Below are 57,030 nucleotides of genomic sequence, written 5' to 3' on the forward strand. Positions count from 1 at the left end.
GGCTCGTGGCTTGAGCCCCGTTACATCTTCGGCGCAGAAACCCTTATTTAGACCAGTGAGCTGTTACGCTTTCTTTAAAGGATGGCTGCTTCTAAGCCAACCTCCTGGTTGTTTTGGGATTTCCACATCCTTTCCCACTTAGCCACGAATTAGGGGCCTTAGCTGTAGGTCCGGGTTGTTTCCCTCTCCACGACGGACGTTAGCACCCGCCGTGTGACTCCCGGATAGTACTCTCAGGTATTCGGAGTTTGGTTGGGTTTGGTAAGACGGTAAGTCCCCCTAGCCCATCCAGTGCTCTACCCCCTGAGGTATTCATCCGAGGCGATACCTAAATATCTTTCGCGGAGAACCAGCTATTTCCCAGTTTGATTGGCCTTTCACCCCTAACCACAAGTCATCGGAGCCTTTTTCAACAGGCACCCGTTCGGTCCTCCAGTGAGTGTTACCTCACCTTCAACCTGCTCATGGCTAGATCACTAGGTTTCGGGTCTAATACAACGAACTTGACGCCCTATTCAGACTCGCTTTCGCTACGCCTTCGCCTATCGGCTTAAGCTTGCTCGTTAAATTAAGTCGCTGGCCCATAATACAAAAGGTACGATGTCACCCAGAACGAATCTTGGGCTCCATCTGTTTGTAGGTGTCCGGTTTCAGGTCTATTTCACTCCCCTCGTCGGGGTGCTTTTCACCTTTCCCTCACGGTACTGGTTCACTATCGGTCGCTGAGGAGTACTTAGGCTTGGAGGGTGGTCCCCCCGCGTTCAGACAGGATTTCACGTGTCCCGCCTTACTCGTGGATACATCATCGCATTACTCGTACGGGGCTATCACCCTCTGAGGCCCAGCTTTCCTGACTGGTTCCGATTGTCTTTGATGTATCACTGGCCTGGTCCGCGTTCGCTCGCCACTACTAACGGAGTCTCTGTTGATGTCCTTTCCTCCAGGTACTTAGATGTTTCAGTTCCCTGGGTTTGCTTGAAACCTCCTATGTATTCAGAAGTCTCATACCTTCTCTTGATAACCGGAAATCCAAAACCTCGCGGTCATGGTCCCGATCATTTCTGGTCGAACACCAAGACACAAGGTCTTGGAGTTCCGGCTATCGAAGGTGGGTTTCCCCATTCGGAAATCCATGGATCAAAGCTTCTTCGCAGCTCCCCACGGCTTATCGCAGCGTAGCACGTCCTTCATCGCCTCTCAGCGCCAAGGCATCCACCGAACACCCTTAAGGCACTTGATTGCTCTCATTATCAATGTCCACACACTCGGCAGAATGTTGTCTGCAGAATTACCTTGCGGCACGCGCCCTCGATGAACGCTATCTGCAGCCGGACAATGATTAGAAAGACCAGCTTGCTTCGTAAGATCGTTCCGATAGCGAGGCGGTCAAGCTTCGCTAAAAGGATCATTTACAACTCGCTTGTCTCTCCAGAGCAGCCTTGTGAGCTACCCTTGAAAGACGCACGAGCGCCGAAATGATCCGGAGATAATGAAGGCTCGCGTAGCAATTGCTTGCTGCAACGATCCAACTCGGATCGATCTCCTCTTTACGATGTCAGAAATCACGCAACTTGCTGTCTATCCAGACTAGCAAGATGCGAAGTGATGTTTCGCGGACGATTGTAGGTGCACGATCAGTCGATGATCAAACCATCTGGTGGAGCCAGACGGGATCGAACCGACGACCTCATGCTTGCAAAGCACGCGCTCTCCCAGCTGAGCTATGGCCCCGTAACCAGAAGACGAATGCTTGCTTGATTAGCCTGCCTTCGCCAAGGCTACGGCACGGCAGCCTTCATATCGAAGGGCTTGCCTAGCCGAAGCAGCGAAGCGCGAAGGCTGGTGGGCCTGGGAAGACTTGAACTTCCGACCTCACGCTTATCAAGCGCGCGCTCTAACCAACTGAGCTACAAGCCCCTAACGCATATCCAGTCAAGGACCAGGGATTCTGCAAGCTTGCAGCCCCAGCGCGTGTTCGTCCGCGAAGAAAGAGAAACGAAGACGGCGAAATCCCGCCAATGCAGCTCAACAATCCTGACGATTGTTGGCCACTGATGTTTCTAAAACGATCCGATAGTGAGCCGAAGCTCGCTGAAGGATCATCCTTAGAAAGGAGGTGATCCAGCCGCAGGTTCCCCTACGGCTACCTTGTTACGACTTCACCCCAGTCGCTGACCCTACCGTGGCCGGCTGCCTCCCTTGCGGGTTAGCGCACCGTCTTCAGGTAAAACCAACTCCCATGGTGTGACGGGCGGTGTGTACAAGGCCCGGGAACGTATTCACCGTGGCGTGCTGATCCACGATTACTAGCGATTCCAACTTCATGGGCTCGAGTTGCAGAGCCCAATCCGAACTGAGACGGCTTTTTGAGATTTGCGAAGGGTCGCCCCTTAGCATCCCATTGTCACCGCCATTGTAGCACGTGTGTAGCCCAGCCCGTAAGGGCCATGAGGACTTGACGTCATCCCCACCTTCCTCGCGGCTTATCACCGGCAGTCTCCTTAGAGTGCTCAACTAAATGGTAGCAACTAAGGACGGGGGTTGCGCTCGTTGCGGGACTTAACCCAACATCTCACGACACGAGCTGACGACAGCCATGCAGCACCTGTGTTCCAGGCTCCGAAGAGAAGGTCACATCTCTGCGACCGGTCCTGGACATGTCAAGGGCTGGTAAGGTTCTGCGCGTTGCGTCGAATTAAACCACATGCTCCACCGCTTGTGCGGGCCCCCGTCAATTCCTTTGAGTTTTAATCTTGCGACCGTACTCCCCAGGCGGAATGCTTAAAGCGTTAGCTGCGCCACTAGTGAGTAAACCCACTAACGGCTGGCATTCATCGTTTACGGCGTGGACTACCAGGGTATCTAATCCTGTTTGCTCCCCACGCTTTCGTGCCTCAGCGTCAGTATCGGGCCAGTGAGCCGCCTTCGCCACTGGTGTTCTTGCGAATATCTACGAATTTCACCTCTACACTCGCAGTTCCACTCACCTCTCCCGAACTCAAGATCTTCAGTATCAAAGGCAGTTCTGGAGTTGAGCTCCAGGATTTCACCCCTGACTTAAAGACCCGCCTACGCACCCTTTACGCCCAGTGATTCCGAGCAACGCTAGCCCCCTTCGTATTACCGCGGCTGCTGGCACGAAGTTAGCCGGGGCTTATTCTTGCGGTACCGTCATTATCTTCCCGCACAAAAGAGCTTTACAACCCTAGGGCCTTCATCACTCACGCGGCATGGCTGGATCAGGGTTGCCCCCATTGTCCAATATTCCCCACTGCTGCCTCCCGTAGGAGTTTGGGCCGTGTCTCAGTCCCAATGTGGCTGATCATCCTCTCAGACCAGCTACTGATCGTCGCCTTGGTGAGCCATTACCTCACCAACTAGCTAATCAGACGCGGGCCGATCTTTCGGCGATAAATCTTTCCCCGTAAGGGCTTATCCGGTATTAGCACAAGTTTCCCTGTGTTGTTCCGAACCAAAAGGTACGTTCCCACGCGTTACTCACCCGTCTGCCGCTGACGTATTGCTACGCCCGCTCGACTTGCATGTGTTAAGCCTGCCGCCAGCGTTCGCTCTGAGCCAGGATCAAACTCTCAAGTTGGACTTGAACTTTGAACCGGCTGATCACAACGTTTGACGAGGTCCCACCATTATCGACCGAAGTCGATGTGCTGCCTGCGATTCACATCGCTGGCAACGATGGTGTTTCCTTTGAAACGTGTACCGCCGAAGTCTTTCGTCCGGTCCCGACCAGAAAAGCCGAAGCTTTTCAGGAGCGAGACCCGCAAGGACTCCGCCGTCCACGTTTCTCTTTCTTCATCTTCACTTGTCAAACAGCCCGGGACCGTGGAGGCCCCAACCTTCCTGAGAGGAAGGGTTCCGACACCCTTACCGACGATGGATGAACTCCAATCGACTTACGTCGACTGTTGTGTCACTCAACAAGGTGAGGAGCATCAGTGGCGCGTTCGCTCGCCTTGGTCAGTGACCCGGCGGCGCCGCGCTCAGTGGTCGGGTTATAGGCCCCCGCACTCGGGATTGTCAACGCCCATTGTCAACAAATCGTCGCACGGTGGATTGTCGCGAAAAACAACGTGTTTCCAGGCGGTTACAAGGACCGCAGATGCGCCGATCCGGTCGGGCCGGTGAAAAAACTTGAAAAAAGTTTGGGCCCCAGGGGGCTCCGGAGCCGACCTGGGAGGGGTTGTGGGTGGGGACTGGGAAGCGACCTGGCAAGCGATCTGGCGAGCCACCTGGGAAGCCACATGGGGAACGGCTTGGCGAGTGGATTGGCGCGCGGGTCGGGATCGACACAGGGTACTTGGGGAGGGCTTGGGGGGGCGGCTTACCGTACCTTCGCGGCAGGAAGCAGCTTGCAGCACCCTCTCGGGAGGCCCCCGCCCTCCGGCCGTTCGGGAAACTTTTTCGATGACAGGCGCCGTACTTGAGCCACAATCCCGCGGCGTTCTGATAAGAGACAAGCTTGAATCGCAGGGATGCCAGTGGGGGCTGCCGGCGGTTTTCATGGGGTCAGAGGAAGGCGATCTTGCAGATGACGCGGCCTTCCTCCGACATTCGAGAGACATCGAGAGAGCTTCACCCGTCCAGCTGTTCGTAATTTCGGCCGGCCCCACCCGAGGGGCCTTCTGAGCACGGACGCCTGCGCGGCTTGCCTTTTCCGGCGATCCCCCTTCAAGAGGGCGACCAGGACGAGGTTCGAAAGTGGGCATCTTGGGTCGTTGATTGGGGGACTTGCGTTGAACCACAGGACATCACGCGGCGCTTACGGGCGTGAGACCGGGATCATCGATCTCGGCCACGAGCCGCCGCTGTCCGTCGATGGTTCTGAAGCCGCCGTAATCGACCGCCGTCGCGTCTCGGTGCAATGGTTCAGCGGGACAATTTTGACCGGACTCTGCGGCGCAGCCCTGATCGGCGGCGCCGTTTTCGCATCGCTCGACGGCGAGATGACCTTCGCCAAGGTGCCGGAGCGGGTCGAGGGCGCGTTGCGCGGTGCATTCGGCGCCGCCGATCGCGCCGCCACGCTGCACAAGAGCGACCGCCTGCCGCCACCGAGCGAATCCACGGCGTCCCGCAACATCATGCGCGTCTCCACGGTGGCGCGCGTCGGCAACCGCGACGTGATGCGGGTGCGCCCCTTCGTCCGGATCGCCGGCAATCTGTCGATGACGACGAGCGACCTGTCGGCGAAGATCCCGCCGTTCAACGCCCAGCGCCTGCTCACCGATGTCGGCTCCGATCCGAAGACCGCATCCGACGATCCCAACAATCCCGAAGCGGTCGAGCCCGACGCCGAAGTGTCCTTCGTCACCAAGGACCTGTCGCCGGTGCTGCCGAAAGCCAAGATTTCCGCGGTGGTGGCGCTCGACGACATCCTGATGCGGGTGCGCGATGCCGCCAACTGGCGCGGCAATGGCGGAGTGCGCTACGCCTCGCTCGCCAATGCCGCAGCCGATGTCTCCGGCGCGACCGGCCCGTCCGACATCAGAACCGCCTACGCCGCCGAAGCCTCGCCGTCCGATCCCTATGCCGGTTTCGAGACGCGCGTGGTGCCGGAAAACGTCACGCTGCTGCCCAAGACCAAGGAGCAGATCACCGGCGGCAATCCCAACGGCGAACGCGTCCATCTGGTCAAGAAGGGCGACAGCGTTGCCTCGGTGCTGCGCGATCTCGGCGCGAACGCCGACGAGATCAAGGCGATCACCGCGACGCTCGGCCCGCGCGGCCGCGACGGCGGCCTCAAGGACGGCGAGAAGCTCCGCATCCTGATGGCGCCGGCGAGTCCTGGTGCCCGCCTGCAGCCCTATCGCGTCGTCGTCGCCAACGAGACCATGGTCGAGGCGATCGCGGCGCTGTCCGATCTCGGCAAATACGTCGCGGTCGACGTCTCCAGCATGAACACCGTCGCCGATGCCGCGGCCAGCGCCAGCAGCGATGACGACGATGATGACGACGGCTCCGGCGTGCGGCTCTACCAGAGCATCTACGAGACCGCGATGCGCAACAAAGTGCCGATGCCGGTCATCGACGACATGATCAAGATCTACTCCTACGACGTCGATTTCCAGCGCAAGGTGCAGCCGGGCGATTCCTTCGACGTGTTCTACGCCGGCGAGGACGAGGGCGTGACGTCGACGGAGAAGAACGACGTGCTGTTCGCCTCCCTCACGGTCGGCGGCGAGACCAAGAAATACTACCGCTACCAGAGCCCCGACGACGGCGTCGTCGACTACTATGACGAGACCGGCAAGAGCGCGAAGAAATTCCTGGTCAGAAAGCCCGTCAACAACGCCATCATGCGCTCCGGCTTCGGCGGCCGCCGCCACCCGATCCTGGGCTATGTAAAGATGCACACCGGCGTCGACTGGGCCACCGCCTACGGCACGCCGATTTTCGCGTCCGGCAACGGCGTGATCGAGAAGGCCGGCCCCGAAGGCGGCTACGGCAAATATATCCGCATCAAGCACAACAACGGCTACGAGACGGCCTACGGCCACATGTCGGCGTTCGCCAAGGGCATGGAGATCGGCAAGAAGGTGCGGCAGGGCCAGGTAATCGGCTTCGTCGGCTCATCCGGCCTGTCGACCGGCCCGCACGTCCATTACGAGATCCTGGTCAACGGCCGCTTCGTCGACCCGATGCGTGTGAAGCTGCCGCGCGGCCGTTCGCTCGAGGGCCCGATGCTCGCAGGCTTCGAGAAGGAGCGCGACCGGCTCGACGGCATGATGAGCGGCCGCGGCGGCGCCATCGCCCGCATGTCTGACGCGACCGGCGGCCCGTTGCAGGTCAGCAACCGCTAATTGCAACCGGCCGGCATCGGCCGGACATCTCAAGATCCGATCCGAATTCGACGTTCTCGCGCGAGGCGCGCTTGGCGGCGGCTCAACGTCAAGTTTTGTTTGCCAAAGCGGCACCAGGGGCGAATACTTTCCAAAAAACGGGAGGTCTCGCCATGAAGAACAGGCTCGCCTGCGCAGCATTCGTCGCTGCCCTTTTCGCTACCACGAGCGTATCGGCCGAGACTTGGGAGGTCACCAAGCTGGTCCAGGGCTCGGCATTCCATGGCGTGCATGGGCTCGGCATCGACAAGGCCGGCCATCTGTTCGCCGGCAGCGTCGCCGGCGCCGCTCTCTACGAGGTGGATGTATCAGGCGGTACCGCCAAGGTTGCAATCCCCTCGCCGATCGGAATGGCCGACGACATCGCCTTCGCGCCCGACGGCACCATGGCCTGGACCGGATTCCTCACCGGCGATCTCTATGCGCGCAAGGGCGACGGCCCGATCAAGAAGCTCGCGAGCGGCCTTCCCGGCATCAACTCGCTCGCCTTCCGCAAGGACGGCAGGCTCTACGCCACCACCGTTTTCCTCGGCGACACGCTCTATGAGATCGACGTCGAGGGCGTGAAGCCGCCGCGCCAGATCATGGAGAAGATGGGCGGCCTCAACGGCTTCGAGTTCGGTCCCGACGACAAGCTCTACGGTCCGCTCTGGTTCAAGGGCCAGGTCGCAAAAGTCGACGTCGACAAGGCTGAGCTGACCGTCGTCGCCGACGGCTTCAAGGTCCCGGCCGCGGTGAACTTCGATTCCAAGGGCAATCTCTTCGTGGTCGACACCGCGCTCGGCCAGCTCGTCCGGGTCGATCCCAAATCGGGCGCCAAGACCATGGTCGCGCAATTGAAGCCGTCACTGGACAATCTCGCCATCGACGACAAGGACCGCATCTACGTCTCCAACATGGCCGACAACGGCATCCAGGAGGTCGACCCCGCGACCGGCCAGGCCAAGCAGATCATCATCGGCAAGCTCGCTTTGCCCGGGGGCATCGGCGTCACCTCGGAGAACGGCAAGGATACGATCCACCTCGCCGACGTGTTCGCCTATCGCACGGTGGATGGGGCGACCGGCGAGGTCACCGAAAAGGCGCGCATGCACGCCGCCGACACCACGCTCGAATATCCCATGAGCGCGACGGCGCGGGGCAACGACGTGGTGCTGTCGAGCTGGTTCACCGGCACGGTGCAGGTGATCGACGCCAAGACCGGCGCGACGCGCGACATGCTGCATGGCTTCAAGGCGCCGCACGATGCGATCGTGCTCGCCGACGGCAGCATTTTGGTCGCCGAGCTCGGCACCAAGTCGCTGGTCAAGGTGAGCGGTGAGCACGGCAAGGATCGCACCACGCTGATCGGCGACCTCGAGGGCCCGGTCGGGCTCGTTCGTGGCAAGACCGACGAGGTCTACGTCACCGACGCCTTTGCGGGCACTGTCTCGAGGATCGACAGCAACGGCGAAAAGACTGTGGTCGCCAAGGAGCTGAAGATGCCGGAGGGCATTGCGCGCGGCAGCGACGGCAAGCTGATCGTTGCGGAAGTCGGCGCCAAACGGCTGATCGAGATCGCGCCGGCGAGCGGCAAGATCACCGAGATCGCGGCCAATCTCCCAATCGGCCTCGCGGGCGCTCCTGGAGGGTTGCCGACCAACATTCCGACAGGCGTGGCGGTCGGGGCGACGGGGGTGATCTACTTCTCGTCCGACATCGAGAACGCGATCTACAAGGTCTCGAAGAAATAGCGATCGGCCGGGGGGCAAGCCGGGCAAGAACAATTCGCCCCGGAGAGGATGACCTCTCCGGGGCGATAATGTTTAACGGCGACCGCCCGCGTTTCAGTTCAGCTTTCGCTTCGCCACCGGCGCCTCGAACTGGGTGATCTCGGCGGTCTGAGGCGCCTTGCCGTTGAAGGTCAGGACGTTGCCTTCGGACGAGATCGCGACAGTATCGCCGTCCCTGACGTCGCCGGCGAGGATCATCTCGGCGAGCGGGTCCTGGACGTGACGCTGGATCACGCGCTTCAGCGGCCTTGCGCCGTAGGCGGGATCCCAGCCCTTGGCGGCGAGCCAGTCGCGTCCGGCGGCATCGAGCGTCAGCACGATCTTGCGATCGGTCAGCAGCCTCTGCAGGCGCGCGAACTGGATCTCGACGATCCGGCCCATCTCGCTCCGCTGCAAGCGGTGGAACAGGATGATCTCATCGACGCGGTTGAGGAATTCGGGGCGGAAATGCCCGCGCACCATTGCCATCACCTGCTCGCGCACGGCCGAAGTGTCCTCGCCCTCCGGCTGGTTCACCAGGAATTCCGAACCGAGGTTCGAGGTCATGATGATCAGCGTGTTGCGGAAATCGACGGTGCGGCCCTGGCCGTCGGTCAGGCGGCCGTCGTCGAGCACCTGCAACAGGACGTTGAAGACGTCGGGATGCGCCTTCTCGATCTCGTCGAACAGCACGACCTGGTAGGGCCGGCGCCGCACTGCCTCGGTGAGCGCGCCGCCTTCGTCATAACCGACATAGCCCGGAGGCGCACCGATCAGCCGCGAGACCGAGTGCTTCTCCATGTATTCGGACATGTCGAGGCGGACCATCGCGGTCTCGTCGTTGAACAGATACTCCGCGAGCGCCTTGGTCAGCTCCGTCTTGCCGACGCCGGTGGGCCCTAAGAACATGAAGGAGCCCGTGGGGCGGTTCGGGTCCTGCAAGCCCGCGCGCGAGCGACGCACGGCGGTTGCGACCGCGCGCACGGCCTCGGCCTGGCCGACGACGCGGGTGCCGAGCTGCTCCTCCATCTTCAGGAGCTTTTCCTTCTCGCCCTCCAGCATCTTGTCGACGGGCACGCCGGTCCAGCGCGAGACCACCTGCGCGATGTGATTGGCGGTGACCGCCTCCTCCATCATCTCGCCGGAGCCTTCACGCGCCTCGATATCCGCAAGCTGCTTCTCGAGCTGCGGGATCCGGCCATAGGCCAGCTCGCCGGCCTTCTGGAATTCGCCGCGACGCTGGGCGTCGGCGAGATCGACGCGCAGCGCGTCAAGCTCCGACTTCAGCTTCTGGGCGTTGGAGAGCTTGTTCTTCTCCGCGCTCCAGCGTGCCGTCAGCGCCGCGGACTTCTCCTCGAGCTCGGCGAGCTCTTTCTGGAGCGCCTCGAGACGGGACTTGGAGCCGGGATCGCTTTCCTTCTTGAGAGCTTCCTGCTCGATCTTGAGCCGGATGATCTCGCGGTCGAGCGAATCCAGCTCTTCCGGCTTGGAATCGACCTGCATCTTCAGCCGCGCAGCCGCCTCGTCCATCAGGTCGATCGCCTTGTCGGGCAGGAAGCGGTCGGTGATGTAGCGGTTGGACAGCGTCGTCGCGGCAACAAGCGCGGAATCCGTGATCCGCACGCCATGATGCTGCTCGTACTTGTCCTTCAGGCCGCGCAGGATCGAGATGGTGTCCTCGACCGAAGGCTCGCTGACGAAGATCGGCTGGAAGCGCCGCGCCAGCGCGGCGTCCTTCTCGACGTGCTTCTGATACTCGTCGAGCGTGGTCGCGCCGATGCAGTGCAGTTCGCCGCGGGCGAGCGCGGGCTTGAGCAGATTGGAGGCGTCCATCGCGCCGTCGCCTTTGCCGGCACCGATCAGGGTGTGCATCTCGTCGATGAAGAGAACGTAGGTGCCCTCGCTCGCGGTCACCTCCTGGAGCACGGCCTTCAACCGCTCCTCGAACTCACCGCGGTACTTCGCGCCCGCGATCAGCGCGCCGAGGTCGAGCGAGAGCAGCTTCTTGTCCTTCAGGCTCTCGGGCACGTCGCCGTTGACGATGCGCAGCGCCAACCCTTCCGCGATGGCGGTTTTGCCGACGCCGGGCTCGCCGATCAGGACGGGATTGTTCTTGGTCCGGCGCGACAGCACCTGGATCGTACGGCGGATTTCCTCGTCGCGGCCGATCACCGGATCGAGCTTGCCGTCGCGCGCGGCCTGGGTCAGGTCGCGGGCATATTTCTTCAGCGCGTCATAGGCGTTCTCGGCGGTCGCGCTGTCGGCCGTGCGGCCCTTGCGCAGCGCCTCGATCGCCGCATTGAGGTTTTGCGGGGTGACGCCGCCCTTGGCGAGGATGGTGCCGGCCTCGCTGGTTTTTTCCAGCGTCAGGCCGAGCAGCAGCCGCTCGACGGTGACGAAGCTGTCGCCAGCCTTCTCGCCGGCCTTTTCGGCGGCATCAAAAGTGCGGGCGAGCTCGGGCGCCAGATAGATCTGGCCGGCGCCGCCACCGCTGACCTTCGGCACCTTGCCGAGGGCATCCTCGGTCGCCTTCAGGATTGCGCGGGAATTGCCGCCGGCGCGGTCGATCAGACCGGAAGCCAGCCCCTCATTGTCGTCCAGCAGGACCTTGAGCACGTGCAGGGTGGAGAACTGCTGGTGCCCCTCGCGCATCGCGAGCGACTGCGCTGACTGGACGAAGCCCCTGGAGCGTTCGGTGTATTTGTCGATATTCATCTTTTCTGTCCCTCGGCCTGCCCTCAGGGCCCTCTAAGGCACCCCAAACGGCATCTTCATTGGGTTTCCGATTACCGCATTGACGTTTCTCAACCGGTAACGGTCGTCTTCTGTCGGCGTTGCCGCCGGCCTGAGCCAGATGTGGGAAGCAGGTTGCGGATGCGAAAGAGGCGCGTTCACAATTTCGTGCGCCGATCCGCCGGCTTGGCGGGGCCAGGTCGAATCCCTTAAGTAGCGTCATGACAGCCAGCCAGACTGCCGAAATCACCGGCCTTTACCGCTACCCGATCAAGGGCCTGACGCCGGAGGCCCTGCGCCGCGTCCCCTTGCGGACCGGCCAGACCCTGCCCGCCGACCGCCGCTACGCCATCGAGAATGGCCCGAGCGGCTTCGATCCCGAGGCGCCCGAGTGGAAGCCGAAAATCCAGTTTCTGATGCTCGCACGAAATGAGCGGCTTGCCGAGCTCGACAGCCGCTTCGACGATGCCACCCATGTCTTGACCATCCGCAAGGACGGCCAGACCGTCGCCAGCGGCGATCTGGAAACCGCGGTCGGGCGCGCCGCCATCGAGCGCTACTTCGCGGAAAATTTCCAGCCGGAACTGAAGGGCCCGCCGAAGCTGCTGTCCGGCCGCGATCACAGCTTCTCCGACGTCGCCCGGAAGGTGGTCTCCATCATCAATCTCGGCAGCGTCCGCGCCATCGAGACCATGCTGGGCGGGACCGCCGTGCATCCGCTGCGCTTCCGCGCCAATCTCTACGTGAAGGGCTGGCCGGCCTGGTCGGAGCTCGATCTCGTCGGCCAGACGCTGGCGATCGGCGCGGCGCGCCTGAAAGTGGTCAAGCGCATCGTCCGCTGCCCGGCCACCAATGTCGACCCGGTGACGGCCAAGCGCGATCTCGAGATACCGCCGACGCTCTCGCGCAATCTCGGCCACATGGACTGCGGCATCTATGCCGAGGTGATCGAAGGTGGCGAGATCGGCGTCGGCGATGCGATCGCGTTGGCAGAGCCGAAGCTGGTGTGAGCCGGCACCGGTACCGTAGGGTGGGCAAAGCGACTTGTCCGCCATAGCTCGAAGAGCGACGGCAGAAGCGTGCCCACGCAATTTCTGCGACGGAGAGAGATGGTGGGCACGGCGCAAGTGCGCCTTTGCCCACCCTACGGCTCCGTCGTTAGTTCGGCATCACATATGCGTAGATCCGGCCGCGCGAGACCGGCGCCTCGCGGACGCGGTTGCCGTTATTGCCGGAGATCATGATCGGATTGCCCTGTGCATCGATGCCGGTGATGATGCCGACATGACCGCCGCGGCGACCGCGCGACATCACTGCGATGGCGCCGACCTGTGGACCGGAGACGCGGGTGCCGTAGCGGGCGAACGAGCTCGCCATGTCGGAGCCTGAGCCCTTATGGCCGGTATGCTCCAGCACCATGTTCATGAAGCGCGCGCACCACAGGCTGCCGCGCCCGGTCGGATTGCCGCCGACATAGCGGCGCGCCTCGGACACCAGGCTCGATCCGCCGCCGAAGCCGCCGCTTGCAGCCATGGTGTTGTTGGCCATGCCGCCGCTGTTGGCGTTCGGATCATAGCTCGCCTGGGTGTCGGCGAATCCGCTCGCCCGCAACTGCGCCGCGCTGCGCTCGAAGCGCGAGCTGCGTGCATGGTGGCGGTAATGATGATGTCTGGCGTGGTGCACGTGTGCGTGCCGCTCTGCGCTATGACGATGATGCGGCCGCGCTGAGGCCGGAGAAACGAACGCGGCAACCGCCGCGAAGAAGATCGCCAGCGCGACTACACAACGCGACAGGCGAGACGCAAACAACTCAAACATTCTTCATCCTTCGTTGACACCCCACTTCCCGATCGGCCCGTGCAACGGCCGACATCGGTCTGGCCGTTAAGCCGCCCGATGTGGCGAGAAAAAGACGCGGGCTGCCTGCGAATAGCTGTGATGATTTTGCGCCGACACTGATCGAGGCCGCCGCATTGCGGACAACAGCATTAACTGCAATCCTGCAAAGGCGGCTTGAAGAGAGGGAAACGGTTAATGCCCCACGCCACGACCAGGGACGACGTCCGCATCTATTTTGAGGAAGCGGGTCAGGGAACGCCGATCATTTTTCTGCACGAGTTCGCGGCCGACTACACCAATTGGGAGCCGCAGATGCGTTACTTCTCGCGCGGCCACCGCTGCATCACCTATTCGGCGCGCGGCTACACGCCGTCGGACGTGCCGGAGGGCGAGGTTTACAGCTACACGCATTTCTATAGCGATGCGCTCGCGGTGCTCGATCATCTCAGGATTGAGCGCGCGCATCTGGTCGGCCTGTCGATGGGCGCCTACTCCTCGCTCCAGATCGGGCTCAACGCGCCGCAGCGCGCGTTGTCGATGACGCTGGCCGGCGTCGGCTCCGGCTCGGAGATCGAGAACCTGGAGGCGTGGCGCAAGCAGTGCCGCGCCAATGCCGAGCAGTTCGAGACGCTGGGCTCCGCCGAGGTCGCGAAAGTCACGCGCGAGGCGCCGAGCCGGATTCCCTTCCTGGTGAAGGATCCCCGCGGCCACGCCGATTTCTACGCCGCGCTGGCGCGCCACGACGCCAAGGGGTCGGCACGCACGATGCGCGGCTTCCAGGGCCGCCGCCCCTCGATTTACACGATGACGGATGCGATCAAGCGCGCATCGACGCCGGCGCTGATCATCTGCGGCGACGAGGACGATCTATGCGTCGGACCGAGCCTGTTCCTGAAGAAGCATCTGCCTGCGGCGGGGCTGGCGATGTTTCCGAAGTCGGGCCACGTGCTCAATCTCGAAGAGCCCGCGCTGTTCAACGCGAGCGTGGAGCGCTTCGTGGCGCTGGTTGAGGCCGGGCGATGGCCGGTGCGTGATCCCAGGTCGCTGGCGCATTAGGCACAGGCGCAGCAAATACTCCGTCGCGTAGCCCGGATGGAGCGAAAGCGTAATCCGGGATTGTCAACGCGGCGCGACTTGCCCCGGATTGCGCTGCGCTTCATCCGGGCTACGGGGTTCGGTTAGGTCTGCACTATGAAACGCCCCGCGCTCTCAACTCCGTCACCCTGAGGTGGCCGCTTCTTCAGCGGCCCTCGAAGGGCGACGGCCACGCTCTCGCCACAGCGAGAGATGAGCACGCCGAAACACTCGGCCGCTCATCCTTCGAGGCTCCCGGCGCGATGCTTCGCATCGCGCTACTCGCGCCTCAGGATGACGGGTCAGGCCGCAGCAGGCGAGAAAAACTACTTCCCCCCGCCGCGGCTGAGCAAGAACACCGCCTGCTCGCCGAACATGTTCCACACCCACCAGGGCAGATTCAGCGGCACCGGGCGGCCGTAGAGATCGAGCGCGACCGAGCGCTCCATCTTGACGTTGATCTCGTCGCAGAGCTGCACGAAATCCTTGATGGTGCAGAAATGGATGTTGGCGGTGTCATACCATGTCGCCGGCAAATTCTCGGTGCGCGGCATGTGGCCGCCGACCAGGAGCTGCAGCCGCATCTTCCAGAAACCGAAATTCGGGAAGGAGACGATGGCGCGGCGGCCGATGCGCAGCAGATTCTCCAGCACCACGCGCGGCTGCCGCGTTGCCTGCAGCGTCTGCGACAGGATCACGTAGTCGAAGGCGTCATCCGGATAATTGACGAGATCGGTGTCGGCGTCGCCCTGCACCACCGCAAGGCCCTTGGCGACGCAGCGATTGACGCCCTCGCGCGACAGCTCGATGCCGCGGCCGTCGATGCCGCGCGTCTCCAGCAGCTGGAGCAGATCGCCCTCGCCGCAGCCGACGTCGAGCACCTTCGAGCCGGGCTTCACCATCTCGGCGACCAGCAGATGATCGGCGCGATATTGACCGGACGAGGTGGTCGTCACGCCGTTCAGCGGCAGCGCTTCCTGTACAGACATCGCTAGCCGTCCTTCTTGCCGGTGAGCCCGCGCGCCTTGCCGGCGGATTGCAGGAAGGCGCGGGAGATGTCGAAGAATTCGGGCACGTCGAGCAGGAAGGCGTCATGGCCGCGATCGGTCTCGATCTCGGCGAACGACACCCGCGCGCTCGAGGCATTCAGCGCGTGCACCAGCGCGCGCGATTCCGAGGTCGGAAACAGCCAGTCGCTGGTGAAGGAGACCACGCAGAAGCGGGTCTTGATGTCGACGAACGCCTTGGCGAGCACGCCGCCTTGGTCGGCGGCGATGTCGAAATAGTCCATCGCGCGCGTCAGATAGAGGTACGAGTTGGCATCGAAGCGCTCGACGAAGGACGAGCCCTGGTAGCGCAGATAGCTCTCGACCTGGAAGTCGGCGTCGAACGAGAATGTCGGCAGCTCGCGGTCCTGCATGCGCCGGCCGAATTTTCGATGCAGCGCCGCATCCGAGAGATAGGTGATGTGCGCCGCCATCCGCGCCACCGCGAGCCCGCGATGCGGATGGATGCCGTGATCGGCATAGCCGCCGCCGTGCCAGTCGGGATCGGCCATCACGGCCTGGCGGCCGAGCTCGTGGAAGGCGATGTTCTGTGCCGAGTGCCGCGTCGCGCAGGCAATCGCCAGCGCGGAGAACACGCGGCCCGGATAGGCGGCGGTCCATTGCAGCACCTGCATGCCGCCCATCGAGCCGCCGACCACCGCAAACAGCGTGTCGACGCCGAGCCGGTCGACCAGCATCGCCTGCGCGCGCACCATGTCGGGGATGGTGATGACCGGGAAATCCAGGCCCCAGACCTTGCCGGTGGCAGGATTGATCGAGGCCGGCCCGGTCGAGCCCATGCAGCCGCCGATCACGTTGGAGCAGATGATGAAGTAGTGCTTGGGATCGATGGGCCGGCCGGGGCCGACCAGCGTCTCCCACCAGCCGGGCTTGCCGGTGACGGGATGCACATTGGCGACATGTTGATCGCCGGTCAGCGCATGGCAGATCAGCACCGCGTTGGAGCGATCGGCGTTGAGCTCGCCATAGGTCTGGTAGGCGATCTGGAACGGGGTGAGATCGACGCCGCAATCGAGCCGCAGCGGCTGCTCGGCGCCGAAATGCGCGATCTGCGAGCTTGGATGATCCACCTCGTGCGACCGTTCGTCGGCGCTGATCGCAGGACTCGGTATCGACTTGACGCCACCCATCTGACCATCGACCTCGTTTGCGATCAAACGCGTGATCGCCACTTGCATCAGGCCATGAAAAACCCGGCCTGAACGATAGGTTCGGCCGGGATCGGAAGCGTCCCCGGCCTGTTTAGCGAGTTTTTTAACGTGGCTGCAAGCCGGCCGGCTCAAATGACCACGGAACGGGCAAAAACTACCGTCTTGGGTGGTTTTCGTCAAGTCGCGGCCGGGATCGGCCCAATTCGTTTCTCTCGCGTCGTCCGAAAAGGACGTGATTTCTCTTTGCTTTCGCCGTCCCGACTGCCTAATCAGAACATCCCCCATCGAAACCATCGACAGCCAGACATGTCCCAACGTCCGCCCGCGCCACCATCGCTCCAGGAACTGCGCAAGGAGATCGACGCGATCGACGAGGGCATGCATCGCTTGCTGATGCAGCGCGGCGACATCATCGACCGCCTGATCCAGGTGAAGCAGACCCAGGAGGTCGGCTCGGCGTTCCGCCCAGCGCGCGAGGCCGCCATGATGCGTGACCTCGTGCAGCGTCATCGCGGCATCCTGCCGCTCGACACGGTCGAGAGCATCTGGCGCGTCATCATCTCCACGTTCACTTACGTGCAGGCGCCGTTCTCGGTGCATGCCGACATCTCGGCGAGCGAGCCGGCGATGCGCGATTCCGCGCGCTTCCATTTTGGCTTCACCGTGCCTTACATCGCGCATTTCAGCGCACAGGCCGCGGTCGAGGCGGTGGCGAAATCCAAGGGCGATCTGGCGCTGGTCTCGGCGACGTCGAGCCGCACGCCATGGTGGCTCTTGCTCGAAACGGAAGGCGCGCCGAAGATCATCGCGCGGATGCCCTTCGTCGAGCGCGCCGACCATCCGGCGGCGCTGCCGGTGTTCGCGATCTCGCGGGTCGCCGACAGCGCCCTGCTGACGGAGGTCGAGACCTTCAGCGTCCGCGTCTCCGGCTGGAACGCCGAGGTCGCGCGGGCCCTGTCGCCGCTCGCCGAGATCGTGGCGGTACCCGACACCGCCTTCGACGGCGCAGCGCTGCTGGTCTCGGTCACGAATGCGACCAGCATCGACAAAATCAGGGCTGCCCTGATCGAGGCGGGGGCCTCGGTGCGCTCCACGGCCCTCGTCGGCAGCCACGCAACGCGCTATACGGTGCCCCCGACCGGGGCGAAATCGTAAACCACGCGCCGCGCCCCGCCATTTTCGGAGTTCAAGATGTCCCGCCCCGTGCCGAATCCCGGCATTCTCGATATTGCGCCCTACACGCCCGGCAAGAGCCCGGTCGCGGAGCCGGGCCGCAAGGTGTTCAAGCTGTCGGCCAACGAGACGCCGTTTGGGCCCTCGCCCAAGGCGATCGAAGCCTTCAAGCACGTGGCGGATCATTTGGAAGACTATCCGGAAGGAACCTCGCGCGTGTTGCGCGAGGCGATCGGCCGCTCCTTCGGGCTCGACCCCAACCGCATCATCTGCGGCGCCGGCTCGGACGAGATCCTCAATCTGCTGGCGCACACCTATCTCAGCCACGGCGACGAGGCGATCTCCACCACGCACGGCTTCCTGGTCTATCCGATCGCGACCATGGCGGTCGGTGCCAAGAACGTCGTCGCGCAGGAGACCAACCTGACCTGCGACGTCGACGCCATCCTCAAGGCAGTGACGCCGAAGACCAAGCTGGTCTGGCTCGCCAATCCCAACAATCCGACCGGCACCTATGTGCCGTTCGACGAGGTCAAGCGCCTGCGCGCCGGCCTGCCGTCGCACGTGCTGCTGGTGCTCGATGCCGCCTATTGCGACTACGTCTCGCGCAACGATTACGAGATGGGGATCGAGCTGGTCGCCACCACCGAGAATACGGTGGTGACGCACACCTTCTCCAAGATCCACGGCCTCGCCGCGCTGCGCATCGGCTGGATGTTCGGCCCCGAGCACATCATCGACGCGGTCAACCGCATCCGCGGCCCGTTCAACGTGTCGACGCCGGCGATGTATGCCGCGGTCGCCGCGATCGAGGACACCGCGCACCAGGCGATGTCGAAGCAATTCACCGAGACATGGCGCAACTGGCTGACCGAGGAGATCGGCAAGCTCGGACTGAAGGTGACGCCGAGCGTCGCCAATTTCGTGCTGATCCACTTCCCGACCGACAAGGGCAAGACCGCTGACGATGCCGACGCCTTCCTGACCAAGCGCGGCCTGGTGCTGCGCGCACTGAAGAATTACGGCCTGCCGCATTCGCTGCGCATGACCATCGGCACCGAGGAGGCCAACCGCCTCGTGGTCGACGGCTTGCGCGACTTCATGGCCGGCAAATGAGCGAGCAAGCGCACTTCCAGCGCGTCGCGCTGATCGGTTTCGGCCTGATCGGCGGCTCGATCGCGCGCGCTGCGAAGCTCCAGGGCCTGGCGGGCGAGATCGTCACCACCGCGCGCTCGGAGAAGACCCGCGCGCGGGTGCTCGAACTCGGCATCGTCGACCAGGTCGTGGCGACCAATGCGGACGCGGTGAAGGATGCCGATCTCGTCATCCTCTGCATTCCCGTCGGCGCCTGCGGCGAGGTCGCGCAGGAGATCGCCGCGCATCTGAAGCCCGGCGCAATCATCTCTGACGTCGGCTCGGTCAAGGGCGCCATCGTCAGGGACATGGCGCCGCATCTGCCGAAGACCGTTCATTTCGTGCCGGCGCATCCCGTCGCGGGCACCGAGCATTCGGGGCCGGATTCGGGTTTCGCCGAGCTCTTCATCAATCGCTGGTGCATCCTCACCCCGCCGGAAGGCGTCGATGCGGCCGCGACCGATCGCCTGCGCGCGTTCTGGGCGGCGATGGGCGCCAAGGTCGAGGTCATGACGCCGGATCATCACGATCTCGTGCTCGCGATCACCAGCCATCTGCCGCATCTGATTGCCTACACCATCGTCGGCACCGCCGACGAGCTGGCGCAGGTGACGGAGTCCGAGGTGATCAAGTTCTCCGCCGGCGGTTTCCGCGATTTCACCCGCATCGCGGCGTCCGATCCGACGATGTGGCGCGACGTCTTCCTCGCCAACAAGGAGGCGGTGCTGGAAATGCTCGGCACCTTCACCGAGGATCTCGCAAAGCTCACCCGCGCGATCCGCCGCGGCGACGGCGAGGCGCTGTTCGACCATTTCACCCGCACCCGCGCCATCCGCCGCGGCATCGTCGAGATCGGCCAGGATTCGGCGGCCGCGGATTTCGGCCGCCAGCACGGGGCGCTGAAGAAGCCGTGAGTTCGTAGCCCGGATGGAGCGCAAGCGTAATCCGGGATTCTTGATCGCGGCTGGCACCGTCCCGGATTGCGCTTCGCTCCATCCGGGCTACGGCAGCTACGCCACCTAATACAGCGGCGGGATCTGGCCGACCTTGACCGGGCCGAGCAGCACGGCGCCGTCGACGAATTTCAGCGGGAAGCTTCTCGCCTTCTTGCCTTCCAGCATGCTCTCGGTGCCGATCGAGTTGATGCCGGCGGCAACGCCGGCATTGGCGTTCTGCTTGATCACCTTGCCGAGGCCGGGAACGGCGCGATCGAGCGCGCCGAACAGATTGTTGAGGTCCTGCGACTTCACCCCGGGCGCAACGCGGTCGAGCGTGGCCTGCGGCACACCCTCCTCCAGCATCTTCTCGATGCCCAGCGCGGGGATCACGCGCTCGAGCCCCGTCACCGTCATCTGCAATTCGCCGTCGAGCCGGCCGTTGGCCGAGAGGGCGAGCGTGCCGGCCGCAACCGCGATCATCTCGCCCTGCTGAATCCGCGACTGCACGATCTCGATGTGGCCGCCGGCGGCCTGGATCTCGCGGAAGCGCTGCGGCCAGGGCTTTGGCGTCAGGTCGGACAGGCCCGTGATCTTGGCGCGCGTGTCCGCCTCGAACGGCTCGGCAAGCAGGGGATGAACGCCCTGGATGCTGCCCTGCGCGACATGGAGCACGGTCTCGATCACGGGATGATCGGCCGGCGAGCCATCCGCGAGGCGTCCGTGCAGCTCGACCTGCTTGGCGCGCGCGAGCGGCACCTGCATGCTGCCGTCGAGACGATTGATGTTGGGATCGTCGAACACGATGGAGGCGCGGTCCGGCACGGCCGGCAGGCCGACCGCGCTGCTGCGGCCCTTGCTCCAGTTCACCACGAAGGTGTTCTGCGTGACGCCGTCGGTCAGCGTCGCGGGCGCTGAGAATTCGGCGATGACGAGCTTGGGATCGTACACCTGGGCAACGACCAGGATGTTGTCGAGCTTGGCAGTGAACGGCGTCTTGCTGGCATTCTGCGAGACCAGGGCGACGCTGGCGCCGGAGCACTGGACCTCGAAGCGGAACGGGAAGCCGGCGATCGAGCGCTTGGCGCAATCATAGATGCGGCCCGACTTGGCCTCCTGCGCCCGCCACGCGTCGGCGGCCACTTCGGCCTGCGAGGCCGCGTAGAACCAGAAGCAGCTCCAGGCGACGGCGAGGATCAGGACGAGGACGGGGGCAATGAAAAGGCCCCAACGGGAACGGCGGCCTGCGGCAACGGTCATATTGGACATGCGGCGACCCTTTGGCCCCAGATTTTGGCAAATGTAAGCGAGGCCAGCCCCCGACGAAAGGCGGAGAATTCGCTTCGCTTGAGGGCGCGGTTCTGGTAGCCGTGCCCGAAATGTCCGAAATCACCCTCCCCTCCGTCACCACAGCCACGGGCGACCTCTGGGTGTTCGGCTATGGCTCGCTGATGTGGCGTCCTGGCTTCGACTTCGAGGAGCGCGTCCCGGCGCGGCTGGTCGGCGAGCACCGCGCGCTCTGCGTCTATTCCTTCGTCCATCGCGGCACACCGGAGAAGCCGGGCCTGGTGCTCGGGCTCGACCGCGGCGGCGCCTGCCGCGGCATCGCCTTTCGCGTCGCTGAAAAGAACCGCACCGACGTGGTCGCGTATTTGCGGGCGCGCGAGCAGGTCACCTCGGTCTATCGCGAGGTCATGCGCTCGGTGTGGCTGGAGAACGATGCGCGCCAGCGCGTCTCCGCGCTCGCCTATGTCGTCGACCGCGGCCATGTGCAATATGCCGGCCGCCTCTCGCTCGCCGAGCAGCACCGCCATGTCGTCCAGGGCCACGGCCAGTCCGGCGCCAATCGCGACTATGTCACCGCGACGGTGAAGGCGATCGAGGCCGAAGGTTTTCGCGATACGCAATTGCATCAGCTCGCGACCATGCTGCATGGGGAGGCGCATTCCCTGCACCCGCCGGCTCGCGACGATCGAGAGAGCCGCTAGAGCATGATCCGGAAAAGTGCGCAGCGGTTTTCCGGAAAGATCATGCTCAAACAATAAACTAAAGCGCGATGACGATTCATCCTAGTCTCATCGCGCTTTAGCTCTCCGACGGGGCGCAACTCGGCGAGGCGCCAATCAGTTGCTCCTGCTCCTTGCGGCCGGCCTCGACGAGGCGGCCGGTTGCCTCTTCGATCGCCGTCTGCACACGGGAGAGAAACTCATCCTTCGGCAGGCCCGATGGCAACGGATCGAGGAATTCCACCACGAGCGTGCCGGGATAGCGCATGAAGGTGCGGCGGGGCCAGAACAGGCCGGAGTTGAGCGCGATCGGCAGACACGGCACGCCGCAGGACGAATAGATCTGCGCGAAGCCGGTCTTGTAGTCGGGCGGCGCGCCCGGCGCGCGGCGCGTGCCTTCCGGAAAGATGACGAGCTGCCGGCCCGAGCGCACCGCCTCGCGCGCCCGCCGCGTCATGTCCAAGAGCGCCTTCACGCCGGCCTTGCGGTCGATCGCGATCATCCCGGTCTTGACCAGGAACTGGCCGAACACCGGGATCTGCATGAGCTGACGCTTGAGGATGAAGATCGGACGATTGAAGAAGCCGGGCAGCACGAAGGTCTCCCAGAACGACTGGTGCTTTGCCACGATCACAAGCGGCCCCTGCGGGATGTTCTCGACACCGCGGAATTCGACCTTGATGTTGCAGACCACGCGCATCAGGACCAGCGTCGCCTTGGCCCACCATTGCGCGACCGTCAGCATGGCGCGCGGCGGCAATGCGAAGGTCGGCAGCGCCACGATCGCGAGGCAGACCAGCACGGCGTAGAACAGCACGTTGAACACGAGCGAGCGCAGGAAAATCAGGAACATCGACGATCCGATTAATTTGCCGATCAATTGGCCTGTGCGGTGGCAGGCCGCTTTGGCTGCTGACCTGCAGGCTGCTCCGACATCTCGGGCGAAAGGTCAATCCCGAAATCCTCCAGCCGCACCCTGAGCTCGGCCGCGACGTACTTGACATATTCCGACAGCAGCAGCCGCAAGGTGGACGCCGAGGTCCACCACGGCTCCTCGCGCCATTTGTCGCCGACCACCGCGAACGGGATCAGCGTCGTCTGCGGCATCGCATGCGAGAATTCCACCAGCGCGCGCGGCATGTGATAGTTCGAGGTGACCACGATCAGCGACTTGAACCGGCGGCCGTCGGCCCAGCGCCGCGCCTCCGCCGCATTGCCGCGGGTCGAGAGCGCGGTGCGGTCGAGATCGACACAACAGGTCATGAAGGACTGGTTCTCCGGCAAGGTCCGGGAGATGTCGCTCGCCGTCGACGTCGGGTGCACGCCGGAGATCAGGAGCCGCCTGCCGTAGCCGGCAGCGAGCAGCTCCATCGCGTCCGACACCCGCGAGGAGCCGCCGGTCAGGACCACGATGCCGTCTGCCTTGCGGCTTGGGGCGATCTCGGCGCCGCGCAATTGCGACAGGAACGCGATGAAGCCCGCCGCCGCGCCGACGAAGGCGAGCGCAATCGTCGACACCACGGCCGCGCGCAGCCAGCCGCGCGGCAGGTTCGGCGATCGATCGTCGGTCGGCGAGGTCATATGATGTCGATGATCCCTTCCCTGAGGTGATTTTAAAAGGTTTTGAGGCGAAGTGGAGTCCGGTTTCTTCGCCCTCTCCTGCGGGAGAACGGAAGAAAGAACTCAATCAACATCGTTCAACGTCGCAAACAGGGTCTGGCGTGAGGCCACCGCGGTGATGGCGCCGATCAGCACGGCCTGGGCCGCGAGCACGATGTAGCCGGACGGCCGCAGCGAGAAGGTGCCGAGCAGCGCCGCGAACTGGTCGCCGACGGGGGTACCGGAAAACCAGCCGGCGATCGACTCGGAGAAGCCGAACACCAGCATGGCGGCGCCGCCGCCGATCACGCCGCCCTCGAGGCCCAGCCTCAGGAAATGACGCAGGAAGTGATTGGCGATGTAGCGGTCGCCGGCGCCGACGAAATGCAGCACCTCGACGATCGGACGGTTCGCCGCCATGGCGCCACGGGTCGCGAACGAGACCGAGATGATGGTGGCGATGATGACCAGCGCGAGGATGCCGAGGCCGGCGAGCACGGTGGCGTTGGTCATCGAGCGCATCCGCTCGATCCAGGCGCGGTGATCGTCGACGCTGGCACTTGGCGCGACCTGGGTCACGCGCGCGCGCAAGGCGCCGAGATCGAGCAGCGTGCCAGGTTGCACACGCGCGATGATCATGCGCGGCACCGGCAGGTCGTCCATCGACAGCCCGGTGCCGAGCCAGGGCTCGAGCAGCTTGCCACTCTCCTCCCGGGTGAACGGCTTGACCTCGACGACGCCGGCTTGCGCGCGCATCGCCTCCGTCACAGCCGCGGTGTCGCGTTCGAGATCGCGGCCGGCCTGCGGGCGAACCTGGATGGTGATCTCGCTGGCGACGTCCGACTGCCATTCCGCGGCGGAGGCGCTCACCAATAGCACCGTGCCCGTGGTCATCGACGCCAGGAAGGTCATGATGGCAACGACGGCGACCAGCGCGCGGCCCTGGATCGAGGCGCGCGGCACGATCGGCGACATGTTGCGCGCGTTGGCCGGAAGCTGCGGACGCTCCTGTCCGAGGTCGACCAACACGCCGCGCTCGTCGGTCCTACTCATAGACGTGCAACCGTCCCTGGTGCAGCACCAGCCGCCGGGCCTCGTACTGGTCCATCAGGCCGATGTCGTGGGTCGCGATGATGACGGCGGTACCCGATTTGTTGAGCTCGATGAAGAGCCGCAGCAGGCGACGTCCCAGCGTCGGGTCGACGCTGCCGGTCGGCTCGTCCGCGAGCAGCAGTTGCGGCCGCGAGATCACGGCGCGCGCGATCGCCGCGCGCTGCTTCTCGCCGCCCGACAGGATCGGCGGCAGCGCGTCCATGCGGTCGCCGAGCCCGACCCAGCGCAGCAGGTCGATCACCTCCTTGCGATAGCTCGACTCGCTGCGGCCCATGACGCGGAACGGCAGCGCCACGTTCTCGTAGGTCGTCATGTGATCGAGCAGGCGGAAATCCTGCAGCACGATGCCGATGCGCTTGCGCAAATCGGCGATCTCGTCCTTGCCGAGACGCGAGATGTCGTGGCCGAACAGATTGACGAGTCCCCGCGTCGGACGGTGCGACAGGAACAACAGGCGCAGCAGCGAGGTCTTGCCGGCACCCGAGGGGCCGGTGAGGAACTGGAACGAATGCGCCGGGATCTGGAAGCTGAGGTCGCGCAGGATCTCCGGCCCCAGACCGTAACGCAATCCGACATTTTCGAACCGAACCAAGCTCAGCTCCGTTCGAGAGGGGACGCGGGTCGCACTGCTGCGCTCCGCCATACGCGACCAACGGGTTTTGCCGCCGTTATGGTTTCCGGTTCGTTAACGGTCGCCTGGTAGCATCCAGGGTGCCCGGTTCGGCGCGACTGGGTCATCGTCGAGGCCCGTCCATGCATATCGTCTGCCCCCATTGTATGACATCCTACGCCATCAAGCTCGCGAGCCTTGGGGCGAACGGACGGGCGGTCCGCTGTTCCCGCTGCAAGGAGACCTGGATCGCCCACGCCGAGGATGCCATCGAGGAGGCATCCGTCCCGGCCATGGCCGCGGCCAGCCAGGCCGACGACCAGACCGACCTTGCCGAGCAGTGGAACTCCTATGCCAAGGACGACAGCGCCACTGACGCACCTGTCGTCGACAGTCCCTCGATCGCCAGCGACTGGCCCGATGAAGAGGCCCCCAAGGAAACCGAGGACGAGTGGTCCGCGGCGGCCCGGGAAGCCGAGGAGGAGGTCGTCGGCGCGCAGCACCAGTCCTGGTTCCGCGGTCTGTTCGGCCGCCGCGGCGCGCGGGTGAGCCGTCCGGTCGCCACCACGTCGCCCAAAAAATCCCATTTCGGCCTGCCGACCGCCTGCGCCGCCTTGGGCGCGCTGGTGCTGGCGCTGGTGATCTGGCGCGGCGACATGGTGCGGCTGCTGCCGCAGACCGCCGCCTTCTACAAGATGGTCGGGCTCGAGGTGAACCTGCGGGGCCTCGCCTTCAAGGACGTGAAGCTGTCCAGCGAGACCGTGGACGGTAAGCAGGTGCTGGTGATCGAGGGCGTGATCGTCGGCGAGGGCAAGAAGCCGCTCGACATTCCGCGGCTGCGCTTTGCCGTGCGCGACGGGCAAGGCGCGGAGATCTACGCCTGGAATACGGTGCTGGAGCAGACCGTGCTGCGGCCCGGCGAGCGCGCCTTCTTCCGCTCCCGCCTGGCCTCGCCGCCGCCGGAAGGCCGCAATATCGACGTTCGCTTCTTCAACCGGCGCGACATTGCCGGCGGCAGCGTATAATCGTGCCGCCCGGTACCGAGGTTGGTCCGAAAGTTGATCCCATGCCGAAGATCTTGATCGCCGACGACGAAGATTCGATGCGCACGCTGGTGGCGCGCGCCATCGCCATGGACGGGCACGAAACGGTCACCGCGCAGGACGGCGCCGAGGCGCTGGAGATCCTGACCCGCGACGACGGCGCCTTCGACCTGCTGCTCACCGACATCCAGATGCCCGTGATGGACGGCATCGCGCTGGCGCTCTCCGCCGCGCGCGATTTTCCCGACCTGACCATCTTGCTGATGACCGGCTTTGCCGACCAGCGCGAGCGCGCCTCGAACCTCAATGCGCTGGTGCACGACGTTGTGACAAAGCCGTTCTCGGTCGCCGACATCCGTACCGCCGTGGCGGATGCGCTGGCGGCGAAGAAAACCTGACACCTCAACACAGTCACAGCTGATCCGTCATCCTGAGGCGCGAGCCGTGCGGCGCGCAACGCGCTGCATGGGGAGCCTCGAAGGATGTACGGCCCCGATGTAGCCGATCCAGCCGGGCCGTCGCCCTTCGAGGCTCGCCGAAGAGGCGAGCACCTCAGGGTGACGGTGATAGATAGGGCACGTACTGGGCCGCCTCAAAAATCCTTCAGCAGCCGCTCGATGTAGTCTAGCTCGATCTGCGGACGCGAGCTGTCGCCGAGGCGGCGGCGGAGCTCTTCGAGGATGCGGCGGACGCGCTGGGCGTCGATCTCGCCCGGGATCTTGACGGTGTAGTCGTCGCTGAGATCGCGGCCATGAAGCGGGCGCCCGAGCGGATCGGTCTGGTTGCCGCCGCTCTGCTGACGGCCGGCCCGATTGCCGGGACCATCGCCCTGCCCGTCGCCATCGCCCTGCTGCATCGCCTCGGCCATCTTCTGCGCGCCCTTGCGCATCGCGTCGAGAGCCTTGCCCTGCGAATCCACGGCACCGTCCGCATTGCCTTCACCGAGCTTCGAGCCGGCATCACCCATGGCACCGTCGGCGGCATCGAGGCTGCCGTCGTCATCACCCTGATCGCCGTCCTGATCGCCGCTCTGGCCCGGATCGCCCTGCTGGCCTTTCTGACCCTGCTGCCCTTTTTGACCCTTTTGTCCCTTCTGTGCGAGGCCGCGCTTGGCGAGCTCGTCCTGCAGCTTCTTCAGGCGATCGCGCAGCGACTGCTGATCCTGCTGCAGGTCCGACATCGACTGGTCGCCCTGCTGCTTGCCGCGCGAACGGTCACGCCGGGAATCCTGGCCCTGCTTGAAAGTCTTGTCGCGCAACTGCTGCTGCTTGCGGATCATGTCGCTGAGCTCGTTCAGCGCCTGCTCCATGTCGCTCTCGCCGGATTGCCCGGGCTGCGCCATCTGGAGATTTTCCATGATCTGCGCGAGCTGCTCGAGCATGCGCTGGGCCGCCTCTTTATTGCCCTCGCGCGCCGCCTTCTCGATCTGCCGCAGGAGGTCGTCCAGATCGCGCTGCGTGATGACGGAACGATCGCGATTGGAAGACTGGCTTCTTTCCGTGGCGCGCTTGTATTCCTCGAGCTTCTGAATGGCGTCGGACTGGTTGCTCAGGCTCTTCCCGGATTCCTTCTGCCTGAGGCTGTCGCCGGATTCCTGCATCGCCTTTTCCGCGCTGTCGAGCAGCGCATCGGGATCCTGATCCAGCTGTGCGGCGGCCGGCGAGACGCCGCCCAACAGCAAGGCGAGGCAGGCGATCGACATCACCTTCAAGACTGGCACGGGTGCTAGCTTCCGCATTTCCGGTCCCGCGTAAACTGGTTGGTCCTGTCGTCCCCCGCCTTGTTGGCACGGTTGTTCGCCGACTTGCGATAGGCCTGAAGCTGCTCGCGCAAGACGTCCTGCTGCTGCGCCAGCTCGGCGAGCTGCTCGGGCGTCGCGTGCTGGGTCTTTTGTCGCAGCTCGACGGCCTTGTCGAGGATGAGCTGGACCTCCGCCGGGAACGGCTGCCGGGCGCCGAGCGGATTCTGCTCGGCGCGGCGGGCGAGATCGCGCACCTTGCCGGCCATGGCCTCGCGCAGCTTCTGCGTCAGCACCCTGAGCTCGTCCTCGCTGGCGCCGCGGTCCAGCGCCGCCTTGAGCGCGTCCTGCGCCGAGCGCAGCGCGGCGTTGACGCTGCCGGCGACGCCGTCGTCCTCTATGGTCGTCGCGAAGGCCCACATGCTCGCCACCACGTTGCGCAGCGCATCGTCGGTGCGGGCAGCCTCGAGCTGGCTCGCGAGGCTGCGGAGGCCGAGATAGCAGCCAGCATCCGGCGTGAACAATTCGGGTGCGATCATCAGCGCGTCGAGCGCGGTGTAGACGTCCGAATTCCTGTTGGCGTCGAGCGCGAGGATACGGCGCTGCTCGATCAGCGCGCGTGCGAGCGAGTTGGTGAACAGACGCTCGGGCAGGCGCATGTTGAAGGGTTCGCTCCTGGCCTCGTTGCCGGCCTCGTCCTTGGCGGTGAGCGTCAGCGTGACGTCGGCGCCGGCATAGGGGTCCTCGCTGAGATCCTTCACGGTCTGGCCGACGCCGTTGCGGGTGCGCGCGTTCGGCAGCACGAGCGGGAATTGCGGCGGCTGGAACAGCGGCCGCGCCGCGGCCTTGCCGTCGGAATCCTTGCTGCCATCCTTGCTACCATCCCTGGCGCCGGCGGGGCGCAGGGCAATGTGGGCATCCGCGCCGGTCACGCCATAATCGTCCTCGATCTTGTAGGAGAGCTGGAGCCCGCCGCGCGCCTGGCGCTCGGGATCCTTGGCGAGCGCGATCGTCGGTGCACGGTCCGGCGTTGCCGCAAACGCCCATTGCGGCTGGCCGGAGGGCGCGCGGACATGCGCGGTGCCATCTGCCGTGATGGTGAAACGCTTCTCGTTGGTGCCCTTGGGCGCGGCTTCCGCGGGAGCAACCTCCTTGAGGCCGCCGGAGACAACGACATCCAGGCTGCCGCCGGAGGAGCGTACGATCAGGGTCGAGCCGGCGGGAACGGCAAGCGGGCCGGCGGCCGGCAGCGCCGCGGCCTCCTTGTTGGCGGCCGACAGGATGACCGGCGGCTTGCCGGTATAGAGCGGCGGAGTGACCCAGGCATCGACGCGAACATTGGCCGGCGCCAGCACGCCGTTCCAGTCGAAGGCGGCCCCGAGCCGCATCGCGCGCTCGTCGCCGGCGGCGAAGAAGGTCGCGACCAGCATCACCATCACCAGCGCGCGCAGCGCCCAGGGATCATGCAGCGCGAGCCGCGGATGCGGCAGCCCGGCGCGGATGCGCTTGAGCGAGGCCAGCGTACGCTCGCGCTGCGCCTGCCACAGCGCCTGTGCGACCGGGTCCTGCGAGGACAGCGTGTCCGTCAGCGTCGTGGCCGGGCGGTGACGGATGCCGGAGCCACGATCGAGCCGGCTGAGCGCCTCCTCGCGGCTCGGCCAGCGGAAGCGAATCAAGGGAAACAGGACGGCAATTGCGGTGCCGGCGAAAACAACGAGACCGATGGCACGGGCAACGAACGGCAGCGCCAGCCAGAGGCCGGCCCAGGACACCACCAGGAACAGGCCGACGACGGTCAGCAGCCGCGCCAAATTCGGCCAGGCACGCTCCCACGCGATGGCATAAATGGCCCGATCGAGGGCCTGCGCCAGCTTCAGCCGCGACAGAGCATCGCCGTTGCGGATCGGGTCTGACGGGTCGGGGGTGACGCCGTTCAATCAACTCTCCAGGTTGCCCGGTAGAGAAGCCTATCACAACGGCAGCACTGAGGCATCCGTTCCGGTACGGGAGACACCCCTTTTCCCGCATAACACGAGGACGTGACTGGCCCGCTGCAACCCCGTAATTTCCGCGCCGCCCCGAGGGAGACGAGAGGAAACGCCATGGACAAGAAGATGCACGACAAGGGCCTGGAAGTCCGCAAAGCGGTGCTGGGCGAGGCCTATGTCAACAACGCGCTGAAGAATGTCGACGACTTCAACCGCCCGTTCCAGGAGATGCTGAACGAATATTGCTGGGGCACGGTGTGGGGCCGCGAGGAGCTGCCGCGCAAGACCCGCAGCATGCTCAACATCGCCATGATCGCGATCCTCAACCGCCAGCACGAGTTTCGCGCGCATCTGAAGGGCGCGCTGACCAATGGCGTCAGCCGCGAGGAGATCCGCGAGATCCTGATGCAGGTCGCGATCTATGGCGGCATGCCCGCGGCAGTCGACAGTTTCCGCATCGCGCGCGAGGTGTTTGCGGAGATCGATGGCAAGGCGTGAGATGTCGTCAAAATCTCCGCTGTCGTCCCGGGGCGCGCGTAGCGCGAACCCGGGACCCATAATCACAGGCAGCTGTGGTTAGCGGGACTCGGAGTGACCGCTTCCGCGCAACGACTCCTCCCTGGGGTTATGGGCCCCGGGCTCATCGCTTCGCGATGCCCCGGGACGACGAGCGGAGAATGATCGCCGCTTCACGTTCAACCACCAACGAATAACAACCACAAGGAAACACCATGGACATCGGATTCATCGGGCTCGGAAACATGGGTTTCCCGATGGCGCGGCGGCTGATCGAGGCGGGACACAGGCTCGTCGTGTTCGACACGCGCAAGGAGGTCACGGACAAGCTCACGGCACGTGGCGCGACGGCGGCAACATCCCCGAAGGACGTCGCCGATCAGGTCGAGACCGTGATGGCGAGCCTGCCATCGCTGCAAGCTTCGCTCGAGGTTGCAACGGGAGCGAACGGCGTGATCGAGGGCCGCCGCGCAAAACGCTTCATCGACCTCTCTACCGTCGGCTCGGCGATGGCCGTGAAGATTCACGACCTGCTCGCCAAGCGCAACATCGTCCAGATCGACTGCCCCGTCTCCGGCGGCGTCGGCGGCGCCGAGAAGGGCACGTTGGCGGTAATGGTCTCCGGTCCGAGAGCGGAATTCGAGCTGCTCAAGCCCGCCCTCGACGTGATCGGAAAAGTGTTCTTCATCGGCGAGAAGCCCGGCGCGGCGCAGACCATGAAGCTCGCCAACAATTTCCTGTCGGCCACCGCGATCGTAGCTACGTCGGAAGCCGTGGTGATGGGCGTGAAGGCCGGGCTCGATCCCGCCGTCATGATCGACGTCATCAACGCCGGCTCCGGCATGAACACCGCGAGCCGCGACAAATTTCCGCGCGCCGTGCTACCGCGCAGTTTCGATTTCGGTTTCGCCACGGGATTGATGGTGAAGGACGTCCGGCTGGCGCTGGAGGAGATGAAGCAGCTCGGCCTGTCGATGGAGGTCGCGGACGCGGTCGGGCGGTTGTGGGAGACCGTGATCAGCGCGGAAGGCGCCGAGTCCGATTTCACCGCGGCGATCAAGCCGATCGAGAAAAGGGCGGGGGTGGTGGTGGGCGAAAAAAAATAACGCCAAACCCGTAGCCCGGATGGAGCGCAGCGTAATCCGGGGTTGTTACGGCTCGGCGAGAACCCGGTTTTCGCTGCGCTCCATCCGAGCTACGATCACTGTCTCACAGCCACGGTGCCGGCGTGTCCATCGCGATCAGCTGCTCGACCTCGATGCGCGGGCGGACCACGGCGTACTGATCGTCCTTCACCAGCACCTCCGGCACAAGCGGGCGCGTGTTGTAGGTGCCGGCCTGCACCGCGCCATAGGCACCCGCGGTCATGATGGCGATGAGATCGCCGGGCGCGGGCGTCGGCAGCGTGCGGTCGAGCGCGAGATAGTCGCCGGTCTCGCAGACCGGGCCGACGACGTCGGCCGTGATGGTGGCGGCGCCCTTGGTGGGCTGCTTCACCGGCAGGATGTCGTGATGCGCCTCGTACAGCGTCGGGCGAATCAGGTCGTTCATGGCTGCGTCGATGATGACGAAATTCTTGCCGTCGCCGTGCTTCACATAGATCACCTTGGCGACCAGGATGCCGGCATTGCCGACGATCATGCGGCCCGGCTCGAACATCAGCGTGCAGCCGAGATTGTGGCTGACGCGCTTGACCATGGCGGCATAGGCCGCCGGCGCCGGCGGCGCCTCGCGGTCCATGTAATAGGGAATGCCGAGGCCGCCGCCGAAATCGACGTGGGAGATGTTGTGGCCGTCGGCGCGCAGCGTCTGCACGAATTCGGAGAGGATGCGGAAGGCGGTCTCCATGCCGGAGAGGTCGGTGATCTGGCTGCCGATATGCACGTCGGTGCCTGTCACCTCGATGCCCGGGAGTTTCGCGGCGCGGGCATAGACCTCTCGCGCATGCACGATCGGGATGCCGAATTTGTTCTCGGACTTGCCGGTCGAGATCTTGGCGTGGGTGCCGGCGTCGACATCGGGATTGACGCGCAGCGAGACGCGCGCGGTCTTGCCCGTCTCGGTCGCCAGGCGCGACAGCAGCTCGAGCTCGGGCTCGGATTCGACGTTGAGACAGAGGATGTCGGCGGCGAGCGCGGCGCGCAGCTCCTGTTCGGTCTTGCCGACACCGGAGAACAGGATCTTGCTTGGCGGAATTCCGGCGGCCAGCGCGCGCTTCAATTCACCACCGGAGACCACGTCCGCGCCGGCGCCCAGCTTGGCGAGCGTGCGCAGCACCGACTGGTTCGAGTTCGCCTTCATGGCGTAGCAGACCAGCACCTTCTCGCCGGCGAAGGCCTCGGTGAAGACGCGATAGTGCCGCTCCAGCGTCGCGGTCGAATAGCAATAGAACGGCGTGCCGACGGTTGCGGCCAGCTCGGACAGGTTCACCGCCTCGGCGTGCAGCACGCCGTTGCGATAGTCGAAATGGTTCATGACGCAGGCTCGGTTGTCCCGGCTTATTTCTTGCCGGGAGGTTCGTCCAACAGCGGGTCGAGAATAAACGGTTTCTTCCTACCCTTGGCCGCCGCGGGTGCGGCATCCGCACCAGAGGTTGGGTCGAAAAGGCTCGGCGTCTTCTGGGCTGCGGTCTCGGTGTCGGTCGGAGCTGCGACGTTGCCCGTTGGCGCGTTGGAGGCGGTCGGCGGCAAATCCAGCGGACCCTTGCGGCCGCAGCCGGCAAGCGCGAGCGCCGTCAGGCTCAAGACAATGATGGCCCACCCCGAGCCGGCCGGGCGAAACTTTGACGTCACGACGAAATTCCCCACTACGCGGGGCGCACCATACAGAGATTGGCGCGCTCTGGCGAGAGCCGGATGACCATGAAACATAAGCGAAATTTTGCTCCTCAGCCCAATTTTCGCTCTTTTTCCAGCCGCTTCGCCCAGGCCTTGGCCTGCGACGCCACGTTCTTCGGCGCGGTGCCGCCGAAGCTGGTGCGGCTCTTCACCGATGATTCGACCGAGAGCACGCCGAGCACGTCCTTGGTGATCTTGGGCTCGATCGCCTGCATCTCCTTGAGCGGCAGCTCGTGCAGGGCGACGCCACCCTCGGCGGCCTTGGCGACGATGCGGCCGGTGACGTGATGGGCCTCGCGGAACGGCATTTTCAGCGTCCGCACCAGCCAGTCGGCAAGATCGGTCGCGGTGGCATAGCCCTCGCCTGCGGCGGCCTTCATCTTGGCTTCGTCAGGCACGAGGTCGCGGACCATGCCGGTCATGGCGCGGATCGCCAGCGACAGCGCGGCAAAGCCCTCCATGGCGCCCTGCTTGTCCTCCTGCATGTCCTTTTGATAGGCGAGCGGCAGGCCCTTCATCACGATCAACAGGCCGTTGAGCGCGCCAATGACGCGGCCGGTCTTGGCGCGCACCAGTTCGGCGGCATCCGGATTGCGCTTCTGCGGCATGATCGAGGAGCCGGTCGTGAACTTGTCGCTGAGCCGGATCATGCCGACCAGCGGCGAGGTCCAGATCACGATCTCCTCGGCAAAGCGCGACATGTGCACGGCGCAGATGGAGGCCGCCGACAATGCCTCCAGCACGAAGTCGCGGTCGGAGACGGCATCGAGCGAGTTCGCCATCGGACGGTCGAAGAGAAGCGCCTTCGCGGTGGCGTGACGGTCGATCGGGAACGAGGTGCCGGCCAGCGCGGCGGCGCCGAGCGGGGATTCATTCAGCCGCTTGCGCGCATCCTGGAAGCGGCCGCGATCGCGCGCGGCCATCTCGACATAGGCGAGCAGATGATGGCCGAAGGTCACGGGCTGCGCGGTCTGCAGATGGGTAAAGCCGGGCATCACGGTGGCGGCATGCTCCAGCGCGCGATTGACCAGCGCGGCCTGGAACGCGGCGAGCGCCGCGTCGGTCTCGTCGATGATGTCACGGACGTAGAGACGGAAATCGGTCGCGACCTGGTCGTTGCGCGAGCGCGCGGTGTGCAGGCGGCCGGCGGCGGGGCCGATCAGCTCGGATAAGCGGCTCTCGACATTCATGTGAATGTCCTCGAGCGCGCGCTTGAACTCGAAGCCGCCCTTGCCGATCTCTGACAAAATCGTGTCTAGACCCTTGCCGATATTTTTCGCATCAGAACCCGTGATGATGCCCTTCGCGGCAAGCATCGCAGCGTGGGCCTTGGACGCGGCAATGTCCTGGGCGAAGAGGTGACGATCGACGTCGATGGAGACGTTGATCTCTTCCATGATCTCGTCGGGACGTTCCGAGAACCGGCCGCCCCACATCTTGTTGCTCATGATCCCCTGCTCACGCCTTGATTTGCCGCACGTTTGCTGGCCGCCGCCAGCCGTATTAAGAGGCCCCTGATAGCCATATCTGCGACCGGATGACAAACGATATGCTCGACAAGACGCCCTCCGCCACGCGCCGGGTCCCCCTCGTCATCGCCACCGTGGCGGTCGTAGGGCTGGCCGGCTTCGCCGCGCTGTACGGACTGGGCCTGAGCCGGGCCCCATCAGGCGATCCGGCCTGCCGGGCGGCAGTGGCTACGGCGCAAAAGATCGCCCCGCTGGCCCATGGCGAGGTGGCGGCGCTGACCATGGCGAGCGCGCCGCTGAAGCTGCCCGACCTCGCCTTCGAGGATGCCGACGGCAAGCCGAAAAAGCTGTCCGATTTCCGCGGCAAGACGCTGCTGGTGAACCTCTGGGCCACCTGGTGCGTGCCATGCCGGAAGGAAATGCCGGCGCTGGACGAGCTCCAAGGCAAGCTGTCGGGCCCGAATTTCGAGGTGGTGGCGATCAATATCGACACCCGCGACCCCGAGAAGCCGAAGACCTTCCTGAAAGAGGCCAATCTGGCCCGGCTCAGCTATTTCAGCGATCAGAAAGCCAAGGTTTTTCAGGATCTTAAGGCCATAGGCCGGGCGCTGGGCATGCCCACCTCGGTGCTGGTCGATCCGCAAGGCTGCGAGATTGCGACGATCGCGGGGCCGGCGGAATGGGCGAGCGAGGACGCGCTCAAGTTGATCCGGGCGGCGACGGGCAAGGCCGCCGCAGCGCTCTAGGATTTTCAGGCGGTGATGTTGAGGTTGCCGCCGACGCCGGCACCGACATTGGCCAGCGAGGGCTGACCCGCACCGAGCAGCGTCAGGACGGTGGATTTCTCCATATCCGCGTTCTGCTTGGCCAGCGTCGCCGCAATATTCGACTGCAGCGCGCCTTGCTGAGCGGCCAGCATGGTGCTGACCATTGCCATCATGTCCATTACGCGAACCCTCTTACCGGCTGCAGCCTAGGCGCGAGGGGTTAACGCGACATGAATCGACACACGATAGGTGCCGTAGGGTGGGCAAAGGCGCACTTGCGCCGTGGCCACCACCTCACCATGGTCGCGAAAAATGCGTGGGCACGCTTCGCTTTGCCCACCCTACGGCACCGCCGCCTTAGCGCGTCGGAACCGGCTTGGCGCCGCGGTAGTCGTAGAAGCCGCGCTGGGTCTTGCGACCGAGCCAGCCGGCCTCGACGTATTTCACCAGCAGCGGGCACGGGCGGTACTTGGAATCGGCCAGCCCCTCATGCAGCACCTGCATGATCGAGAGGCAGGTATCGAGGCCGATGAAATCGGCGAGCTCCAGCGGGCCCATCGGATGGTGGGCGCCAAGCTTCATGGCCGCGTCGATCGCCTCGACATTGCCGACGCCTTCATACAGCGTGTAGATCGCCTCGTTGATCATCGGCAGCAGGATGCGGTTGACGATGAAGGCCGGGAAATCCTCGGACACCGCGACCTGCTTGCCGAGCTTGGCGACGAATTCCTTGGACGCCTCGAAGGTCTGGTCGTCGGTGGCGATGCCGCGGATCAGCTCCACCAGCTCCATCAGCGGCACCGGATTCATGAAGTGAATGCCGATGAAGCGCTCGGGCCGGTCGGTGGCGGCGGCAAGCCGGGTGATCGAGATCGAGGACGTATCGGAGGCGACGATCGCCTCGGGCTTCAACACGGCGCAGAGCTCGTGGAAGATCTTGCGCTTGACCTCTTCCTTCTCGACCGCGGTCTCGATCACGAGGTCGCAATCGGCGAGGTCGTCCAGCTTCTCGGCGGACGTGATGCGCGCCATAGCCTTGGCCTTGTCGTCCTCGGAGACGGCCTTCTTGGAGACCTGGCGCGCCAGGTTACCGTTGATGGTGGCCATGCCCGACTTGAGGCGATCAACCGAAACGTCGTTGAGCACCACGTCGAAACCGGCCAGCGCCGCAACATGCGCGATGCCATTGCCCATCTGACCCGCGCCGATCACGCCGACCTTCTTGATCACTGCCGCCATCTTGTCATCCACCGGAACGGCGCGCGACGAGCGCGCCTGCCTATCCCCCGAGCCGGGAGGTCTGATTTGATCAGAACCTTGATTTAATCAGAACCCGGGCTCGAAACCTAGATTGGATCGCTTCGAAGGCGTGCCCCACGCCAAAGAAAACGCTTCAGAAATGAAACACCGGCCGGAGTTTATGCCTCCGGCCGGTGTTTTTGGCGTCTTTTACTTGCCGAGCTTGCCGAGTTCGGCCGTCAGCTCCGGAACCGCCTGGTAGAGATCGGCGACCAGGCCGTAATCGGCAACCTGGAAGATCGGCGCGTCCTCGTCCTTGTTGATCGCGACGATCACCTTGGAGTCCTTCATGCCGGCCAGATGCTGGATGGCGCCGGAAATGCCGACGGCGACATAGAGCTCGGGCGCCACCACCTTGCCGGTCTGGCCGACCTGCCAGTCGTTCGGGGCGTAGCCGGCGTCCACCGCCGCGCGCGAGGCACCGACACCGGCCCCAAGCTTGTCAGCGAGCGGCTCGATGTACTTGGCAAAATTCTCGCGGCTCTGCATGGCGCGGCCACCGGAGACGATGATCTTGGCCGAGGTCAGCTCGGGACGGTCGCTCTTGGCGACCTCCTCGCCGATGAAGGACGACAGGGCCGGATCGGCCGCCGCCGCGACGGTCTCGACCGCCGCGCTGCCGCCCTCGCCGGCTGCGGCGAAGGTCGAGGTCCGCACCGTGATGACCTTCTTGGCGTCCTTGGACTTCACCGTCTGGATGGCGTTACCGGCATAGATCGGACGCTCATAGGTGTCGGGGGCGACCACCTTGATGATCTCCGAGACCTGCATGACGTCGAGCAGGGCGGCGACGCGCGGCATCACGTTCTTGAAGCGCGAAGTCGCGGGCGCGACGATCGCATCGTAGCCGGAGGCCAGCGAGACGATCAGCGCGGCCAGCGGCTCGGCGAGATCGTGCGCGTAGAGCTCGCCATCGGCGAGCAGCACCTTCTTGACGCCGGCAAGCTTGGCAGCGGCATCCGCCGCGGCCTTGGCGTTCTGGCCGGCAACGAGGACTTCGACGTCCGCGCCGAGCGCGGCGGCCGCGGTCAGGGCCTTGTTGGTCGCATCCTTGAGCGACGTATTGTCGTGTTCGGCAATCAGCAGCGTCGTCATCAGAGCACCCCGGCTTCGTTCTTGAGTTTCGACACCAGCTCGGCGACGTCCTTGACCTTGACACCCGCCTTGCGGCCGGCCGGCTCCGTCGTCTTGACGACCTCGAGACGCGGAGCGACGTCGACGCCGTAATCGGCGACGGTCTTGTCGGCGATCGGCTTCTTCTTGGCCTTCATGATGTTCGGCAGCGAGGCATAGCGCGGCTCGTTGAGACGCAGATCGGTGGTGACGATCGTCGGTCCCTTCAGCTTCACGGTCTGGAGACCGCCATCGACTTCGCGGGTGACCTTGAAGTCAGAACCTTCGACCTCGAGCTTCGAAGCGAACGTCGCCTGCGACCAGCCGAGCAACGCAGCCAGCATCTGGCCGGTCTGGTTGCTGTCGTCGTCGATCGCCTGCTTGCCGAGAATGATCAGGCCGGGCTGCTCTTCTTCCGCAACCTTCTTCAGGATCTTGGCGACCGCGAGCGGTTCGACCGTGCCCTCGGCCTTCACCAGGATGCCGCGATCGGCGCCCATGGCAAGACCCGTGCGGATCGTCTCCGACGCCTGCGCAGGTCCAATGGAAACCACCACGACTTCGGTCGCCTTGCCGGCTTCCTTCAGGCGCAGTGCTTCCTCAACCGCGATTTCGTCGAACGGGTTCATCGACATCTTGACGTTGGCGAGTTCAACGCCCGATCCATCGCCCTTGACGCGGACCTTGACATTGTAATCGACCACCCGCTTTACCGGCACTAAGACCTTCATCGATCCTCTTTCACTCAATTTGGGAGGGGGGTTATCAACTGGCGCGGAACCTAAAGGCCTGATCTGCCCCGGTCAACGCGCGAACGAGTCTAATTTCGGCCTTCTGAAATGCAGAGGGCACGGTAGGTCAGCGGTTCTGGCCCGGAACCCAAAGCACGTCGCCGGCGCCGTTCCCGTTGGCGGCCCGGCTGGCCACGAACAGGAAGTCCGACAGGCGATTCATATATTGGATGCCAGCCGCGCTGACCTGCTCCCCGGATTGCGCCGCCAGTTCCACGATCACCCGTTCCGCCCTGCGGCATATCGTGCGCGCCACGTGGAGATAGGCCGCAGTCGGCGTGCCGCCGGGAAGCACGAAGGAGGTCAGCGGCGCGAGCTTGTCGTTGAGCGCGTCGATGTCGCGCTCGAGCCGCTCGACCTGGCTCGCCACCACCCGCAGCCGCTCCGCCTTGCCCTCACGCTCGGGCACCGCAAGGTCGGCGCCGAGATCGAACAGGTCGTTCTGGATGCGGCCGAGCATCACGTCGAGCTCGGGCATGTCCGCGGTGTGGAGCCTGACCACGCCGATCGCGGCGTTGGTCTCGTCGACGGTGCCATAGGCCTCGATGCGCAGATCGTATTTCGGACGCCGCTCGCCGGTTCCGAGCGCTGTCGTGCCGTCGTCACCGGTCTTGGTGTAGATGCGATTCAGTACGACCATAGGAGACTCTTAATTTTGGGGCATGATCCTGTCGGAAAACCGCTTCACACTTTTCCGGATCATGCCCTAACGCCCCATCGCCCAGACCGCGAGCATCGCGATGATGATCGCCACGAATTGCAGCAGCACGCGCCAGCGCATCAGCTTCTGCGAAATGTTGGGCGAGCCGCCGCGCATCATGTTGATGAGCCCGAGCAGCAGCACCAACGCCACGGCGCCGGCTGCCGCCGGCAGGATGAAAGTCGTCAGGAGAGATGCCATTGGGGGGTGATAACACCGTGCGCGCCGGTCCGCCATGGTGCCGCGGCAGCCTCCGGCGTCATTCCGGGGCGATGCGAAGCGTCGAGCCCGGAATGACAGCGAGACGCTTCGCGAACTGGCTTTTGGGGCAAGAATATCAGATGGTATTGCGATGATTTCCGATTTGCGCCCATTGCCTATTCTCCTGACCTCTCCCTACGTGCGGGGAGAGCGGGCAGCGGTGTAGGTGCCATTTGAAAGCCATCCGCTACATTTACTGCGTCTTGGAGGATGCGTTCTACACGTTCCTGGCCGACGACGGCTGGGCGATCGCGAGCCATATCGCGCTGTCGACGTTGATGGCGCTGTTCCCGTTCCTGATCGTGCTGACCTCGCTCGCGGGCTTCTTCGGCTCCAAGGAACTCGCCGACCAGGCCGCCAGCCTGATGCTGCAAATCTGGCCCAAGCAGGTCGCCGATTCGATCTCGGGCGAGGTGCATGACGTGCTGACCACGACCCGCACCGGCATTCTGACCATCGGCGCGGCGCTGTCGGTCTATTTCGCCTCCAACGGCGTCGAGGCCCTCCGGGTCGCACTCAACCGCGCCTATGCGGTGGTGGAGATGCGGCGCTGGTACTGGCTGCGGCTGGAATCGATTGTCTACACGCTGATTGCTGCCTTCACCGCGCTCGCCATGGCGTTCCTGATCGTGCTCGGTCCGCTCCTGATCGAGGCGGCGCGGCGCCACATCCCGCTGTTCGTCGAATCCAACGAGAGCATCCTGACCTGGCTGCGCTACGGCATCACCATCGGTGCGCTGGTGGTGGCGCTGATCATCCTGCATGCCTGGCTGCCGGCTGGACGGCGGGGCTTCTTCCAGATCCTTCCCGGCATCGTCTTCACCATCGTGGCGTCGCTGATATCAGGCATCGTGTTCGGGCAATATCTGGCGCGCTTCGCCAACAATTACGTGACCATGTATGCGGGGCTCGCCTCGGTCATCATCGCGCTGGTGTTCCTGTACTTCATCGCCGCGATCTTCGTTTACGGCGGCGAGCTCAACGCCGCGATCATCAAGTCGCGGCTTCCTCACGGCGTGTCGCTTCAAGCAGCGCAGTCGCTAGCGCCCGCGGAGACACAGGCTTGACCAGGAAGGCGTCGGCACCGGCCTCGCGCGAGGCCGCCTCGTCCTCGCCGCGGCCGGACACCCCGATGATCGGGATCTGAGCCAGCGGGGCCTCCATGGTGCGGATCCGCCTGATGGCCTCGACGCCGTCGATGCCCGGCAGCACCATATCCATCAGCACCGCATCGAACGCGCCTTGCGCCAGCCGGCCGACGGCGTCCTCGCCGCGCCCGATGAACTCGGCATGATGGCCGAGCTCGGTCAGAATCGTGTTGAGCACGACGCGGCCGAACGGATTGTCCTCGACGCTGAGGACGCGCAGCGCCGCGGCCACATCCGCCTCGGTTTCGCCCTTCGCCTTGCGGGATTTGCGCGGTCCGGCCGCATCGAGCGACACCGTCAGCGTGAAGGTAGCACCACCGCCGCGGCGTGGGGCGACGGTGATGTCGCCCCCCATCGCGCGCGCCAATTGCTTGACCGAGGACAGGCCCAAGCCAGCGCCGCCGAAGCGCGAGGCGATGGTGACATTGGCCTGGGTGAACGGGCGGAACAGCCGCTTGATCTCGGCCATGGTCAGACCGATGCCGCTGTCGGACACCGCGAAGGCGACGCCGACCCTGCCCTTATCTTTTGACTTGCCCTTCGTTTTGCCTTTGGCAGGACGCCAGGGCGCGACCTCGAGTGCCACGCCGCCCTGGTCGGTGAACTTCACGGCATTGTCGATCAGGTTCTCGAGCGCGGCGCGCAGGCGGACGGGATCGCCGACCACGAGGCCGGGGAGCTTGTCGGAGATCTCGACCTGGGCCTGGAGACCCTTGGCGGCGGCGCGGCCGGCCAGCGAATCCCCGGCGCTGCGGGCGAGCGTGCGCAGATCGAACAGGTCCTGCCGCAGCGTACTTCCGCCCTTTCCGGCCCCCTTGCCGGTTCGGGCGGCATCCACGAACAGCGTGGCAAGGCTCGCCAGATGCTCGGCGCCGGCCTTGATGGTGTCGGCCCAGCGCCGTTCCCGCTCGCCGAGATCGGAGGTCGCAAGCAGGTCGCTGATCGCCAGAATGCCGGTCAGGGGGGTGCGGACCTCATGGGCAAAGGCGGCGAGCGCCGCCTGGACCACGTCCGGGGCGACCGCCTTGGTGCTGCGCTTGCGCAACCCGCCGGCCGTCCCGGACCGCTTCCGAGGCGGTCGCCTGGACGTCCGCGTGGTGCGCGCTGGGCGCGTTTTCGCCGCCATAAATCCCCTTCGAAGTATCCCCTTCGAACCCCGGGCTGTCGGCCAAGCATGGCACGGCGGAACCCCCGGAGTCACGGCGGCGTTTGGCTAACCCCCAGAGAAACTTAATCTAATCCCACCAGCTGACGGATGCCGGCAGGCGTGATGCCGGCCGTGCGCAAGGCGCGTAGACCGGTCGAGCCGCTCGATTTCGACAGCTTCCGCCCGTCGTTGTCGCAAATCAGCCGGTGATGGCGGTAGGCGGGTTCGGGCAGGCCGAGCAGGACCTGGAGCAGGCGGTGGACGGCGGTGGCGTGAAACAGGTCCTGGCCGCGCACGATCTCGCTGACGCCCTGGAGCGCGTCATCGACGACGACGGACAGGTGGTAGCTGGTCGGCGTCTCCTTGCGCGCCAGGATGACGTCGCCCCAGGCCTCGGGCCGCGCCGGGACCGTGCCGCGCTCGCCATCAGGCCACTCGCCCAGCTCATTCCAGGTCAGGCCGGCGACGCGCCGACAGGCGGCCGCCATGTCGAGCCGCAGCGCGTAGGGCGCGCTTGAAGCGATCAGGCGCGCCCGCGCGTCGGCAGGCAGCGATTTGGACTCGCCGGGATAAAGCGGCGCGCCGTCGGGATCACGCGGCCACGGGCCATCCGCCTCGCGCGCCGAGACGAGCTTTGCGATCTCAGCGCGGCTTTCGAAGGCGGGATAGATGAGCCCAAGCGCCGACAGCTTGTCCAGCGCCGCGCGATAATCAGCGAGATGCTCCGACTGCCGCCGCACCGGCGTCTCCCAATTAATTCCGAGCCAGGCCAGATCCTCATAGATCGCCGCCTCGAATTCCGGCCGGCAGCGCGTCGCATCGATGTCCTCGATCCGCAGCAACAAGCGGCCGCCGGTCTCGCGCGCGCGGTCGAAATTCAGCAGTGCGGAATAGGCGTGGCCGAGATGGAGGTGGCCGTTCGGGCTCGGGGCGAATCGGAAAACGGGTGGTGCCATCATATCAAACTCGTCATGGCCGGGCTCAGCCCGGCCATCCATCTTCCAAGGACTCTGTTACGATAGGAGATGGATGCGCGGGTCAAGCCCGCGCATGACGTCGAAGAAAGCTTGCCAATCGCATGACCATCCATCTCGAAACCCAATCCGATCTCGAAGAGGCCGTCCAAGCGCTGATCAAGCGCGATCCCCGCCTGAAACCCGTATTCGAGATCGCGGGCATGCCGGCGTTGCGGCGGCGCGAGCCGGGTTTTGCGGGCCTTGCCCACATCGTCTGCGGCCAGCAGCTCTCGACCGCGAGCGCCGCGGCGATCTGGGGACGGTTGTCGGCGGCCTTCGATCCGTTCGACCATGACGCGGTGCGCCGCGCCCGCACTGACCGGTTGGGGCGGCTCGGCCTGTCGGCCGCCAAGATCAAGACGCTGAAGCATCTTGCACGCGAGATCGGCGCGCAGCGGCTGAACCTCGACGTGCTCGCCGAGGAAGACGCCGACGCCGCGCATCACACGCTGATCGCGCTGCCCGGTATCGGCCCCTGGACCGCGGACGTCTATCTGTTGTTCTGCCTCGGCCATGGCGATGCCTGGCCCGCCGGCGACCTCGCCGTGCAGGAGGCCATCCGCGTCGGGCTCGGCCTTCAGGCACGGCCGACGGAAAAGCAGATGGCGCCGCTCGCCGAGCCCTGGCGTCCCCTGCGCGGCGCGGCGGCGCATTTGTGGTGGAGCTATTATCGCGCGGTGAAGAAGCGCGAGGGCGTGCTCGCCGGCTCGGCCTAAAGAAACCGCTGCGCACTTTTCCGGATCATGCCTAGCCCCGCAGCCTCGCGCGGTCGGCCCGGGCGCATTCGGCGACGAAATCCACGACGGCGCGCACCGCCGGAAGCTCGACGAGGTCGGGATGGGCAAGCAGCCACAGGTCCGCCACGCTGGCGAGCTTTTGCGGGGCGACGCGCACGAGGTCGGGATAGCTTTCCGCGACGAAGCAGGAGAGCGCCGAGATCCCAATCCCGGCGCGGACCGCTGCCAGCATGTCGCCCTGGGAAGAGCAGCGCATCACCACCCTGGCCTGCCGGGTGACGACGTCGCTCCAGCGCGCAAGCTGCGCGTTGGACGTCTGGTCGGCGAAGCCGACGACGCTATGCTCCTTCCACTCGCCGCGCCGCTCGGGCAAGGACCGCCCCGCGGCATAATCGCGCGAGGCATAGAATCCGGTCCCAAGGCGGCCGATCTTGCGGCCGACCAGGTTTTCCTCGCCGCTGTCGAAAGGCCTCAGCACCACGTCCGCCTCACGCCGGCGCACACTCGCCGGAAACGGGTGGGTGATGATCTCGAGCTGGACATGGTCATGCGCACGCAGGAAGGCAGGCAGGCGCGGCATCAGCCAATGCGAGGCCAGCGTCGCGCCGATCGAAAGCTTGACGATGCCGCGTGCCTTGTGTCCTCCGGCCGCGACCGCGGTCTCGGCCCGCAGCGCCGCCGCCGCCATGGCCTCGGCGTGCTCGCGCAATGTCCGTCCGTCCGCGGTCAGTGCCAGGCCGTCGGCGGCGCGCGCCACCAGTCTGGTGCCGAGCTGAGCTTCCAGCGCCGCGATCTCGCGGCTGACGGTGGGATGGCTGGTGCGGAGCCGGCGGGCGGCGGCGGTGAAGCTTCCGGTATCGGCGACCGCGACGAAGGTCTTGCAAAGATCCCAGTCCAATCGGCACCCCCGTTCATATCTGAATGTCTACTCGTACATTATTGAACGACCGGAGTGCGCCGTCCAACCTTATAGTGGGATCAAATCCGCAACACGGGCGGCAATCGCCCGCGCGACAATCAACAGGGAAACGCCTCGTCATCCGCCCCGCCGGCGGGGCCGCGGTTCCAGGGAGGACATGATGGCGCTGCCCGCTCTCTTGAAGGATTCGCTCGCGCTGCCCGTGGTGGGCTCGCCGCTCTTCATCGTCTCCGGACCAGAGCTGGTGATCGCCCAGTGCAAGGCGGGCGTCGTCGGCTCGTTTCCGGCGCTCAATGCCCGTCCGGTCGCGAAGCTGGACGAGTGGCTGAGCCGCATCGAGGACGAGCTCGGCCAATACAAATCGCTCAATCCGGGCAGGAAGGTCGCGCCCTACGCGGTCAACCAGATCTGCCACGCCTCCAACGACCGCCTGATGAAGGACATGGAGACCTGCGTGAAACATCGCGTCCCCATCATCATCACCTCGCTGCGGCCGCCGGCGGAGATCGTCGAGGCCGCGCATTCCTACGGCGGGCTGGTGTTCCACGACGTCATCAACGTCAAGCATGCGCGGAAAGCGGCTGAGCACGGCGTCGACGGCCTGATCCTGGTCTGCGCGGGCGCCGGCGGGCATGCCGGAACGCTGTCGCCCTTCGCGCTGGTGCGCGAGGTCAAGCAATGGTTCAAGGGCACGATCCTGCTGTCAGGCGCGATCAGCGACGGCTTCGGCATCGCCTCCGCGCTGACGCTGGGCGCCGACCTCGCCTATATCGGCACGCGCTTCATCGCGACCAGGGAAGCCAACGCCGACGAAGCCTACAAGGCCGCGCTGACGCAGCATGCCGCGCACGACATCGTCTACACCAACCTGTTCACCGGCGTGCACGGCAACTATCTCGGCCCCTCCATCGCCGCCGCGGGACTCGATCCGGACAATCTGCCGGTGGCCGACAAGACGAAAATGAATTTCGGCTCCGGCGGCAACACGAAATCAAAGGCCTGGCGCGACATCTGGGGTTCGGGCCAGGGCATCGGCCAGATCACCGACGCGCCGCCCGTGGCCGACCTGGTCGACCGGATGAAGGCGGAGTTCGATCAGGCCCGCCAGGATTTCCTGCTCCGCGCCAGCGCCTGACGTCTCGGACTGACAAGAAAAAACGGGAGGACACCATGAAGCTCGCAGCCGCATTGATCGGCATGTCGTTGCTGACGCTCGGCGCCGCCAGCGCCCACGCCGAGGGCAGCGCCGAAATCCGCATCGGGCAGACCCTGCCCTATAGCGGCCCGGCCTCCGGCTTCGGCGCGATCGGGCGGACACAGGAAGCGTTCTTCGAGAAGATCAATGCCGAAGGCGGCATCAGCGGCCGCAAGGTCAAGTTCATCACGCTGGACGACGCCTATTCGCCGCCGAAGACGGTCGAGCAGACCCGCAAGCTGGTCGAGCAGGACGAGGTGCTGATGATGTTCGGCTCGCTCGGCACCGCCACCAACAGCGCCGTGCAGCGCTATCTCAACGCCAAGAAGGTGCCGCAGCTGTTCGTGCTCTCGGGCGCCACAAAATGGGCCGAGCCGCAGAAGAATCCGTGGACGATGCCGGGGATGGCGGCCTACGAATCCGAGGGCGTGGTCTATGCCAAATACATTCTGCAGACCAAGCCCGACGCCAGGATCGCGATCCTGGCGCAGAACGATGATTTCGGTCGCGACTATGTCGCAGGCTTCAAGCGCGCGCTCGGAGCCAAGGCGGCCGGCATGATCATCGCCGAGCAGACCTACGAGACCAGCGCGCCGACGATCAGCTCGCAGCTCTCGACCCTGAAGGCCTCGGGCGCCAACGTGCTGTTCGGCGTCGTGCTCGGAAAGTTCACCTCGCAGATGGTCAAGGGCGTGGCCGAGATCGGCTGGAAGCCCGAGCTGTTCTTCGTGCCGACCTCGGCTTCGTCGATTTCGTTCCTGGAGCCCGCCGGGCTCGACAACGCGGTCGGCCTGATCTCGTCGAGCAACCAGAAGGATACAATGGATCCGCAATGGGCCAACGATCCCGGCGTGAGGGAGTATTTTGCCTTCATGAAGCAATACATGCCGAACGCCGACCTTTCCAACTCCAACTACGCGGCCGGCTATCATTATGCGACGCTGCTGATGACGGTGCTGAAGGCGTGCAAGGATGATGTCAGCCGCGACAACATCATGCGCCAGGCGGCCTCGCTGAAGGAGGTGAAGCTGCCGCTGCTGCTACCAGGAATATCGGTTACGACCGGTCCCGACGATTATCTGCCGTTCCAGCAGCTTCAGCTCCGCCGCTTCAACGGCAAGAGCTGGGTCGGCTTCGGCGACGTGCTGGACGATCGCTAGGCTCGCGCGGGAAGGACACGCCATGATCATCAGCGGCGAGCGCCGGATCAGCTATGACGAGATCCAGTCACGCATCAGGCGGGCGGCGAGCGGATTCCGCGCCCTGGGCCTTGCCGAGGCCGCGCCGGTCGCGATGATGCTGCGCAACGACTTCGCCCTGTTCGAGGTGGTTGCGGCCTCTGCCGCCCTCGGCAGCCCGGTGGTGCCGATCAACTGGCATCTCAAGGCCGAGGAGGTCCGCTACATCCTGACCGACAGCGGCGCGAAGATCCTGGTCTGCCACGCCGACCTGCTGCCGCAGATTCGTGACGGCGTGCCGGAGGACGTCCGTCTTCTTGTGGTCCAGACGCCGCCCGAACTGGCGACAACGTTCGCCGTGCCCGCCGCGCTGACGCAAATCCCCGCCGGACTGACCGATTGGGACCGCTGGCGCGACGGCCAGGTGGAAGCTCAGGAACCGCCGCGCCGGGCCGCGGCAATGATCTACACGTCGGGCACGACAGGCATGCCGAAAGGCGTGCGGCGCATGCCGATGCAGCCCGAGCAGGCGGCCGCCTCCGAACGCGTCGGCGCCATCGCCTATGGCATCAAGCCGCGGGACAACCAAATCGTGCTGATCAACGGGCCGATGTATCACTCGGCGCCGCATTCCTACGGCATGATGGCGTTCCGCAATGGCTGTACCATCATCCTCCAGCCGCGGTTCGATGCGGAGGAGCTGCTGGCGCTGATCGAGTGTCACCGCGTGACGCACATCCACATGGTCCCCACCATGTTCGTGCGGCTGCTGCGGCTGCCCGAGACCGTCAGGCGGCGCTACGACCTGTCGTCGCTGCGCTTCGTCGTGCACGGCGCTGCGCCCTGCCCGCCCGAGGTCAAACAGGCGATGATCGATTGGTGGGGGCCGGTCATCAACGAGTATTTCGGCTCGACCGAGACCGGGATCCCGGTGTGGCACTCCGCCGAGGAGGCGCTGAAGAAGCCCGGCACCGTCGGCCGCGCCATCGAAGGCGGCATCGTCAGGATCTTCCGCGACGACGGCAGCCCGTGCAACGCCGACGAGGTCGGCGAAATCTACATGCGTCAGACGGCGGTGCCCGATTTCGATTATCACGGCAAGGCGCAGGCGCGCGCCGAGGCGGGGCGCGACGGCCTCGTCAGCGTCGGCGACGTCGGCTATCTCGACGAGGACGGCTATCTGTTCCTGTGCGACCGCAAGCGCGACATGGTGATATCGGGCGGCGTTAACATCTATCCCGCCGAGATCGAGAACGTGCTGATCGGCATGCCCGGCGTGCGCGATTGCGCCGTGTTCGGCATTCCCGACCCGGAATATGGCGAGCGGCTCTGTGCCTGCATCGAGCCCGACACCGGCGAGCAGCTCTCCGCCGCCTCAGTGCAGGCTTTTCTGCGCGAGCGGCTGGCGAACTTCAAGGTGCCGAAGGAGATCCGGTTCCTGGATGCGCTGCCCCGGGAGGCGACCGGAAAGATCTTCAAACGCAAGCTGCGCGATCCCTATTGGACCGGCCGCGGTCCGGGCGGCGCTTAAAAACCTTCACCGGCCGGCGTCCCGCGCACGAGTGGAGGGCCAGGCCATATTCCGCCCGAGCAGGGCTGCATGCCTGCCTCGCTCGGGTCGGCAGCTTTTGGCGGGCGAGGAAACCGTATAGCGTTCGATCTCAGAGGAAACGCCGCGAAAGACGGCCAAGAGGTCGCGCATGCTCGACAAGATCAAGGATCTATCCGCCTGCGCCCAGGCCTGGCTCGATGAATTCGAGCGCGCGCTGGGCAGGCCCGATCCCGCCACGCTGGACCGCCTCTTCCTCGTCGACAGTTTTTGGCGCGACGTGTTGGCGCTGAGCTGGAACCTGCAAACAATCCCCGGCCACGAGACGATTGCGCAAGCGCTGACCGCGCTCGCGCCCAAGGCGGCACCGACCAACTTCAAGATCGCGCCGAACCGCGCGCCGCCGCGCTGGGTGACACGCGCCGGTACCAATAACATCGAAGCGATCTTCGATTTCGAAACCGCGACCGGGCGTGGCAGCGGTATCCTGCGGCTCATTCCCGACAGCGCTGACGGCGACCGCCTGAAGGCGTGGACGCTGCTCACCGCCCTTGACGAGCTCAAAGGATTCGAGGAGCAGCTCGGCACATCGCGACCGCGCGGCCAGGCTTATTCCCGCGATTTCCGCGGGCCGAACTGGCTCGATTTGCGCAACGCCTCGCGCGACTACGCCGATCGCGATCCGACCGTGCTGGTGGTCGGCGGCGGCCAGGCCGGGCTCGCGATCGCAGCACGGCTGAAGCAGCTCAAGGTCGACGCGCTGATCGTCGATCGCGAGATGAGGATCGGCGACAATTGGCGCAAGCGTTATCATGCGCTCACCCTGCACAACCAGGTGCAGGTCAATCACCTGCCCTACATGCCGTTCCCGCCGAACTGGCCGGTCTATATCCCCAAGGACAAGCTCGCCAACTGGTTCGAGGCCTACGTCGATGCCATGGAGCTGAACTTCTGGACCGGCACCGAATTCGCAGGCGGCGCCTATGACGAGGCGAAGGGACGCTGGACAGTCACACTGCGCCGCACCGACGGCAGCAAGCGGACCATGCATCCGCGCCATGTCGTCATGGCAACCGGCGTCAGCGGCATCGCCAATATTCCTGCTATTCCGACGCTCGACAATTTCAAGGGAACGCTGCTGCATTCCAGCCGCTACGAGGACGGCGAGAGCTGGACCGGCAAGCGCGCGATCGTCATCGGCACCGGGAACAGCGGCCACGACATCGCGCAGGACCTTCATTCCAGCGGCGCCGAGGTGACGCTGGTGCAGCGTTCGCCGACGCTGGTCACCAATATCGAACCCTCAGCACAGCTCGCTTATGCGACTTACAACGAAGGCACGCTCGAGGACAATGATTTGATCGCGGCCTCGATGCCGACGCCGCTGGCGAAGAAGACGCACGTGATGCTGACCGAGCAGTCGAAGCAGCTCGACAAGGAGCTGCTGGACGGCCTCTCCCACGTCGGCTTCAAGCTCGACTTCGGCGAGGCCGGCACCGGCTGGCAGTTCAAATACCTCACCCGCGGCGGCGGCTATTATTTCAACGTCGGCTGCTCCAACCTGGTCGTCGAGGGCGCGATCAAGCTCAGGCAGTTTGCCGACATCGAGGGCTTCGTCGAGGAGGGCGCACGGATGAAGGACGGCACGCTCCTTCCCGCCGATCTCATTGTGCTCTCGACCGGCTACAAGCCGCAGGAATATCTGGTGCGAAAACTGTTCGGCGAGGCCATCGCCGACCGCGTCGGGCCGATCTGGGGCTTTGGCGATGGTCTTGAGCTGCGCAACATGTACGCGCGCACCAGGCAGCCCGGGCTCTGGTTCATCGCCGGCAGCCTCGCCCAATGCCGGATCAACTCGAAATATCTCGCGCTGCAGATCAAGGCGATCGAGGAAGGGATTTTGGGGCGAATATAGCCGTCATTCCGGGGCGCGCGTAGCGCGAGCCCGGAATGACAAGAGGAGAGATCAATGCCAGCCATTCTCGGCAGCGGCGAGCACCGCTACCGCGTCGTCGACAATTTCGCGAAACTGCCCGACGGCTGGCAGCTCACCGACGTCGCCTCCGTCGCGGTCGAGAGCAAGGATCGTGTCTACGTCTTCAACCGCGGCGCCCACCCGATGGTGGTGCTCGACCGCGAGGGCAATTTCCTGCGCAGTTGGGGCGAAGGGCTGTTCTCGCGCGCACACGGGCTGCATATCGACGCCGACGACAATCTCTACTGCACCGATGACGGCGACCACACCGTGCGCAAATGCACCACGGACGGCAAGGTGCTGCTGACGATCGGCATCCCCGAGAAACCGGCGCCGTTCATGAGCGGCGAGCCCTTCCACCGCTGCACCCACACCGCGCTGTCGCCGAAGGGCGAGATCTACGTCTCCGACGGCTATGGCAATGCGCGCGTGCACAAGTTCACGCCGGACGGAAAGCTGCTCAAGAGCTGGGGCGAGCCGGGTACGGATCCCGGCCAGTTCAACATCGTGCACAATATTGCCACCGATGCCGACGGCTGGGTCTATGTGGCCGACCGCGAGAACCACCGGGTGCAGGTGTTCGATGGCGAGGGCAAATACGAGACGCAGTGGAACAACCTTCACCGCCCCTGCGCGCTGTGCTGCTGCGGTGGGGGCAAAAGCCCGACCTTCGTGATCGGCGAGCTCGGCCCGGGCCTCGCCATCAACCGCAAGGTGCCCAATCTCGGCCCGCGGCTGTCGATCGTGGACGCCAAGGGCAAGCGCATCGCGCGCCTCGGCGGCGAGGAAGGGCCGGGTGTTGCGAGCGGAAAGTTCCTGGCGCCCCACGGCATCGCGCTGGATTCCAGGGGCGACATCTATGTCGGCGAGGTCGGCCTGACCAACTGGGACACCAGCTTTCCCGACGAGGAGATGCCGGCGGCGGTGCGCGCGACGCGGTGCTTGCAGAAGCTGGAGCGGGTACGGGAGTAGCTTCCGCAGCAGGCCACGAGCCGCTGGTCACGGCGGTTCCTGGCCAGCCGCGTACCTCCTCCAAAACGCGGCTTTTTGAGCACTTTCGCCACCCCGGCGCCGCATTGCTTGCACCTGAATAAGTCGCTCAACGGGCTTCACAATCCCGTCACGCTGCATGTAGTATGTCAGTACATGCTGCTTCGCAGCGTATATTGGAGGCCGGGAGCGTTACTTGAACGCACATGTCTCGCAAGGCAGTTGGCCGGTGTTGGTGCTGAATGCGGACTTCCGGCCGCTGAGTTACTACCCGCTGTCTCTTTGGTCGTGGCAGGACGCGATCAAGGCGGTGTTCCTCGATCGCGTCAACATCGTCGCACATTACGATCAGGCGGTTCATAGCCCCACGCTGCAAATGCAGCTGCCGAGCGTCGTCTCGCTCAAATCCTTCGTCAAGCCGACCACCCATCCGGCCTTCACCCGGTTCAACGTCTTCCTGCGCGATCGTTTCGCCTGCCAGTATTGCGGCTCGCCCGAAGACCTGACCTTCGATCACATCATCCCGCGCAGCAAAGGCGGCCAGACCACCTGGGAGAACGTGGTCGCGGCATGCTCGCCGTGTAACCTGCGCAAGGGCAATCTCACGCCGGTGCAGGCAAAAATGTTTCCGCGCCAGCACGCCTTCGCCCCGACCGTGCACCAGCTTCACCGCAACGGCCGCCTGTTCCCGCCGAACTATCTGCACGATAGTTGGCTCGACTATCTGTACTGGGATACGGAGCTGGATCCGTAGGGTGTGGTCTCACGCCCCGATCGCATTCCGTGCCACCACGTCGCGATAGAACGCTGCGCTCAGCTTCGGCAGCCTTGCCTGGGTCTCGAAATCGACCCGGTAGAGGCCGAAGCGCTTGCCGTAGCCGAAGATCCACTCGAAATTGTCCATCAGGCTCCAGAGGAAGTAGCCGCGGATCGGCACGCCCTCGGCGGTCGCGCGCTGCATCTGGGACAGATAGTTGCGCAGGAACATGATGCGGTCGAGGTCGTAGACCTGGCCGTCGGCAGCGATCTTGTCCTCGGACGAGGTGCCGTTCTCGCTGATATAGATATTCTCGATGTTCCAGATCTTTGCCGCAAGGCGCGGCGCCCAGTAGATCACTTCGGGGCCGATCCGCAGCCATTCCGAATTCATGTGCGGGAACGAGGTGGGGAATGGCAGCACGTGGAAGCCGGGCGCGCGATCGGAAGCCGTGACGTAATATTGCGGCGCGTAAATGTTGAGGCCGACGAAATCGTTCGGCGCGCCGATGATCTTCAGTTGCTCGGCGGTGAATTTCGGTGCATCCGCGCCGGCATAGGCCAAAAAGCCCTCGGTGTATTTGCCCTCCAGCACCACGCCGAGGAAGCCGGCGTTGAGCTCGCGCGTCGCGATCTCGGCGGCGTGGATGTTTTCCGGCGTCGCGATCGCCGGTACGCAGGCGGCGATGTTCTCGGCCGGGCCGACGCGGGTGCCGGCGCGGCCGGAGGCGCGGATCGCCTGCACGGCAAGCCCGTGCGCCAAGGCGACGTGATGGCGCGCCTGGTTGAGCTGCGCGGTCGGCAGCTTGAGACCGGGCGCATCGATGCCCCAGCCATATCCGAAATTCACGAAACGCCCGACCTCGTTCACGGTGAAGATATTCTTCACCCGATCGGTCAGACGCGCGGCGACATGCGCAGCGTAATCGGCAAAAGCCTTCGAGGTGTCGCTCGACGACCAGCCGCCGACGCGGTCCTGGAGCGCCTGCGGCAGGTCCCAATGATAGAGCGTCGCGTAAGGCTCGATGCCGTTCGCGAGCAGTTCGTCGACGAGACGGTCGTAGAAATCGAGCCCCTTGGCGTTGGGCTGGCCAAAACCTTCCGGAAACACGCGCGGCCACGCGATCGAGAAACGGTAGGCCTTGACGCCGAGCGCCTTGATCAGCGCGACGTCCTCCTTGTAGCGGCGATAGTGCTCGTTGGCGCGGTCGCCGGTCGAGCCGTCCTCGATCTTGCCGGGGATGTGGCTGAAGATGTCCCAGATCGACTTGCCGCGACCGTCCTCATCGACCGCGCCTTCGATCTGGTAGGACGAGGTCGCCGTGCCCCACAAAAAATCCTTCGGGAACGGCGCCGGCAGGTGCCGGTCGGTCGATGCGGACTTTTCATTCTCCGCCGCCCGGACACCTGCGGCTACGCCCAGCGCGGCGAGGCCCGTGAGCTTGGCAAAACGGCGCCGCGAGACATCGGCTGGCATCGCTATCTCCGTGCCAGCTCCAGATCGATCTGATAGACGGAAATCCGGTCGATCTCGAACGCGACACTCGCTGGCGATTCCGCATCGACCTGACTGACGCCCGGAAAAAACTTCGACCCGATCGCCAGATTGACGATCATGTACATGGGATCATCGAAGCCGATCGGCACCTTGATGTCGGAGACCGGCCTGCGGTCGATGAAATAGACCAGCCGATCCTCCTGCCACAGCACACCGTAATTGTGGAATACGCTCGAGGCGTCGCCGACCGCGAAATCGAAGCCGCAGGACTGGATCTTCTGGGTCGAGGGGATCCGCCAATGCGTCGTCATCACCAGATCTCCCGGCCGTTCGCCGCGGCCTTCCAGCACGTCGACCTCCGGCGGCCAGCCGCCGTCGTCCGCCAGCATCCAGAACGCCGGCCACACTGCGTGGCCGACCGGCACCTTGGCGCGAATTTCGAAATAGCCGTGCTTCTGGGCGAATGTGCCCTGGGTCGTCAGGATGCCCGAGATGTACTCGTTGTTGAACAGCACCGGCTTCAATTCCGGCGGGGTGCGGCTGGCGATGATCGATAGCACGCCGCCCTTCACCCTGAACGGATCGAGCCCGAGCGGCGCGGCCGCGCGGCCCGCATAGCGCGGGTCGACGTAGATCTGCTGCTCGCCATTGGCGCTGGTCTTGCGCTTGAAGTCGGAGCCGTCGCCACCCCAATATCGCGCCTCCGGCCACGCCGCGCCGCCGGCATAATGCGGGACCCAACGTCCCGTCGACAGCGGATGCTCGTCGAAATCCTCGCTGAAAGTCCGGCGCAGCGGCAGGAACACCAGCGAAGCCGGATTGACCGTATCGAGCCGGCGACACGCGATGGTGGAAGGATCGGTCGTGACCTGCAGCGACATGCTCGCCGGCGCGCCATCGAGCTCATCCTGCGCCATACAAGGCGCGGGCAGCACGCCGAGGCCGATCGCAACCAGGGTGCCCCTCGTCCAACGGTCGATCATCACCGCACTCGAAGCTGCCACGACATGCGCAGAGGTTAGCTCATCCGTCTTCGCGCGGGCAACCGCGGCATCCAGCGCCGGCGGGCGATTTGAAAACCATTTCTCGCCTCCGCTCCGGGGCCATCGGGCGCTGGGAACCCGAAGCGTCCACGCCCGTTCAGAGTCAACGCCATGCGCTCGCATGCACGTTCCATCGAGCGCGTTTGTCCGCTGCAAGATGAAACAAGGGAAGACCCATGGCCGCAACCGAGAGTGATCATGTCTACAAGATCCTGGACCTCGTCGGATCGTCCGAAACCTCGATCGAGGACGCGATCAAGAACGCGATCAGCCGCGCCTCCAAGACCATCCGCGAGATGAAATGGTTCGAGGTGGTGCAGACGCGCGGCCACATCGAGAACGGCGCCGTGCGCCATTATCAGGTGACGCTGCGCGTCGGTTTCACGCTGGAGGGATGACGCGGCGGGCAGCAGAGGGAACTGTCGCACTGCGGTAGCGTGGCTCCGCCGACGAGCCCTGACAACATCGGCAATCCGTCCGGTTGATTACGGACCCCGCACAATCATCGCGGATTTTGCAATAGGCCGTTAAGGCGAAAGTGAGAGGTTTGCCCCAATTTGGAGCAAGCCCGATGGTCACCAGCCGCGAACTCGGCAAGGCGCGTCTTCCGCTCTGGGCGGCGGGCTTCGTTGCGCTGATTTGCGTGACGATCCTCGGCTTGAGCGCCTGGCGCGAATGGGAAGCTCGCAATGTCGACCTCAGGAACGCCGAGATCGACGTCGCCAACCTCGCACATTCACTGATCCAGCACGCGGACGATACGTTCGAGCTTGCCGATACGCTCCTGGTCGGGCTGGTCCACCGGCTCGAACTCGACGGAACCGGCCCCGACACCATCACAAAGCTCCAGGCCTATCTGCCGACACGCAAATCATCGGATCGCATTCGCGGCATCTTCGTCTATGACGCGACGGGCCGGTGGCTTGCCACGACCGAGCGCCTCGACTTCTCCAAGCTCAACAACAGCGACCGGGAATATTTCCAGCGCCATCGCGCCTCCCCGGCAACGGGCACGCTGATCGGCCCGCCCGTCAAGAGCCGCTCCGGGGGCCAGTGGATCATCACGGCGTCCCGTCGGATCAACGATCACGACGGCGGCTTCGCCGGCGTTGCCCTGCTCACCATCGACGTCAGCTATTTCGTCAAATTCTACGAGCGGTTCGACGTCGGGCCGAACGGCTCGGTATCGCTGCTCAACAATGGCGGCATCATGCTGGCACGCAGCCGAGACGAGAGCGGCGCCTTCGTTGGACGCGACCTGTCCAATGCGCCCTTGTTCAAAAGCTGGCAAAGCCGCCCCGCCGAAGCGGTCTATTATTTCAAGTCGCCGCTCGATGGCGTGCAGCGCCTGAGCTACTACCAGCGCAGCAGCCGCTATCCACTGATGGTGCTGGCGAGCAAGTCCCGGGACGACGTGCTGGCCCCCTGGCGACGCGCCGCCGCCACGCGCATCACCTTCGTCGTCGGCCTCGTCCTGCTGATCGCGGTGATCGGCTCCTACCTGGTCCGTCAGCTTTGGCAGCGGCAGCGCATGGCGCAGGCCCTGGTCGCCAAGGAGGCCAATTTCCGCCTGCTGGCCGAGCAATCCAGCGACATGGTAACCCGGATCGGGCTGGATAACCGGCTGCTCTACGTCTCTCCGTCATGCGTGCGCATCACCGGCTGGACCGCCGAGGAACTGCTGAACTCGTCGGCCCTGGCCGGCATTCACGCCGACGACATGGAACGGGTCGAGCAGGCCATCACGGCACTGAAGAACGGCGAGGCCGAGGAAGCGCGGTTCGTCTATCGCCAGCGTCATCGCGAAAAAGGGGAGATCTGGGCGGAGGCGGCGCTGCACGTGACGGTGGCATCGGACAGCGGCGCGATCGACGGCGTCGTCGCGGTCGTGCGCGACATAACCGAGCAGAAGGATCTTCAGGACAAGCTCGCTTCGCTTGCGAGGACCGACGGCCTCACCGGCCTTGCCAACCGGCGCGCATTCGACGAACGCCTCACTGAGGAATGGGCGCGCGCCCGGCGCGACGGCACGCAGCTTTCGCTCCTGCTGATCGACGTCGATCATTTCAAGAAATTCAACGACCATTACGGGCATCTGGCGGGCGACGGGTGCCTGCGCGCGCTGGGCCGGATCCTGTCCGCCCAGGCCAGGCGCCCCGCCGACCTCGCGGCGCGCTACGGCGGCGAGGAATTCGCCGTGTTGTTGCCGAACACCGGCCCGGATGGCTGCGTGGAGGTCGCAGAAGCGGTCCGCCAGGCGCTGCACGATCTTGCCATGCTGCATGCGCAAAATCCGCCCTCCCGGCTGGTCACGG

At 64.7% G+C, this 57,030-nt stretch carries 48 protein-coding genes, 2 tRNA genes, 2 rRNA genes and 1 riboswitch (2 of these 53 only partly in view); of the genes, 23 read left to right on the forward strand and 29 right to left on the reverse strand.

Going from position 1 to position 57,030, the window contains the following annotated elements:
- The 4 genes from GGD67_RS07270 to GGD67_RS07285 all read right to left on the reverse strand — a co-directional run.
- A 23S ribosomal RNA gene (locus tag GGD67_RS07270) occupies window positions 1-1,240 on the reverse strand; it reaches 1,606 nt to the left of the window's first position.
- A 415-nt stretch (window positions 1,241-1,655) separates the two neighbouring features.
- Window positions 1,656-1,731 (reverse strand) — tRNA-Ala (locus GGD67_RS07275).
- Window positions 1,732-1,840: 109 nt separating this feature from the next.
- A tRNA-Ile gene (locus GGD67_RS07280) sits at window positions 1,841-1,917 on the reverse strand.
- A 192-nt stretch (window positions 1,918-2,109) separates the two neighbouring features.
- Window positions 2,110-3,598: ribosomal RNA gene (locus GGD67_RS07285) — 16S ribosomal RNA — on the reverse strand.
- The 16S and 23S rRNA genes sit together here with 2 tRNA genes alongside, the layout of an rRNA operon.
- A gap of 1,156 nt (window positions 3,599-4,754) precedes the next feature.
- Between GGD67_RS07285 and GGD67_RS07290 the strand changes: the two genes are divergently transcribed.
- Both GGD67_RS07290 and GGD67_RS07295 read left to right on the forward strand, forming a co-directional pair.
- Window positions 4,755-6,818 (forward strand): M23 family metallopeptidase, encoded by a 2,064-nt coding sequence (locus GGD67_RS07290; protein ID WP_026201632.1) that lies wholly within the window; start codon window positions 4,755-4,757, stop codon window positions 6,816-6,818.
- Window positions 6,819-6,970: 152 nt separating this feature from the next.
- On the forward strand, window positions 6,971-8,590 hold the full coding sequence (locus tag GGD67_RS07295) for an SMP-30/gluconolactonase/LRE family protein (RefSeq protein WP_179731854.1): 1,620 nt from the start codon (window positions 6,971-6,973) through the stop codon (window positions 8,588-8,590).
- A 93-nt stretch (window positions 8,591-8,683) separates the two neighbouring features.
- On the opposite strand, the gene clpB is transcribed toward GGD67_RS07295, so the two are convergent.
- Window positions 8,684-11,323 (reverse strand): ATP-dependent chaperone ClpB, encoded by a 2,640-nt coding sequence (gene clpB, locus GGD67_RS07300; protein ID WP_179731856.1) that lies wholly within the window; start codon window positions 11,321-11,323, stop codon window positions 8,684-8,686.
- Window positions 11,324-11,562: 239 nt separating this feature from the next.
- Between clpB and GGD67_RS07305 the strand changes: the two genes are divergently transcribed.
- Window positions 11,563-12,351: an MOSC domain-containing protein gene (locus tag GGD67_RS07305; RefSeq protein ID WP_179731858.1), complete on the forward strand. Its 789-nt coding sequence runs from the start codon at window positions 11,563-11,565 to the stop codon at window positions 12,349-12,351.
- Window positions 12,352-12,499: 148 nt separating this feature from the next.
- On the opposite strand, the gene GGD67_RS07310 is transcribed toward GGD67_RS07305, so the two are convergent.
- Window positions 12,500-13,159, reverse strand: coding sequence for a TIGR02594 family protein (locus GGD67_RS07310; RefSeq protein ID WP_018316240.1), 660 nt, complete (start codon window positions 13,157-13,159; stop codon window positions 12,500-12,502).
- A 216-nt stretch (window positions 13,160-13,375) separates the two neighbouring features.
- Between GGD67_RS07310 and GGD67_RS07315 the strand changes: the two genes are divergently transcribed.
- Window positions 13,376-14,236: an alpha/beta fold hydrolase gene (locus tag GGD67_RS07315; RefSeq protein ID WP_179731859.1), complete on the forward strand. Its 861-nt coding sequence runs from the start codon at window positions 13,376-13,378 to the stop codon at window positions 14,234-14,236.
- A 344-nt stretch (window positions 14,237-14,580) separates the two neighbouring features.
- Here GGD67_RS07315 and metW read toward each other — a convergent pair whose 3' ends face one another.
- Window positions 14,581-15,243, reverse strand: a complete 663-nt coding sequence (metW, locus tag GGD67_RS07320) for a methionine biosynthesis protein MetW (RefSeq protein WP_018316242.1) — start codon at window positions 15,241-15,243, stop codon at window positions 14,581-14,583.
- Between the two features lie 2 nt (window positions 15,244-15,245).
- Window positions 15,246-16,451: a homoserine O-acetyltransferase gene (locus GGD67_RS07325; RefSeq protein WP_026201634.1), complete on the reverse strand. Its 1,206-nt coding sequence runs from the start codon at window positions 16,449-16,451 to the stop codon at window positions 15,246-15,248.
- A 91-nt stretch (window positions 16,452-16,542) separates the two neighbouring features.
- Window positions 16,543-16,622: riboswitch (SAM riboswitch) on the reverse strand.
- Between the two features lie 156 nt (window positions 16,623-16,778).
- Here GGD67_RS07325 and GGD67_RS07330 point away from each other — a divergent pair.
- From GGD67_RS07330 to GGD67_RS07340, 3 genes are read left to right on the forward strand one after another with little or no spacing between them, the layout of a single operon-like run.
- Window positions 16,779-17,627, forward strand: a complete 849-nt coding sequence (locus tag GGD67_RS07330) for a chorismate mutase (protein WP_179731861.1) — start codon at window positions 16,779-16,781, stop codon at window positions 17,625-17,627.
- A 36-nt stretch (window positions 17,628-17,663) separates the two neighbouring features.
- Window positions 17,664-18,761, forward strand: coding sequence for a histidinol-phosphate transaminase (gene hisC, locus GGD67_RS07335; protein WP_179731863.1), 1,098 nt, complete (start codon window positions 17,664-17,666; stop codon window positions 18,759-18,761).
- The gene (locus GGD67_RS07340; protein WP_179731865.1) at window positions 18,758-19,693 is read left to right on the forward strand and encodes a prephenate/arogenate dehydrogenase family protein; all 936 of its coding nucleotides are present in this window, start codon (window positions 18,758-18,760) and stop codon (window positions 19,691-19,693) included. The genes hisC and GGD67_RS07340 overlap by 4 nt, the downstream gene beginning before the upstream one ends.
- A 105-nt stretch (window positions 19,694-19,798) precedes the next feature.
- Here GGD67_RS07340 and GGD67_RS07345 read toward each other — a convergent pair whose 3' ends face one another.
- Window positions 19,799-20,983 carry a DUF2125 domain-containing protein gene (locus GGD67_RS07345; protein WP_179731867.1) on the reverse strand — a complete coding sequence of 395 codons (1,185 nt, stop codon included), beginning with the start codon at window positions 20,981-20,983 and terminating at the stop codon, window positions 19,799-19,801.
- 110 nt (window positions 20,984-21,093) lie between these two features.
- Between GGD67_RS07345 and GGD67_RS07350 the strand changes: the two genes are divergently transcribed.
- Window positions 21,094-21,702 carry a gamma-glutamylcyclotransferase gene (locus tag GGD67_RS07350; protein WP_026201635.1) on the forward strand — a complete coding sequence of 203 codons (609 nt, stop codon included), beginning with the start codon at window positions 21,094-21,096 and terminating at the stop codon, window positions 21,700-21,702.
- 97 nt (window positions 21,703-21,799) lie between these two features.
- Here GGD67_RS07350 and GGD67_RS07355 read toward each other — a convergent pair whose 3' ends face one another.
- The 4 genes from GGD67_RS07355 to ftsE form a co-directional block, all read right to left on the reverse strand.
- Window positions 21,800-22,573, reverse strand: coding sequence for a 1-acyl-sn-glycerol-3-phosphate acyltransferase (locus GGD67_RS07355; protein ID WP_179731868.1), 774 nt, complete (start codon window positions 22,571-22,573; stop codon window positions 21,800-21,802).
- Between the two features lie 23 nt (window positions 22,574-22,596).
- Window positions 22,597-23,301, reverse strand: a complete 705-nt coding sequence (locus tag GGD67_RS07360) for a YdcF family protein (protein WP_018316251.1) — start codon at window positions 23,299-23,301, stop codon at window positions 22,597-22,599.
- Window positions 23,302-23,403: 102 nt separating this feature from the next.
- Window positions 23,404-24,372 (reverse strand): ABC transporter permease, encoded by a 969-nt coding sequence (locus GGD67_RS07365; RefSeq protein WP_018316252.1) that lies wholly within the window; start codon window positions 24,370-24,372, stop codon window positions 23,404-23,406.
- Complete coding sequence (gene ftsE / locus GGD67_RS07370; protein ID WP_020508614.1) at window positions 24,365-25,024, reverse strand: cell division ATP-binding protein FtsE; 660 nt, start codon at window positions 25,022-25,024, stop codon at window positions 24,365-24,367. The genes GGD67_RS07365 and ftsE overlap by 8 nt, the downstream gene beginning before the upstream one ends.
- A gap of 161 nt (window positions 25,025-25,185) precedes the next feature.
- On the opposite strand from ftsE, the gene GGD67_RS07375 reads away from it, so the two are divergent.
- Entirely contained in the window at window positions 25,186-26,067 is an 882-nt protein-coding gene (locus tag GGD67_RS07375) for an MJ0042-type zinc finger domain-containing protein (protein ID WP_179731870.1), read from the forward strand.
- 41 nt (window positions 26,068-26,108) lie between these two features.
- The gene (locus GGD67_RS07380; RefSeq protein ID WP_179731872.1) at window positions 26,109-26,483 is read left to right on the forward strand and encodes a response regulator; all 375 of its coding nucleotides are present in this window, start codon (window positions 26,109-26,111) and stop codon (window positions 26,481-26,483) included.
- A gap of 194 nt (window positions 26,484-26,677) precedes the next feature.
- On the opposite strand, the gene GGD67_RS07385 is transcribed toward GGD67_RS07380, so the two are convergent.
- Window positions 26,678-27,823 carry a DUF4175 family protein gene (locus GGD67_RS07385; protein ID WP_092255681.1) on the reverse strand — a complete coding sequence of 382 codons (1,146 nt, stop codon included), beginning with the start codon at window positions 27,821-27,823 and terminating at the stop codon, window positions 26,678-26,680.
- Window positions 27,811-29,760, reverse strand: coding sequence for a TIGR02302 family protein (locus GGD67_RS07390; RefSeq protein ID WP_179731873.1), 1,950 nt, complete (start codon window positions 29,758-29,760; stop codon window positions 27,811-27,813). Before GGD67_RS07390 ends, GGD67_RS07385 begins: the two co-directional genes overlap by 13 nt.
- Window positions 29,761-29,925: 165 nt before the next feature.
- Here GGD67_RS07390 and GGD67_RS07395 point away from each other — a divergent pair, with 165 nt between their 5' ends.
- Window positions 29,926-30,309: a carboxymuconolactone decarboxylase family protein gene (locus GGD67_RS07395; RefSeq protein WP_018316258.1), complete on the forward strand. Its 384-nt coding sequence runs from the start codon at window positions 29,926-29,928 to the stop codon at window positions 30,307-30,309.
- A 233-nt stretch (window positions 30,310-30,542) separates the two neighbouring features.
- Window positions 30,543-31,433, forward strand: a complete 891-nt coding sequence (locus tag GGD67_RS07400) for an NAD(P)-dependent oxidoreductase (protein ID WP_179731875.1) — start codon at window positions 30,543-30,545, stop codon at window positions 31,431-31,433.
- A 103-nt stretch (window positions 31,434-31,536) separates the two neighbouring features.
- Here the strand turns inward: GGD67_RS07400 and lysA are convergent, their stop codons facing one another.
- The 3 genes from lysA to argH all read right to left on the reverse strand — a co-directional run bounded on the left by lysA (window position 31,537) and on the right by argH (window position 34,612).
- The gene (gene lysA / locus GGD67_RS07405) at window positions 31,537-32,802 is read right to left on the reverse strand and encodes a diaminopimelate decarboxylase (protein WP_179731877.1); all 1,266 of its coding nucleotides are present in this window, start codon (window positions 32,800-32,802) and stop codon (window positions 31,537-31,539) included.
- A 23-nt stretch (window positions 32,803-32,825) separates the two neighbouring features.
- A complete protein-coding gene (gene lptM, locus GGD67_RS07410) occupies window positions 32,826-33,119 on the reverse strand; it encodes an LPS translocon maturation chaperone LptM (protein WP_026201636.1) in 294 nt (97 codons plus the stop codon).
- A gap of 95 nt (window positions 33,120-33,214) precedes the next feature.
- Window positions 33,215-34,612 carry an argininosuccinate lyase gene (argH, locus tag GGD67_RS07415; RefSeq protein ID WP_179731879.1) on the reverse strand — a complete coding sequence of 466 codons (1,398 nt, stop codon included), beginning with the start codon at window positions 34,610-34,612 and terminating at the stop codon, window positions 33,215-33,217.
- A gap of 101 nt (window positions 34,613-34,713) precedes the next feature.
- On the opposite strand from argH, the gene tlpA reads away from it, so the two are divergent.
- A complete protein-coding gene (gene tlpA, locus GGD67_RS07420) occupies window positions 34,714-35,379 on the forward strand; it encodes a thiol:disulfide interchange protein TlpA (protein ID WP_018316263.1) in 666 nt (221 codons plus the stop codon).
- 5 nt (window positions 35,380-35,384) lie between these two features.
- On the opposite strand, the gene GGD67_RS07425 is transcribed toward tlpA, so the two are convergent.
- The 6 genes from GGD67_RS07425 to GGD67_RS07450 all read right to left on the reverse strand — a co-directional run bounded on the left by GGD67_RS07425 (window position 35,385) and on the right by GGD67_RS07450 (window position 39,504).
- Window positions 35,385-35,579 (reverse strand): hypothetical protein, encoded by a 195-nt coding sequence (locus tag GGD67_RS07425; protein WP_179731881.1) that lies wholly within the window; start codon window positions 35,577-35,579, stop codon window positions 35,385-35,387.
- Between the two features lie 178 nt (window positions 35,580-35,757).
- Window positions 35,758-36,639, reverse strand: coding sequence for a 3-hydroxybutyryl-CoA dehydrogenase (locus GGD67_RS07430; protein ID WP_026201637.1), 882 nt, complete (start codon window positions 36,637-36,639; stop codon window positions 35,758-35,760).
- 210 nt (window positions 36,640-36,849) lie between these two features.
- A complete protein-coding gene (locus GGD67_RS07435; protein ID WP_179731883.1) occupies window positions 36,850-37,794 on the reverse strand; it encodes an electron transfer flavoprotein subunit alpha/FixB family protein in 945 nt (314 codons plus the stop codon).
- Entirely contained in the window at window positions 37,794-38,543 is a 750-nt protein-coding gene (locus GGD67_RS07440; protein WP_018316267.1) for an electron transfer flavoprotein subunit beta/FixA family protein, read from the reverse strand. Before GGD67_RS07440 ends, GGD67_RS07435 begins: the two co-directional genes overlap by 1 nt.
- A 127-nt stretch (window positions 38,544-38,670) precedes the next feature.
- Complete coding sequence (locus GGD67_RS07445; protein WP_179731885.1) at window positions 38,671-39,243, reverse strand: cob(I)yrinic acid a,c-diamide adenosyltransferase; 573 nt, start codon at window positions 39,241-39,243, stop codon at window positions 38,671-38,673.
- Between the two features lie 66 nt (window positions 39,244-39,309).
- Window positions 39,310-39,504, reverse strand: a complete 195-nt coding sequence (locus GGD67_RS07450; protein ID WP_018316269.1) for a twin transmembrane helix small protein — start codon at window positions 39,502-39,504, stop codon at window positions 39,310-39,312.
- A 233-nt stretch (window positions 39,505-39,737) separates the two neighbouring features.
- On the opposite strand from GGD67_RS07450, the gene GGD67_RS07455 reads away from it, so the two are divergent.
- Window positions 39,738-40,631 carry a YihY/virulence factor BrkB family protein gene (locus GGD67_RS07455; RefSeq protein WP_026201638.1) on the forward strand — a complete coding sequence of 298 codons (894 nt, stop codon included), beginning with the start codon at window positions 39,738-39,740 and terminating at the stop codon, window positions 40,629-40,631.
- Here the strand turns inward: GGD67_RS07455 and GGD67_RS07460 are convergent.
- Entirely contained in the window at window positions 40,558-41,838 is a 1,281-nt protein-coding gene (locus GGD67_RS07460; protein ID WP_179731887.1) for an ATP-binding protein, read from the reverse strand. The two genes, GGD67_RS07455 and GGD67_RS07460, sit on opposite strands and share 74 nt — an antisense overlap.
- A 104-nt stretch (window positions 41,839-41,942) precedes the next feature.
- Window positions 41,943-42,815 (reverse strand): tRNA glutamyl-Q(34) synthetase GluQRS, encoded by an 873-nt coding sequence (gluQRS, locus tag GGD67_RS07465; protein ID WP_179732248.1) that lies wholly within the window; start codon window positions 42,813-42,815, stop codon window positions 41,943-41,945.
- 122 nt (window positions 42,816-42,937) lie between these two features.
- Here gluQRS and GGD67_RS07470 point away from each other — a divergent pair, with 122 nt between their 5' ends.
- Window positions 42,938-43,591 carry a DNA-3-methyladenine glycosylase family protein gene (locus tag GGD67_RS07470; RefSeq protein WP_018316273.1) on the forward strand — a complete coding sequence of 218 codons (654 nt, stop codon included), beginning with the start codon at window positions 42,938-42,940 and terminating at the stop codon, window positions 43,589-43,591.
- A gap of 31 nt (window positions 43,592-43,622) precedes the next feature.
- Here the strand turns inward: GGD67_RS07470 and GGD67_RS07475 are convergent, their stop codons facing one another.
- Window positions 43,623-44,510, reverse strand: coding sequence for a LysR family transcriptional regulator (locus tag GGD67_RS07475; RefSeq protein WP_018316274.1), 888 nt, complete (start codon window positions 44,508-44,510; stop codon window positions 43,623-43,625).
- A gap of 181 nt (window positions 44,511-44,691) precedes the next feature.
- Between GGD67_RS07475 and GGD67_RS07480 the strand changes: the two genes are divergently transcribed.
- The 6 genes from GGD67_RS07480 (at window position 44,692) to GGD67_RS07505 (ending at window position 52,172) form a co-directional block, all read left to right on the forward strand.
- Entirely contained in the window at window positions 44,692-45,666 is a 975-nt protein-coding gene (locus GGD67_RS07480; protein ID WP_179731888.1) for a nitronate monooxygenase family protein, read from the forward strand.
- A gap of 35 nt (window positions 45,667-45,701) precedes the next feature.
- Window positions 45,702-46,886, forward strand: coding sequence for an ABC transporter substrate-binding protein (locus tag GGD67_RS07485; protein WP_018316276.1), 1,185 nt, complete (start codon window positions 45,702-45,704; stop codon window positions 46,884-46,886).
- Window positions 46,887-46,908: 22 nt separating this feature from the next.
- Window positions 46,909-48,435, forward strand: coding sequence for an acyl-CoA synthetase (locus tag GGD67_RS07490; RefSeq protein ID WP_179731890.1), 1,527 nt, complete (start codon window positions 46,909-46,911; stop codon window positions 48,433-48,435).
- A gap of 169 nt (window positions 48,436-48,604) precedes the next feature.
- On the forward strand, window positions 48,605-50,368 hold the full coding sequence (locus GGD67_RS07495) for an NAD(P)/FAD-dependent oxidoreductase (RefSeq protein WP_179731892.1): 1,764 nt from the start codon (window positions 48,605-48,607) through the stop codon (window positions 50,366-50,368).
- 54 nt (window positions 50,369-50,422) lie between these two features.
- On the forward strand, window positions 50,423-51,400 hold the full coding sequence (locus tag GGD67_RS07500) for a peptidyl-alpha-hydroxyglycine alpha-amidating lyase family protein (protein ID WP_179731894.1): 978 nt from the start codon (window positions 50,423-50,425) through the stop codon (window positions 51,398-51,400).
- A gap of 214 nt (window positions 51,401-51,614) precedes the next feature.
- The gene (locus GGD67_RS07505; protein ID WP_018316280.1) at window positions 51,615-52,172 is read left to right on the forward strand and encodes an HNH endonuclease; all 558 of its coding nucleotides are present in this window, start codon (window positions 51,615-51,617) and stop codon (window positions 52,170-52,172) included.
- Window positions 52,173-52,181: 9 nt separating this feature from the next.
- On the opposite strand, the gene GGD67_RS07510 is transcribed toward GGD67_RS07505, so the two are convergent.
- Both GGD67_RS07510 and GGD67_RS07515 read right to left on the reverse strand, forming a co-directional pair.
- Window positions 52,182-53,651: a GH1 family beta-glucosidase gene (locus tag GGD67_RS07510; RefSeq protein ID WP_179731896.1), complete on the reverse strand. Its 1,470-nt coding sequence runs from the start codon at window positions 53,649-53,651 to the stop codon at window positions 52,182-52,184.
- Between the two features lie 2 nt (window positions 53,652-53,653).
- Window positions 53,654-54,655, reverse strand: coding sequence for a family 16 glycosylhydrolase (locus GGD67_RS07515; protein WP_179731897.1), 1,002 nt, complete (start codon window positions 54,653-54,655; stop codon window positions 53,654-53,656).
- A gap of 236 nt (window positions 54,656-54,891) precedes the next feature.
- Here GGD67_RS07515 and GGD67_RS07520 point away from each other — a divergent pair, with 236 nt between their 5' ends.
- Both GGD67_RS07520 and GGD67_RS07525 read left to right on the forward strand, forming a co-directional pair.
- Window positions 54,892-55,113, forward strand: coding sequence for a dodecin (locus GGD67_RS07520; protein ID WP_018316283.1), 222 nt, complete (start codon window positions 54,892-54,894; stop codon window positions 55,111-55,113).
- A gap of 173 nt (window positions 55,114-55,286) precedes the next feature.
- Window positions 55,287-57,030, forward strand: the 5' portion of a protein-coding gene (locus tag GGD67_RS07525; protein WP_179731899.1) for a sensor domain-containing diguanylate cyclase. 161 nt of this gene lie beyond the right edge of the window; 1,744 of the gene's 1,905 nt are visible here — the first part of the coding sequence; its start codon is at window positions 55,287-55,289; the stop codon falls past the right edge of the window.

The organism is Bradyrhizobium sp. IAR9 (assembly GCF_013408065.1).
In the GTDB taxonomy this organism is placed as follows: Bacteria; Pseudomonadota; Alphaproteobacteria; order Rhizobiales; family Xanthobacteraceae; genus Bradyrhizobium.

Excerpts from the sequence above, each read along its gene's own strand:
- GGD67_RS07520 (WP_018316283.1), top strand. The coding sequence starts at position 54,892 with ATGGCCGCAACCGAGAGTGATCATGTCTACAAGATCCTGGACCTCGTC.
- GGD67_RS07350 (WP_026201635.1), top strand. The coding sequence starts at position 21,094 with ATGTCCGAAATCACCCTCCCCTCCGTCACCACAGCCACGGGCGACCTC.
- GGD67_RS07500 (WP_179731894.1), top strand. The coding sequence starts at position 50,423 with ATGCCAGCCATTCTCGGCAGCGGCGAGCACCGCTACCGCGTCGTCGAC.
- GGD67_RS07295 (WP_179731854.1), top strand. The coding sequence starts at position 6,971 with ATGAAGAACAGGCTCGCCTGCGCAGCATTCGTCGCTGCCCTTTTCGCT.
- GGD67_RS07460 (WP_179731887.1), bottom strand. The coding sequence starts at position 41,838 with ATGGCGGCGAAAACGCGCCCAGCGCGCACCACGCGGACGTCCAGGCGA.
- GGD67_RS07330 (WP_179731861.1), top strand. The coding sequence starts at position 16,779 with ATGTCCCAACGTCCGCCCGCGCCACCATCGCTCCAGGAACTGCGCAAG.
- metW (WP_018316242.1), bottom strand. The coding sequence starts at position 15,243 with ATGTCTGTACAGGAAGCGCTGCCGCTGAACGGCGTGACGACCACCTCG.
- GGD67_RS07495 (WP_179731892.1), top strand. The coding sequence starts at position 48,605 with ATGCTCGACAAGATCAAGGATCTATCCGCCTGCGCCCAGGCCTGGCTC.
- GGD67_RS07385 (WP_092255681.1), bottom strand. The coding sequence starts at position 27,823 with ATGCGGAAGCTAGCACCCGTGCCAGTCTTGAAGGTGATGTCGATCGCC.
- GGD67_RS07375 (WP_179731870.1), top strand. The coding sequence starts at position 25,186 with ATGCATATCGTCTGCCCCCATTGTATGACATCCTACGCCATCAAGCTC.
- GGD67_RS07430 (WP_026201637.1), bottom strand. The coding sequence starts at position 36,639 with ATGGCGGCAGTGATCAAGAAGGTCGGCGTGATCGGCGCGGGTCAGATG.
- GGD67_RS07480 (WP_179731888.1), top strand. The coding sequence starts at position 44,692 with ATGGCGCTGCCCGCTCTCTTGAAGGATTCGCTCGCGCTGCCCGTGGTG.
- GGD67_RS07325 (WP_026201634.1), bottom strand. The coding sequence starts at position 16,451 with ATGGGTGGCGTCAAGTCGATACCGAGTCCTGCGATCAGCGCCGACGAA.
- GGD67_RS07360 (WP_018316251.1), bottom strand. The coding sequence starts at position 23,301 with ATGACCTCGCCGACCGACGATCGATCGCCGAACCTGCCGCGCGGCTGG.
- GGD67_RS07365 (WP_018316252.1), bottom strand. The coding sequence starts at position 24,372 with ATGAGTAGGACCGACGAGCGCGGCGTGTTGGTCGACCTCGGACAGGAG.
- GGD67_RS07310 (WP_018316240.1), bottom strand. The coding sequence starts at position 13,159 with ATGTTTGAGTTGTTTGCGTCTCGCCTGTCGCGTTGTGTAGTCGCGCTG.
- GGD67_RS07440 (WP_018316267.1), bottom strand. The coding sequence starts at position 38,543 with ATGAAGGTCTTAGTGCCGGTAAAGCGGGTGGTCGATTACAATGTCAAG.
- GGD67_RS07355 (WP_179731868.1), bottom strand. The coding sequence starts at position 22,573 with ATGTTCCTGATTTTCCTGCGCTCGCTCGTGTTCAACGTGCTGTTCTAC.
- GGD67_RS07340 (WP_179731865.1), top strand. The coding sequence starts at position 18,758 with ATGAGCGAGCAAGCGCACTTCCAGCGCGTCGCGCTGATCGGTTTCGGC.
- GGD67_RS07515 (WP_179731897.1), bottom strand. The coding sequence starts at position 54,655 with ATGATCGACCGTTGGACGAGGGGCACCCTGGTTGCGATCGGCCTCGGC.
- tlpA (WP_018316263.1), top strand. The coding sequence starts at position 34,714 with ATGCTCGACAAGACGCCCTCCGCCACGCGCCGGGTCCCCCTCGTCATC.
- GGD67_RS07485 (WP_018316276.1), top strand. The coding sequence starts at position 45,702 with ATGAAGCTCGCAGCCGCATTGATCGGCATGTCGTTGCTGACGCTCGGC.
- GGD67_RS07425 (WP_179731881.1), bottom strand. The coding sequence starts at position 35,579 with ATGGACATGATGGCAATGGTCAGCACCATGCTGGCCGCTCAGCAAGGC.
- GGD67_RS07345 (WP_179731867.1), bottom strand. The coding sequence starts at position 20,983 with ATGTCCAATATGACCGTTGCCGCAGGCCGCCGTTCCCGTTGGGGCCTT.
- clpB (WP_179731856.1), bottom strand. The coding sequence starts at position 11,323 with ATGAATATCGACAAATACACCGAACGCTCCAGGGGCTTCGTCCAGTCA.
- GGD67_RS07305 (WP_179731858.1), top strand. The coding sequence starts at position 11,563 with ATGACAGCCAGCCAGACTGCCGAAATCACCGGCCTTTACCGCTACCCG.
- GGD67_RS07510 (WP_179731896.1), bottom strand. The coding sequence starts at position 53,651 with ATGCCAGCCGATGTCTCGCGGCGCCGTTTTGCCAAGCTCACGGGCCTC.
- gluQRS (WP_179732248.1), bottom strand. The coding sequence starts at position 42,815 with ATGGCACCACCCGTTTTCCGATTCGCCCCGAGCCCGAACGGCCACCTC.
- GGD67_RS07490 (WP_179731890.1), top strand. The coding sequence starts at position 46,909 with ATGATCATCAGCGGCGAGCGCCGGATCAGCTATGACGAGATCCAGTCA.
- hisC (WP_179731863.1), top strand. The coding sequence starts at position 17,664 with ATGTCCCGCCCCGTGCCGAATCCCGGCATTCTCGATATTGCGCCCTAC.
- GGD67_RS07445 (WP_179731885.1), bottom strand. The coding sequence starts at position 39,243 with ATGGTCGTACTGAATCGCATCTACACCAAGACCGGTGACGACGGCACG.
- GGD67_RS07435 (WP_179731883.1), bottom strand. The coding sequence starts at position 37,794 with ATGACGACGCTGCTGATTGCCGAACACGACAATACGTCGCTCAAGGAT.
- lysA (WP_179731877.1), bottom strand. The coding sequence starts at position 32,802 with ATGAACCATTTCGACTATCGCAACGGCGTGCTGCACGCCGAGGCGGTG.
- GGD67_RS07470 (WP_018316273.1), top strand. The coding sequence starts at position 42,938 with ATGACCATCCATCTCGAAACCCAATCCGATCTCGAAGAGGCCGTCCAA.
- GGD67_RS07395 (WP_018316258.1), top strand. The coding sequence starts at position 29,926 with ATGGACAAGAAGATGCACGACAAGGGCCTGGAAGTCCGCAAAGCGGTG.
- GGD67_RS07380 (WP_179731872.1), top strand. The coding sequence starts at position 26,109 with ATGCCGAAGATCTTGATCGCCGACGACGAAGATTCGATGCGCACGCTG.
- argH (WP_179731879.1), bottom strand. The coding sequence starts at position 34,612 with ATGAGCAACAAGATGTGGGGCGGCCGGTTCTCGGAACGTCCCGACGAG.
- GGD67_RS07400 (WP_179731875.1), top strand. The coding sequence starts at position 30,543 with ATGGACATCGGATTCATCGGGCTCGGAAACATGGGTTTCCCGATGGCG.
- GGD67_RS07450 (WP_018316269.1), bottom strand. The coding sequence starts at position 39,504 with ATGGCATCTCTCCTGACGACTTTCATCCTGCCGGCGGCAGCCGGCGCC.
- GGD67_RS07315 (WP_179731859.1), top strand. The coding sequence starts at position 13,376 with ATGCCCCACGCCACGACCAGGGACGACGTCCGCATCTATTTTGAGGAA.